This window comes from Myxococcales bacterium (assembly GCA_012513515.1).
In the GTDB taxonomy this organism is placed as follows: Bacteria; UBA10199; UBA10199; order 2-02-FULL-44-16; family JAAZCA01; genus JAAZCA01.
In genome coordinates this window covers 57,672-107,711 of sequence record JAAZCA010000036.1, presented here as the reverse complement: position 1 = coordinate 107,711, position 50,040 = coordinate 57,672, and the positions used below count along the sequence as shown (strand labels likewise).

The following is a 50,040-nucleotide window of genomic DNA, read 5'->3' as shown; positions in this document are numbered from 1 at the left end:
TAGCTGTAACAATAACTTCGACCATGGACAATTGACCATCGACCAAAACATCAAGAAGCTAGAATCTAGAAGTGAGTTACCAGTCACGGTCGTTGCGGGATCCCCGATTAAAGCACTCGGGGATGACAATCACACCGTCATTCCCGCATGCTGTAAGCCGCCGCTACCGCGGGGTTCCAGCCGTTCACTAGTCACCAGTCACCAGTCACGGCTGTTACGGGAGTGGGTCGAATCATGATCCCTGATCTTTGATCCGCCTTTTGTAAGACTAATTTATATTCGAAAATAATCGTTATTAAGATCAAAATCAGAATCGGGATTAAGATGAAGATGAAGATTAGGAATCAAGACGAAGAAGCTAGAATCAAGCTAAACCAGACAAGTAGTTGCCCCGATACCGTAAGAAGAATGGTGGCGATGGGATACACGCTTGCGTACGCAAACGTGGGAGAGTCATCATCAATTTGATTTATCAAAACTCCCAAAGCGGGAGTGCTGGTCATCGCGCCGCATACCGCTCCAAGCGAGTCCGCTATCGGCATGGAGAGGACTTTTACAGCTATGAAGTACGAGACCACCATGGTAACCACGGCGACGACCGCGCCGAGAAGGATCAGCAGGATAAGGTCCGCTCCCATCATTGCTCCGATAAGCTTGCTTCCGGACGAAACGCCGACAGAGGAAAGAAAAAATACGAGCCCGAATTCGCGCAAAAATATTCTGGTCGCTATTGGAAGCCTGACGGACCATCGGCCTATCTTCCCGAAATGGCCGAGAAGCAGCGCCACCAGCAGGGACCCTCCCGCAGTTCCAAGACGGAAAGTCATACCGCCCATCTCAAAGGGTACGTGACCGAGCGCAAGCCCGGCAAACATCCCGAGGGAGAGAATCACGATATTGGTCTCGTCCAGCTTCTTTCTTTCAGAACCGGCAATCTCGGCAAAACGTTTTATATTTTCGGCACTGCCGAAGATCCTTATCTCGTCTCCCATTTCAAGCATCGTGTTTCCGTGCGGAGTTATATTAGTGCCGCTTCTCCTGATCCTCGTAACCGTCACACCATAGGCCGAAGGAATTCGTAGATCCCTCAGCGCTGATCGTGTTAGCCTCGTATTCGCAAGAACGATATCTTTGACATTCATGCCGGAGAGAGGCTCTAACCCGACCTCACACCTTCCGCCAAAAAAACTTTCAAATTTGGAAAGCTCTTCCGGAAGGCCGACGACTATTGCAATATCGCCATCCTCGAACACGGTGTCCGGAGAGGCGTAGATCATCTCATTCCCGCGCTTGATCCTTGTAACATTCACATGGCAGAACCTGTGCACAGCCATCCCTTTCAGGTTCTTACCGATGAAATTTTTATTAGCTAAAAGAAAGGACTTCGTTTGAAAATCGTTCTGTATGTGCCTGTTTTTCTCCAGCTCCATCTCACTTTGAAATTTTTTATTGTAGATCCTCGGTATGTATTGGACAAAAAGAACTATCAAGAGAAAGCCCAGGGGGTATGTCACAGTGTAGGCTATCGACATCTTCTCCGGAGAAATCGAGGAACCTCCTATCAGCGCATCCAGCGCAGAGGCCAACGTAGGGGTGCTTGTGAGAGAGCCAGCAAAAGCTCCTATGAATGCTCCTTCCGGAAGTTCGAAGATCAGGGATCCTACCGCCGAGATCAATACGCCGACGACAACCGTCGAAACCGAAAGGATTATCATGTTCAAGCCAGTTCTGCCCTTGAACAGATGAAAAAACCGGGGCCCCATCGAAAGGCCGATCGAATAGACGAAAAAAAGTATCCCTATTTGTTCTATTATCTGAGGCACCGACGCCCCCATGGCCCCAGCCACGAGACCGGTAAAAAGACAGGCCGTATTGCCCATACCTATCCCGCGTATGCGAACTAGGCCAAGTGAACAACCGGTGAATATAACCGCCAGAAGGACTAATACCTCATTGCCGAGTATCATTTCCATATTGATCGAATTTCCTTTGCCATTGTATAGCCTCAGAAAGGCGAGCGATCAAGAACAACTCTCATTGACTAATCAGCCACGATAATTTAACGCTGCACGCTGCAAATTGAGTCCCTGAGAGCATCTCCCGACTTGAGGGGTCTTTTGATTAAATATCACAACCTTTTTGCATGGATGACGATAAAGCTCCATGGCAAGCTGACGACCTGCGAGGTCTGAAAGGAAGAAGGATGACCCGCCATACGATGATTTGAAGTAGAAAAATACAAATTTTGATTTTGGACCTAACAAACTACTTTTATGCTGCATCGCATATTGATGATAGCTCCAATTCAGCTACAGACCACGGATTCAAAATGGAGGAACGATGTCAACGATAGATACAGGAAGGGATGCATCAGGTGAAACTACGAAACTTCGAACCTCTGCCATCACCTGGAGAGATCATGACTCCGTGCATCTTTGGACCGATGATAGCGGCGAACTGCAATGCTCTATAAGCGAAGGGGGGCTCAAGGCGATCAGATCGAAGGCCCGCGATTTTGTAAGATCCGGCTTCACAAAGGGATATAAAGATTTCCCGATGAACAAACCGGAGATACTCTCCCGCACGATGAGCTCGTTTTTTACAGAGGAAAACATCTGCCAGGTCATCACAGCCGATGACGAGATCACTCCTCAAAATCACAATAAAAAAAGGGAAAGCTACAGGTCATCCAGATTGAAGCCAAGCAATGCCATGAAGCTGGGACTTATAGGCAAGACCCTTCCGGTAAAGGCCGACTGTCAGGAAGGCTACGACTGGGCAAATTCCCCGCATTTCAGCGGCATATCCAAATGCAGCGACATCACCAAACATTTCAAGATCGGGTTGCCGGTTAGTATGTACGCAACTCCGATGAATGCAAGAAAGGCACAGGAGATCATAGATGGACCGGACAATATAAGATTCCTATCCGATTATGTTGACTCGACCCCGACCAACTGCAATTCCAGAGACTCGGAAAGGGGCGAAGAGGCATTCCTATACGCCATGAAGGTCGTCGGACAGAAATTCCGATACATACTTTCCGCAGGAAAAGAAGAGGGGCTATCCTACTGGAATCTCGTCAAGAGCTGCACCGCAAATTCCGGCGCCGATATCAGCGCCAAAGACCTGGAATTCGACAACGGATTCCGCGTCTATTTCCCTGTTTCGGTTGAATACGAGGGTTCACCGCTTGACTATACGCTAATCATATCATCCGTGGCTGCTGCAGCCGATTCTTGGCTGGCGGTCTTCGTCACCGAGCGATATGCCTACGAAAGATATCTGGGTGCTGAATTTGCAAAAAAAATATTGTTAAGAGCCAGAGCCGAAGGGTGGGAAGTTCAAAAATAGCAATAATATCGAACGATTTGACATAGCACGTTATACGTAGTACGTCATCCGGGGTTTCGCTGGTAAGACGAATTCCAAAGGGAATCGGCTTTAGAAGGTGGCCCTCAATGCAGCCTAAAAGCCTCGCCGGATTATACCGCCCGCCTTTCTCACCGATCCTGCCAAACTTCATCCACAGGATCGGAGGGATGGCAACAGGAGCGGCCCTTGACGCCGCCTATTTCGGATTGAATGCTGCAGCCTCCGCATACTCCTCTGCCGGACTCAATTTGACAAGAATTGTAAGCGGGCTACGCGAAACCGGTATGCAAAAAAGGGAAACCGAACGCATAAGCGGAAGGGCGCCGTATTTTCTGACCAAACGGGATCATTTCATAAAAAGCCTGGATGAAAAGGTCGACCTACTGCTTGGAGAGATCTCCTTTGACAGAATAGCAGCGTCATCCTCCGCGAACGATATCGAACGAAGCGAGGAGTTACCTGCGATATTTTTTTCCCACGGCATGTTCATGAACGCAAACTTCGGCCTATTTCCTATCGACGGCCGAGGTCAGATCCCAAATATAGACACGCTAAAAACTTTTCTTGGTTTTTTTGCCTATCTCGGATTCAAGGTGTTCTATCTTCACATGCGCAACTGCGTTCAGGTTCAGAACAGATATGTAAGAAACACGAGCGCATATGTAACAGATCCGTCAGCAAGGCCGGATATGCGCGGAGTAAAATATGAAATCCCTCCTGGCACGACCTTCGATGTCGTAAAAGAAAACGACATAGGCAGCGCACTCAGGTATATAAACGTCGAGATGGGGTATGACAAGATAGTCGCTATAGCCCACAGCCTCGGCGGAGATATGCTTTATGACTACATCGGCAGCAAGCTCCCATATTCCAGCAAGATAGCCGGGTTCGTTCCTCTATGCAGTCCGCTAAGATGGAAATATCCGGATGAAATGCTCATCAGGATCCTTCTGAAAGTCAGCAAAAGCGCGGATGCTTTAAATTCATTCATGGAACAGGCCGGCGTCGAAAGGCGCGCGGATCCTTTGGGATTTGTGAGCGAACGGGTCAGGTTTGCCTCCGAACTCCTCGCTGGATTTTCGCCCCTCACAGAGGTGGCTTTCAAAGTCAGTGCGCAGATTCCTTTGCTGCGTGAGGCCCTGGCAACTCTCTACTATCCTGGAGAGGACTTTGCACACATAAACCAGAGGATCATAGGAAAATTCATAAGAAAATGCCTCGAGCCGATGCCGACTCCGATGATAGAACATTTCATGAAGATACTTTCATCGAGTGATGGTTCACTGACCACCTCGGAGGGAAGACCAATATCGGCGGTGCTGCCCAACATATCGATCCCTGTCATGGCTATAGCCGGAGGAAGGGATGGACTCGCTAAAGCGGAACAAAACATAGAACCCGAGTTTAAAAAGATAGGCTCATCTAGCAAGAAAATTCACATCGTCGAAAACGGTGATCACTTCACAACCGTAATTGGCAAAGACTCTCCCAGAACAACCTGGCTCGAAATAGCTTCCTGGCTCCACAAAATCGGACTCTATCCTGAGTTCGACAGAAATGTTGTCGAAAAAATCATATCGGATCACGTAGACGTGGAGAAGCGGCCCCCATCGTTTAATTGGCCGCACTTTGATCGGGCCCGATCAAATAAAAACCCGGCCTCAAAACAGGGCCGGGTTTCCTTGTAAAATCAAACGTTATGATATTGCAGGGGAATGCTGCGAGTCCCGTCCCTCCTCCATTCCCATCGGGACAAAACCCTTCTTGCCGTGTCTGAACAGCTTTTTCGGATCGTCGATCCTCAATGCGTGCATGAGAACCCCATCCATATGATCGACAAGAACTATATTGAGCTCCTTCAGAATTTTCTTGGGAATTTCTTTAAGGTCCTTCTCGTTCTCCCTTGGTATCAAGACCTGTTTGATCTTGCCCCGGTGCGCCGCAAGAAGCTTTTCCTTGATACCGCCGATCGGCAGAACTCTTCCGCGCAGCGTAATCTCCCCTGTCATAGCTATATCTTTTTTGACCGGAAGTTTTAGAAGCGCTGAAGCTATTCCGGTCGCCATGGTTATACCCGCGCTTGGCCCATCCTTTGGAATCGCACCTTCAGGAAGATGGATGTGAATATCGAGTTTGCTGTAGAATTCCCTTCCCAATCCGAGATCCTCAGCTCGCGAACGGACATAGCTCATCGCCGCCTGCGCTGATTCCTGCATAACTTCGCCGAGTTTACCAGTGACTGTGAGCTTGCCTTTGCCGGGCATGACTGAAACTTCGGTGGTCAGAAGCTCGCCGCCAACTTCGGTCCAGGCCAGCCCTGTGGTAACACCGATCTGATCGTGCTCTTCCGCCAAGCCATAGTGGAATTTCGGAACACCTAGATATTTTTGAACCTTCTTCGGAGTTATCCTGACCATCTTTTCGTGATTTCCGCTGGCCACCACCTCGCGCGCGACCTTTCTGCATATCGAGGCTATTTCACGCTCCAAGTTTCTCACCCCAGCTTCTCGGGTATAACGTCGTATGATCGACTTGATGGCGGACTCGGTAAAATTGATGTTCTTCTTTGTGATTCCATTTGCCTCACGCTGTTTCTTTATGAGGTACATCTCGGCGATCTTTATTTTCTCAAGCTCCGTGTACCCCGGTATCCTTATGATCTCCATTCTGTCCTGCAGCGGGGCAGGTATAGAAGGGAGGGTATTGGCGGTAGTTATGAACATGACATGAGAGAGGTCGTAATCGATGTCCAGATAGTGATCGCTGAATGTGCTGTTCTGCTCCGGATCGAGAACTTCAAGCAGCGCCGCAGACGGATCTCCTCTGAAATCCATGCTCATCTTGTCGATTTCGTCTAGGAGAAAAACAGGATTGCTAGATCCGGCCTTCTTCATACTCTGCACCACTTTGCCGGGCATTGCGCCGATATAGGTTCTTCTGTGACCTCTGATCTCCGCTTCATCACGAACGCCACCTAGGCTCAGCCTTATGAACTTTCTTCCCGTCGATCTGGCGATCGAACGCCCCAGCGAAGTTTTTCCAACTCCCGGAGGGCCCACCAGGCAAAGTATCGGACCTCTCATCTTATCTACGAGAGCCCTGACCGCAAGATATTCGACGATTCTCTCCTTAGGTTGTTCGAGGCCGTAGTGATCCTCATTTAAAATTCTTTCAGCCTCCTTGATATCTATCTTGTCTTTGGTGAATTCACTCCATGGTATGGTGAGAATCCAGTCGATGTAGTTGCGAATGACTGTAGCTTCCGCCGACATCGGACTCATCATCTTCAGTTTTTTAATCTCCTTCATCACCTTATCGCGGGCTTCGTCGGTGAGACGGAGTTTCCTGGCCTTTTCTTCAAGCTCGGCTATCTCAGCCTTGAATTCATCCCTTTCCCCAAGCTCCTTCTGAATAGCCTGCATCTGTTCATTGAGATAATACTCGCGCTGCGTCTTCTCCATCTGTTTCTTCACGCGAGAACGTATGCGGCGCTCAACCTGCAATATCTCTATCTCTGACTGCATCAATGTTAGGAGTTTCTCAAGCCTCTCGCCAGCAAACGAAATTTCAAGTATGCTCTGCTTATCAGGCAATTTCAGTGAGAGATGCGCCACGATAGTATCGGCGAGCCTGGACGGATCGTCTATCGCGGAAACGGAAGCGAGCATCTCAGGCGGTATCCTCTTGTTGAGCTTTACATACTGTTCGAAGGTGTTTTTCACTCCGCGCATCAAGGCTTCCACTTCCACGGTAACTTCGCTCTCTTCCGTGAAAGGCTCTGCCTCGGCCAAAAAGAAATCTGGGTTGGTGAGATACTGTATGACAGTAGCGCGTCCTTTGCCTTCCACCAGGACCTTGACCGTCCCATCGGGAAGCCTCAAGAGCTGGATTATCGCAGCCAGAGTTCCGACCTTGTAGATATCCTCCGGTTTGGGGTCGTTGGTCTTCGGATTGATCTGCGCGGAGAGAAGTATATCCTTCTCCTTGTTCATAGCCTCTTCCAGCGCAGCGATGGACTTCTCCCTGCCCACAAAAAGCGGAACGACCATGTGAGGGAAAACTACGATATCCCTCAGCGGAAGAAGCGGAACTAAAATTCTATTACCACCGGATACGGAATTCTTGGCGTTAACTCCTGCCCCTGCTACATCATCTGACATATTTCCCCCTTATCCTGTTGTTGTAAATTTAAACCTCAACAAAATTATGCCGAATCGGCCTTCTTCTCCTCATTGTCGTAGACAACGACTGGTGGCTTTTTCTTTCTTATCACATCGGCGTCAATAAGGACTTCTCGAACGTTGTCGCGAGATGGAATATCATACATGATGTCCAGCATCACGTTTTCTATGATGGACTTCAAACCGCGGGCGCCGGACTTTTTATTGACGGCATCCTCTGCAATCGCTTCTATCGCGTTTGATGCGAACTCCAGCTTGATCTTCTCCATCTCGAAAAGCCTCTGATACTGCTTAACCAGAGCATTTTTGGGCTCGGTCAGAATTTTCATGAGAGCAGGCTCGTAGAGTTCTTCCAGCGTAGCGGTAAGCGGGAGCCTCCCAAGAAATTCCGGGATAAGGCCGTACTTCAGGAGATCTTCGGTTTGGACGTCTTTCAGGAGATCGCCCGGTCTGCGGTCGGTCTTGCCCTTTACCTCCGCTCCAAAGCCGAGCTTCTTCTCCCCAACCCTTCTTTCTATGATATCCTCCAAACCTACGAAGGTTCCACCGCATATAAAAAGGATATTAGTCGTATCGACGGGTATGAATTCCTGCTGAGGATGTTTCCTCCCACCCTTGGGCGGAACGCTTGCGACGGTTCCCTCTATGATCTTGAGAAGGGCCTGCTGAACACCTTCCCCCGACACATCCCTAGTTATCGACGGATTCTCGGATTTCCTGCTGATCTTGTCGATTTCATCGATATAGATAATCCCTCTCTCCGCCCTGGCCTTGTCGAAATCCGCGGCCTGCAAAAGATTTAGAACTATATTTTCAACATCTTCGCCGACATATCCGGCCTCGGTAAGCGTCGTCGCATCAGCGATCGCAAAAGGTACCTTCAAAAGCCTCGCCAGCGTCTGCGCCAGGAGAGTTTTTCCCGTCCCCGTTGGGCCTATGAGCAATATGTTCGATTTCTGAATTTCCACATCATCGCTATGCCGCCTGTAGCCATGTTCGATTCTCTTATAATGATTGTGAACCGCTACGGACAAAACGCGTTTTGCATAGTCCTGACCGATTACATATTCATCGAGAACTTTTTTAATTTCTGCCGGCTTAGGAACGCCGAGCCTGTCCCCGGATATCGGAGCGCGTATATTCTCTTCCGCTATAATATCGTTGCAAAGCTCTATGCACTCATCGCAGATATATACGGTGGGGCCCGCTATGAGCTTCCTGGCTTCCCTCTGGCTCTTGCCACAGAAGGAACATGATAGATTCATAACGTCGTTGCCGCCATCATCGGTAGTCTTACCCATTTTAAAACCTCCAAAACTTTCCGCATCTCGCGAAAGGGAGTTAAGTTCTATTTTTTGCCGTCTTTGCCGCGTTCTTTGGCGGACCTGTAGTGCACTACTTCGTCGATTATGCCGTAGGCCTTCGCTTCATCGCCGCTCATAAAAAAATCTCGGTCCGTGTCATTCTTAATCTTGTCCAAGGCCTGACCGGTATGGCTGGCTAAAAGCTGATTCAGCTTCTCGCGAAGGCACAAAATTTCCTGTGCCTGTATGGCGATATCGGAGGCCTGCCCTTGAAAGCCGCCTATCGGCTGATGAATCATCATCCTGGCATGAGGAAGCGCAAACCTCTTCCCCTTCGCGCCTGCCGCAAGCAAAACGGCGCCCATGCTCGCCGACTGTCCCATGCACAGCGTCGACACATCGGGGCGAACGTATTGCATCGTATCGTATATCGCAAGACCGGCTGTCACAGCCCCTCCTGGACAGTTTATATACAGGTGTATGTCCCTGTCCGGGTCCTCGGATTCGAGAAACAGAAGCTGTGCAATTATTACGTTCGCAAGATCATCGGTTATGGGAGAGCCTATGAAGATTATCCTGTCCTTCAAAAGCCTGGAGTATATGTCGTAGGCCCTTTCGCCCTTATGCGTCTGTTCTATCACCATCGGAATGAGCTCGTTCTTGATCATATCGAAGCCCTCTCTTTGTCCTGAGTTGATTTATCTAAAAACTCAATTTCGAAGATCCATCGCTCCCACAAATTTAAGCCGCCGCATGCAGTGGATTAAAGCACCGAGGATGACAACCGAATTTTATTTTTTCTCCTTCTTTTCCTTCTTCTCGGATTTTCCCTGCTTCACATACTTGATCTTGGATTTGGAGATGATCAACTCCAAGGTCTTTTCGAATATCAACTGTGCCTTGAGCGACTCCATCTGGTTACTTTTCTCGATATATTCCTTGATCTGTTCAGGAGTCTGACGCGACTGTTGCGCTATCTGCGAAACTCGCTCCTCGACATCGTCATCGGACACCTGGACGTTCTCCTTACTTGATACCGCATTGACGAGCAGGAAACCGCGGGCGCGGCTCGTAGCCTCTTCGACGTTGGCCTCTACAAACTGCCTGGGGTCGAGTTTCACCTCTTCGAATTTCTTGCCCTGAGATTCGTACTGACGCTTTATCTGTTCGAGCATGTTTTTCAGTTCGGAGTCGACGAGCGGCGTCGGAACCTCGATATCCTTGTGTTTTTCTACCAGCTTTCTAACTGCCTGAGCCATCAGGTCGTTTTTAATCATCACCTCTTTATATTCGAGTATCCGCTTCTTGAGGTCGGCCTTCACCTCTTTCAGATCCTTGAATTTTCCGATCTCCTTGGCAAAATCGTCGTTGATTTCAGGCACTATCTTCCTTCGCACCTCCTTCATCTTAACGTTGAAGAAGCCCTTCTTCCCGGCCACCTCAACACGAAAGTAATTCTTCGGATAGTGGAACTCTATGTCGCGCTCTTCGCCAGCCTTCATTCCGGCGATCTGCGTTTCAAATTCCTTGAGAAGATTGCCGGTCCCGAAATCGACGACATAATTTTCAGCCGCATCGCCTGGAAATGCATTGCCGTCGGCTGTACCTTTGAAATCGATGAGACCGACAAACCCGTGTCCTATCCCAACATCTGGTGCAGGTTCGAGCTGAGTCATCTGATGCTGAAGCCTCTTCAGTTCGGATTCAACCTCCTCGTCAGTAGCCTCAGCCTTCACACGTTCAAGGGAGAGGGAATCGTACCCCTTGGGATCGACCTCCGGATATATTTCGAAGGTCGCTTTGTATTTAAAAGGGCTGCCCGACTTAAACTCGCTCTCCGGCAGTATGTCGGGAGGGGTTATTGGACTAGCACCGGACTCGTCTATAGCGTTCGGGTAGCTCGCTTTGACCGCCTCGCGCATAGCATCAGAGAGAAGCTCATCGCTGAACCTCTGACGTATCATACTGTCCGGAACCTTCCCCTTGCGAAAACCCGGAAGCTTTAACTTCGCCTTCATCTTTTTCATAGCAGCGGCGATAGCCTTATCGACCCCTTCTGCGCTGACCTCGACCTCTATCGACTGACGTATGGAATCAACCTGCGTAATCTGTGTGGGCATCTTTCTCTCCAAATCTTCGATCTCACCGCGATCGTCGGTTTACTTAAAAGCTGTGCGAGGAGGGGGATTTGAACCCCCATGGATCGCTCCACTAGATCCTAAGTCTAGCGCGTCTGCCAATTCCGCCATCCTCGCTAACTTTAGGACGTTATCTGCTCTATAAAGTAAAAAACGTCCAAAAACCTGCTGAAACGTAGCGATTTTTTTATTTAAAGGCAAGTTAAAGGGATTTTTTTCTGTTTTTTTGGTAGTTGATATGCATTTTGTGAAGAATTCTGTGGATATACAGCGTGGATAGGAAATTCATATATCATAAAATCATTAATAATATCACCTAGATATGCCCGACCAAGCAGAAAGACCGCTCAAGCTACATGAAGCCGCGGAGAAGGTCGTGAAAATCCTGAAATTTATCCGAAGCCCACTCCCAGTGAGACCAGCGCTCTATAAGATCCAGATCTACCTTGTTTTTGCGGGCGACGATCAGGGCTTCATCAAGTCCGTCCTTGTTTCCAAACCGGTAATAGTACGCAAGCCTATGCCTTACACAGTCGGTCGGCGAAAGCAGGCTCAGATCACCAGAGGAGGTCTTGATCACAGGAATATCGCCAACCATCTCGTCGCCAACACATACTGGAGGGGGAAGGAAGCTGACCTCTATCCCCAATTTCTCTGACCCATATGTGCGATGGACAAGGTGCTTGAAACCGAGCTCCTTCATCGCGGCCTCGATTTTTTTCGAGATGTATTCGCTGATCACAAACTCAAGCCCCCTGAGATGAATTCCGGAAGCGCCGTAAACTGCCGCACACCCCTGCCCCGTCAAAACGGGATCAAATCCAAGAGCCTTGATATAAGATGATATTGCAGCCGCAAGCTCCCTTATTCCCTTGCCTTCTAACGATGGAGGTTTAACCGGAAGGGGCTTGGATTTCCTGACTCCGTCAGAGGGTTTCTTGGTCGCACCCTTCACAGAGGCTTTCTTTTTAGCCTTGATCGTCTTGGAGTTTTTTACACCGGCTTTGGTCTTGGTTTTAGTCCTGCTCTTAGGCTTAAGCTTGACCTTAGACTTAGACTTAGACTTAGACTTAGTCTTAGACTTAGTCTTAGACTTAGACTTAGTCTTAGTCTTAGACTTAGTCTTAGTCTTAGCATTAACCCGTGATTTACCTTTGGCCGCTCTTTTACTCTTCATGCGGCGGATACTCGCACATTAAATAATAATTTTCAATCATTCGGAAGAACGACAGTCGGATAAGTTTAGTGGCACACGCATTGTCTAGTATAGTAACCTCTGAAAAATCAGCAAATTCAGGGCACCTCTAAAAGCTATGCGCTTGTCATCCCCGCAACGACCGTGACTTGTGACTCGTGACTTGTGACTGGTGAACGGTTGGAACCCCGCGGTAGCGGCGGCTTACAGCATGCGGGAATGACGGCGTGATTGTCATCCCCGAATGGTTCTATCGGGGATCCAGCAACGACCGTGACTGGAAAAAACAGAAGCTAGAAGCGAGAGGCTTCGCCTGTAGAAATCTCGCTTCTCACTTCTAGATTCTAGCTTCTTGATGTTTTGGTCGATGGTCAATTGTCCATGGTCGAAGTTATTGTTACAGCTAGCTTTTCAGAGGTTCCTAAAGAGTCTCTCATCTGAGTTCCATTCTCGACAGCTTTGAAAGCATCGCTTCTACATCTGCGCTGTGGGGGGCCTTCGATCCCAGACTTATAAGCTCGGAGATGACTTCGTCCTCGCGAATCCCCTTAGCCAAAAGAGATCTCCCCAAAACAAGATAATTCAGGAGATATTTAGAATCCGCAGCGATTCCACGGCGTGAAAACGCTTCCGCGGAAGAGAAATCCCCTTCAGACAGCAAACGGGATGCGGTTTCGTTTAAATACATCGCATCTTCATTGGAGCATCGCGCCGGGCTCGAGATACCTTCGTTGGAAAATCGTCTGAGGAGATCACGACATCTGAAGTAGAATGAAGAGGGCTCGCTCGATCTATTTCCGCATCTGGCGTGAAAACCACCATCAGGAGATGATATATATATCCATCCCTTCTTGAAATTATTTTTGGGCTTCCTATGGCAGTCAACTTCGATCGAAACGCCCTTGTCTTTAAAAATAACGCCGTCGCCAGAACAAAGTTCAAAGTCCATAAAATCTACATCAAGACCTGCTCCGATCTCCGAGGCTGATTCGCCGGACATACATACTTCGGCATAGAGGCCAAACGGGCACAACGATACAAGAGCGTAAATTAAAATCAGTATTCCTTTGAACACCTTTCAATCCTCGACTCTGCATCCCGGCACGATATCGCATCCGGAAACTTCTGGCATAGCACCTTATAGAAAGGAATTTGCTTGGAGCATCCGAAAAATTTTTCCTCTTCCTGAAAGAGGCTCATCTGCTCTGCAAGCTCCGCTTCGACTGCAGAAAAAACTCGCCCCCTCTCCCTTTCGCACAGCTCAGGATGATACCACGCATCGTGAAGCGCCGACAGCATCGCCATAGGGTCCTCCATGCCTGATGCCTCTCGTATTTTTTGTTGAATTTCTGCGGCCAAGGCAAGACACGACTCCCCTACTAACCCGCTCACGAAACCCTTTGCGCGCAAAACGCTCTTTAGAATGGGAGGCTCCGCGGCAAACTTTTTGAGATCGGAAAGGGAAGTTTCGATCTCCCGAAGAGACTTTTCATTTTCCCCCGACTCGTAGGAAAGAATTGCATCGACATAGGATGAAACCGCCGAAAGTTTCGCCGAGTTCTTGGCATCTACATCTTTCTGCCGCTCAAATTGCTTTTGAATATACTCCATAAGCTTGACGATGCTCGGGTTTGACCCAAAAAGTTCGAGGGCCTCAAGCACAGAAGCCCTGGCTTGTACGAAATCCCCCTTAGATATGTGCCCTCTGATATCCTTCAGAAACCCCGCGGGGATTTCGCCCGCGGCTGACTCCTCATCCACGATAGCGATTCCCTCCCCTACTCTTCCCGCCCCTGAGCACGAAATAGCCGAAGCTATAAAAATAAAAAAAACGGAGCTCAAAATAAGAGACCTCACTCCGGCACCTCCATCCTTTCGATTCTCTCCGCGCTTCGCGCCATCAGCGAAGCTTCACCGGGAAACCCCGACGCCTCCAGTGAAATTACCGCCGACTTTAATCCGGCCATTTTTTTATCGACTCTTTTCAAAAGATATTCCTGACAATTACCGCTCTCTGGATCCAAAAAAGCGGAACGCCTGCAAATTGCGGCAGCGGAGATGAAATCACCAAGCTGGACACGGCGAACCGCTTCGAGCTTGAGGAGTCTGGAAATTTCCTGTGATGTTTCAGGCACATTCATATCCTCCAAATCTTTTTTCTGAAGAGCCACGATTTCAGATTTCCTGTCGAACTTAAAGTTTCCGATGAACAGAAAAACGACCCCAACGACAAGGAGAAACCAGACAAAAACTCTTCTGCTCACAGAAGGAGCTCCTTTCTTAAGATTCAAAGACTTCATCGGAACATCTCACCAGCGTTACACGATCGCACAGCAGACGGGCTGAAAAAAACAATTCGCCGCCTTTTCGAGGCGACCTCCAAGAAGCGCTGCCGTTCTCCTTGAGCATGTGGAGAGCGGTCAGATACTCTCTCTTAAACTCCGTAGAAAGCCCCCCTGTCTGGCTGTCCACAGAAGCGAAATGGGAGTTCGCCCTTTCACTGCTAAGGATCACGTTCATTGACTCGCCGATGAGGATGGCGCCCTTCCCATCTGTTGCGACAAAAAGATCAAGAAGCGCCTTTGAAATTTCCAAATCGCTACTGCGTTCATGCAAACTCGATTCCCTGCCTGCGATAGCCGGGAGCACGAAAAGAAAAAAAGCTGCACAAACGGAGAGGACCCAGCCTGTAAAATAGAACAGATTCAAATAACACCTCCCATCACCGCCGCTACTCCTCCGCTGGCAAAACGCACGATCACAGGCCCGAACAATACGATGAAGGTTGCCGGCATTATCAGCATGACTATTGGAATAACCATCATCTGCGACGCAACCATACCGCGCCTTTCAAGTTCCATAAGGCGGGAGCTTCTCATGCTCGCGCCCTGAGAGCGGAGAAATTTGCTGACGCCGACCCCAAGCCTCTCCGCGTTGACCAACAGCGATGCGAAAGATGCAAGTTCTGGAGATGGGCTTTTGGCCGCCATCTCTGACATAACCTCTCTCCTGGATTTACCTGACGCCATCTTCCGCGCAGCTTCCGAAATAAATTCTTTGAGAGGACCCTCTCCAAGCCTTGAAGATATCCTTATCATCGACTGTATGGAATCGCTCCCCGCGCTTATCGATATACTCATAAGATCGAGCAAAAATGGGAGATCCCTTTCTATCGATCGCGCCCTTTCCCTGATCATCGCAGAAATCCATGCATGCCCTAAAAACCTCCCTGCGGCTAATCCGATGACGATGGTTGGAATCCCGAAGGAAAAACAGAGAATCGAACAAAGAGCCCCTGCCACCGGAAATACAAGAGCATGCATAAGCGCGAATGATTTCAAGTCGGTCCGCATGCAAAGGCCTGAAATGACAAAGTCTCTTTCATATTTGTCGTTCTTGAAAAATTTCCAATCCCCCACTAGGGCAGAGGCAAAAGATGCCACCGGAAGTAAAAATTTAAGCAGCGGAGAACGCTCTCGCTCCGCAGCCGCATCCATCCCCAGCATAAACGAGTTTATTCTGCGTATCAGGGGTGGAACCATATTGAATGCCAAAAACCCCGCTATTGCCGATGAGATATATTTTTCCATAAAAATTATTACCCCAAATACGCCCACGCCATATCGAAAATTGATTCATCTGAATCCCGCCGCTTAAACAATCCTTCACAATTATTTTTAAATTTGATCTCAGCCACGCCCGCGGTAGCATTTCCCTTTTTATCAAGCAGGACCTTGCCGCTGCCTGAAAAATTTCTGCACACGAGTTCCTCTGGAGGCGATGAAGCTCCAGTATCGATGAAAGACTCGACGGATAAATTACGACATTCCGCGCATCTGTCATCCAAAGCTCCCAACCTAACGGAAATAGAAAAGAGTTCCCCCTCAACATCGGCCAGCACTATTCCGCCGCTGGATATGGCGGAACATGCAAAAGCCGACGCAAATTCTGGCGCCGTTATTTTCATCTTTCCCTTCATCGAAACACAATCGATCTTCCTTATTATTTTTCTATCAATCACGCGCGCACCTTTCTCATCGAAGGAATATGCGACGAGATACCGACCTTGATGTGCGTAAGCGGAAAAAGGAGTTGATTCGAACATGCACGCCGCCACAAAAATCATAAAAAGACGGGAGATACTCATCGAAGAGCCCTCTTTGAAAGCAGGTGTATCCAGAAAATACCGACCCCCTCGAGGCTCAACGCTATCATGATCAAGAAAATTCCAAGCCTGCTTCGAATCAACGGAGAGACGTATCCGGGAGATACAAAATGCAGCGCCACGACGAGAAACCATGGCATTGCAGCAAGCGTCCACATCTGGAAACGCGCTTGAGCACCGCAGGTCTTGATCTTATCTGAAAGGCGTTTTCTCTCAGCCGATATCGCCATGACGATATCCAGAGCCGCAATCATATCGCCACCGCATCTGCGAAGCGCCGAAATCGATTGCGCGAATAAAATCGCCTCCTCGCAAGCGACCCTTTGAGCCATTTTATCCGCTGCGCGCTCTATCGAGACGCCGCTCTCGACATCGGAAGTTAAGGCGGCCAGCTCTTCTCCGAGAGGGGCCGAAATTTCATCGGAAGCCGATTTTATCGACTGTTGCAGCGAGATCCCTGCGCGTAGCGAATTGGCCACTACAGCCAGCGCTGTAGAAATCTGGTCTCTGCACTTCTTCATCCTCCTTGAAAAAAAGAACGCACCGATACGCCTCCTGAGTTCATCTAAAATCGATTTTAATGAGAGATTCGAAAATAATACAAAGACAGATCCAAAGAGAAGCACGGCTACTATGAATCCGGTCATAAAAATTCTCCCGCAGTATCGCCTGAGTCAAAAAAAGATGCGCGCATACCTGTGGAAAAGAGGAGATCACCCTTCTTTCTGTATTCGTACAAACTCTGCATGCCTATAACGCCAGAATCTATTCCTGTTATTTCTGAAATACTCACAACTCTCCTCCTTCCGTCGGCAAATCTGACTACCTGAACGACGAAATCTATCGCCCTGGCTATCTGCTCCCTTATTGCCAATATCGGAATTTCCACCTTCGCCATAAGGACCATGGTCTCAAGCCTGGAGAGCGCATCCTTCGGAGAATTTGCGTGGATCGTCGCAAGAGAACCTTCGTGGCCGGTGTTCATCGCCTGCAGCATGTCGACCGCCTCCGCTCCGCGGCATTCACCTATTATTATCCTGTCCGGCCGCATTCGCAGCGCGTTTTTCAGAAGGTCCCTGATGGATATCTCTCCGCGTCCCTCTATGTTAGGCGGACGCGATTCAAACCTGACCACATGATCCGTCTTTAGTGAAAGCTCAGCGGCATCTTCTATTGTGATAATGCGTTCGGATGAAGGTATGGCAGAGCCGAGTATGCCCAGCAGCGTAGTTTTACCAGAGCCGGTTCCCCCGGATATGAGGATACTGCCTCGGCTGGCCACGCATTTCATGAGAAATTCCATAGCATCCGCGGAAATCGTACCGCCCTCCACTATGTCTTTCGCTGAAGCGACATCTCGTCTGAACTTTCTGATGGTCATGACCGGACCATCTATCGATATGGGTGGAATCGCCGCATTTATTCTGGATCCATCCGATAGGCGGGCGTCCGCCATGGGATGAAGCTCGTCTATCCTTCTGTTTGAATACGATATAAGCCTCTCGATGGAAGAGAGAAGGGCCTCAGAGCTTTCAAATGAACAATTTTCCTTCGATATTATTCCTGATTTTTCGACATATATCCGATCATATCCGTTCACCATTATCTCGGTGACATCTTCGTCGCCGAGAAGGTCTGATATTGCCTGACATCCCAAGAGATCCGTGGCGCAAAGTTCGGAATTTATAACCGCGGCTGGTGACGATGGCCGTGGCAAAGATGGAGGTTTTTGAGAACTTTCATAACCAAGGACTTCGCCTACACGCACGCATGATTCGTAAAGAGCTGAATGGTCGAATAGCCTCCGCGCCACAATCGAAGGATCGTCAAAAGATCCTATGAAAGCCAATTCCGACCTTCTCGCGATCACGACCGATGAATGAAGGTCGTGGCTTCGCATGGCAAAACCGACCGGCACGAAGGGTGAAGATGAGCCGATTTCTTTAGCCGCATTCCTACACATCCGGGAGACTTCGGCCCTTTCACAGGCCCCGAGAAAATAAACAAGAGGGATGGGAATATTTCCTGGCATTTTACCGCTCCATGGATATCGTCTATCCAAAATCATTAGATCGTAGGCTTCGCCGATGGCGAAAAAAACCGATTCCGAAATTTCATTTTCACCAACGACCAGAGCCTGGCCGCATACTCCCTTAGCCCTCACATAATTTTTGAACGAATTGGAATCGAACTCATCGAACAGACGATTATATTCCTCATAGGACGCCAGCCCATGCTTCAAACCACATTCAGAAATAAGGACTATGTAGCCGATCTTCTCCGCCCGCATGCCGGAATCGACAGATGAAATCGAATCCGCAAGATCCCTGCCCTCTTCGATCCCTGAAACCGCCACGATCCTCACCTATGCCCCCTTGCCCTGCGCGCACCCCGCTGTTTATGATTCCTTTTTTTTGCTGAGGCAGATTTCTCCGGGATACCTCTTTTACCTTCTGCGTCGGAATTTATTTTTTCTTCTAGTGAAAGAAATTCAGCAAGCTTAACGGCGCCGGGAGACGGAACTCTGACCTTTTTGGGCGTGATGAACACAACGAACTCAGAGCGATTGGATTGAAAATCGCTCGAAAGAAACAATGTAAACAGAGCCGAGCTTGTGTCTATTCCGCGAGGCACTCGATTTTTCATCTTAACATCGACATTGCGGATTATATTTCCTATCACCACGCTATATCCCAGCGGACAAAGCGCGGTCGTGGATATGGTATGAGTATCCACCGCGCCCCTGATATCGGGAGAAGGTGAGGAAAGAGTCGTCTTGAGCTTTATGTCTACAGAATCTCCAATGACAACCGGCTCAGCCTTTATTTCTATTCCGACCTTTTTAAAACCGACCTCGTCATCCCTATAGAAAGGAATTTCGGAGCCGCTGAATATTTCTCCCGCATCGCCGCTTTTTATAACCACCGATGAATTTTCGAGAACCCTTCCCTCGCCGCGCTCGCGTATGCTCTTGAGTTTCGGTATAAACTGAAAGACAAAACCCAAAACCGACCTTCCCAGATCACCTATCGAGGAAAGAATTCCATCCCCGCCAAACGAACCGTTGCCAGAGCCACCACTTGGTACGGCGCCCGGAGCCCAGCTAAGCCCAAGTTCGCGCAGGGCCCCCTTCTTAACCTCCATCATGTGAAATTCCAGCTCGACCAACTCGCCATCGCCGATCCTGCGCCCGACATCCCTCACCTCCAGGAGATCCACAATTTCATCGGAGTAAAGGGATGCTATCTCAAGGGCCTTCTTTCGATCCGCTTCGCCATAGATAACCCCCTCGAGAAGTATCTTGTCCCTCATCGGGCGCGCCCTAACTCCATGGATCCCTATGCTCTCCTCGATCAGCTGAGCCCTCCTGCCTATCAATTTTTCAGACAACCGCGTGGAATTTTTTACGTTCGAATCGCGTGATGAAAACGACTCTATTTCTCTAAACTCACGAGGATCAGCCACCTCTCCCTCTATCTCAACCCTGCCATTTCTGATCTCAATCCTGACTCCATCAAGGGAGCCGAATCTCTCGGTAGCGGCATCCAGGATATCTTTCAGAGTACTTACAACGACTCTGATCCTGAACTCGTCGCGTTTCTCACCTGACGAATCCCAAACAGTCAAAGAGGTCTCACCTCGATCCTTCGCCGAGAGATATAGGTTTTTTCTATCGGTTGAGACCTGGAAGTCGCAGCATCTGTTGTCGGCTATCGCTACGTCGCCGACCTCATATTCAAGATTCATGGTCCTGGATTGTCCCCTGACGAGGGTCATGATCTCCGGCAGATCGGAAGCATCGGAAACTCCAGCTTCCGATGATAACCCGAAACCGATGAGGAACAACGTAATAAAAATTTTAAACCGCCTATGCATCTCATCTCCCACGAAATTCCTTAAACCGGACTCCCCTCTCATTCAATTCATGAAACTTTCCTGCGATTGACTCTATGGTGGCCGGGGAGCTTTCGAAATCCTCCGAATCGCCCATAGGCCGAAGGGAAAAAGAAAGTTCTCCAAAGTGGGAGGCAAAATAGATTTTGCTGTCATCCCCCGGGGCAACCGCTATCGAGATCGATTTCGTTCCCCTTTCTGAAGTGATGCCATTAATCCCACCGAACATCCCTGCCTCCTTTTGTTTCGGACGTGGCGAAACCGAATGATCATTTCTATCCCCGGCCGCAACAACCAATGCGCCCTCGACGAGATGGAACGAGGCTCCCTTTGCAGATCCGTTTTCCTTGAGATCGAAAGTAGCGATAAGATCGACGCGATCCCCTCTTGAAATATACATCTGGCCGTAGGACTCCGGCAGCGGGAGTGTGACCAAGCGCATTCCGTCCGGAATTATCGATGAGAGAGGAATCTCCCCTTCAGGCAGCAGAAAGGTCTGCGATATCTGAGACCCTTCGGGTATTGTCACCGCCGCGACCCTTCCCACAGCTTCAACAATATTGAAAATTGGACGCGGGGTGAGAAATTTTCTGGGAACTGAAGCGCGGGTTATCGCAGAGATCGATATCATATCCCCCGCCTTGATATCCTCCGAAGCCGTTATAACTTCGACAGGTTCGGCAAAACCCAGCAGCTCGCGCTCCTTTCGTTCGATATGTCCCATCGCCAAAAAAGCTGCGACCAGGGCCGCTATAGCGGGAACAGCAATCCCTTTATTTTTTCTGAGAAACTCAATCATCGCAGATATCTTCATAATAGAGGAGAACCCCCTGACCCGTGAATGTTTGAAGAACTGAGTCACCGACTCCTGTCGGTATGCGCAAATTCCGCGAATTATAGCGGTCCGCCCCTGAACGTTCGATGCACGGCCTATTCATCCCATTGAGCGCATTGGCGATCTCCCACTTCTGCGCGGCGAGCGAGCTTTCGAGATTCGCATCCGAGATATTTTTCATGGCTGCATGAAAGATACCGGCGAACTGCATGACAATGACTATGAAGAGCGCGGCGAGCGGAGCCGCCACCGCTATCTCCAGAGCCGCAAAGCCCTCCTCACCAAAAGAAAACCTCATCATCCCCCTCCCTTAAGCAGCTCAAAAGGAATCATCGCCGCCCTATACAGCCAGTCGGGTAGAATTTCATTGGACATAGACTGGCGATCTTCATGGTGGGAAATAGCGTAATTAACTATCGATCCGCCGTAGGCCTTGGCAGCGGAGGTCGCCGTCACAGAAAAAACTCCGCCGTAAGAAGTGGACAAAGACAAAGGCGCGACAGGCTGCGCCGCGACGACCGCAACCCATCCATCGAAACGCCGTTCTTTGAGCAGATGCGAAAGGGCATCGAAATAGCCGTGCCCGACCCCCTCCGGATCGGCAAAATTACCCCCCTCCACAAAATCGTATGAAAGCCGACTCCACTGAAAATCCGGATCGAGTCGGTCTGATATGGCAAAATCGGCTTTTACTATGACTTCCAACTCAGATGCAGGGGCGTTTGACATGGCTACCGCAAGGGCGTACGAGCGGGCGAGCTCGGGAGCTCGAGTCAAAATTCTGCCGACCTTTTGAAACTCGAGCCCGATCTCGCTTTGATACCTCTCTATCCTTTCTCTTGCGGCGGACTCGCTCTGCTGCATGTCGCCGATAAAATCCTTTCTTATGGACTTAAAAGCCGAATGGATCGCTCTGTTGGAAGATGCGATTTCGTTCAGGGATTTTGCGAGCGTCATCGCACCGATATAGGCACCGCGGTCGGCGGCGATCTGCAAACGCATCTTCGCGATCGATACCTGTCCGATCAGGACCACGGCGGAAAGCGCCGCCATGAAAGCAGGAACCAGCATCATCGTCATAATGAACGAAAAGCCGCGGCAATTTCCAAATCTCATAGCGCACACAGGCGATATCCTCCGGAAGATCTGCAGTAAGGCGAGGGGGTATCTCCTCCCCTTAGAATTTCATTTGAAAGATCAGGGGGAAGCGCTTGCAAAGAAGGCAGGATTTTCTTGGACTCCACCCGGGGGAGACAAAACCCCTCACAGAACATCGAGCGCCCTCTTGAAATGTAAAAGGAGCGCATCGAATCGGTCATCCCACCTATTGAAGCCGAGACTATCATCGCAAAGCCGAAGATAAGCGCGGCTACAAATGGAATCGCGAGAATCATCTCCACCGACGCGAATCCTGCACCACATTTCAGATATCCTCTTCTCATTGCGGATTTGACATCTGTTGGTTGGTGGTGAGCCATCCAGCGACGTTGTGCGCAAGCCCCGCCACCGCGCTGTTGAACACGGGGATGAAGTGGCTCGCGGCGGATACGAGCCCCAGGACAACGACCGCTATGACCAGCATATACTCCGTCGCCGCCTGCCCCCTGCTATTACGAATCATTTTAAAGAGGTTTGTTTTCATGAATGAGATGAATTGCACTTCGCATGCCAGAAAATTTCTCAGACTTTACTGGGAGTTAAAAAAAAGCGCCTGCCCGATATACGGACAGGCGCACGATTTTAAGACAGGTATCTATATGAACAGCGTTGCATTTGAACGGTCGGCATCCGCCACGAATGTGGCAACCCCGCCCACTTCAACGTCGTCGATCAGCTCATCTCGCGATATCCCCATTACATCCATCGACATCTGGCAGGCTACAAACCTGATTCCTGCGGAACGCGCGGTGGATATCATATCGGTCAGGGAATCAACCTTTTTGGATTTCATCACGTATTTCATGAGGCGCGTGCCGACTCCGCCCATGTTGAGCTTTGAGAGCTTCAGCGAAGATGCACCTTTGGGCATCATCATGCCAAACATGCGGGATAGAAAATCCTTATTCACTGCCGGAGGGTTCGGCCTCTTGATGGCATTTAGTCCCCAGAAGGTAAAAAACATATTCACCCTCTGCCCCATGCTGGCAGCACCGGTGGCGATTACGAATGCCGCCATAACTTTGTCCATGTCGCCGGAAAATACCACGATACTCTTCTCGTTACCTGTGGACCTAGCCGAACTCACCTCATCATATGAACGCTTACGTATCTTCGCAACGATGACACCGTCATCGGAAGAGACCGAAAGCAGTTCATTTCCGGTGTTCTCACACCAGGACTTGATGTCCTGAGCAAATCCGAGATCGGTAGCCCTGACCTCCAAAATCTCACCATCTGAGATGCGCGAAACCTCTTCAAAAGTGCGCTTTATCGGCCCGGGACATGAAAGACCGCAGGCATCAAGCAAGTGCGTGGAAGCCAATTTATCTGGCACAGGTTGAAGCATATCGTCGCTCCCGATATTTTCCGCAGGCGCGGTTATGTTTCTGGAATCTCTGTCAGTCGCCTGCGTGTAGGTTTTGTATCCGCCGGAAAGGTTTCTCACGTCGAAAGCGTGCTGGCGCAGCATCCTCTCGGCCAAATATCCGCGCAACCCGACCTGGCAAAAGGACAGGATCTTCTTTCCGGACTTTAGTTCTGAAATTCTGGACCGAAGCTCATCGACTGGAATATTTATGGCACCCGGTATGGTGCCGAGCGAAAATTCCTCGGAGGTCCTCACGTCGAGCATGACCCATGAAGGATCGGATTTCACCCCGTCCACGTCGTTCCAGTGCATAATCTTTGTATCGCCTGAAATCACGTTTGAAGCGACATACCCGGCTATGTTGATGACATCCTTTGCCGCACCAAAGGGAGGTGCATAGGCGAGATCAAGCCTCGTAAGATCTGCGACCGTTCCCTTCATCCTGATGACGGATGCCACGACGTCAAGGCGGCGATCTATCCCCTTCGTCCCTGAAAACTGCGCACCCAACAATCTGCCATCTTTTGGATTAAAGATCAGCTTCACCGATATAGGGGTAGCCCCCGGATAATAGCCAACATGGTTCGGTGTGTGCGTGTACACCTTTTCAAAGGGAATCGAGTTTTGTTTCAAATACCCTTCTGTGCACCCCGCCGATCCAACGACCAGATCAAATATCTTTAGTATGGATGTCCCAACCGGACCATCATAATAATCTTCGATCCCGTTTATGACGTTGGCTGCTATTCTCGCCTGTGCATTGGCCGGACCGGCGAGCGCTATCCCCCACCTTCCGCCAGTTATCGGGTTGTCGGAGATAACAGCGTCCCCCACCGCAAAAATATCCGGATCGTTCGTGCGCATCGCACTATCAACCTTGATAGCACCGTTTTTCTCGAGGTCTATTCCGGCCTTGGCCACAAATGCCGTGTCGGGGCGAACGCCGATCGCCAGAATCGCCATCTCGGCCTCGAGGGACTCTCCGTTTTCCAATTCGACCACGAGAGCATCTCCACTTTTGAATCCGGAAATGCCCGCGCCAAGGATGAAATTAACACCCTTGAATTTCATATGCTGCGTGATGACGTTCGCAAACTCGGGATCGAGATTAGGCATAACCTGAGGAAGCTTTTCGACCACCGTGACATGCACACCGCGTTCGTGAAGATTCTCCGCCATCTCGAGGCCGATGAATCCACCTCCGATGACTATAGCGCGGCGGGGGAGTTTCTCATCTACGAAGGATTTTATCCTGCGTGCATCAGGCACAGTTCTTAAAGTGAAGATGCGCTCGTCATCGATGCCTGGCATCGGGGGCCTTATCGGGCTCGCTCCAGGCGAAAGTATCAGCTTGTCGTATCTCTCCCTGTAAATTTTTCCTGAAGAGAGATCCTTCACCTCTATCTCGTGATTTTCGCGATCTATCGCCACAACCTCGGAGAGAATTCTAACATCTATGTTAAAGCGGGCTCTCAGGCCTTCGGGGGTCTGGACCAGAAGCGAGTCCTCTTTTTTGATAACTTTACCCACGAAATACGGAAGACCGCAGTTTGCAAAGGAAACGTATTCCCCGCGTTCAAAGATGACGATCTCGTCATCCTCAGAGAGCCGCCTGAGCCTCGCGGCGGCAGTCGCCCCGCCGGCGACCCCGCCGACTATTAGAATTCTTTTTTTAACCATACCCCCTCCGATTCAAGCAATGGCAAGTTATAAGCTTGCATATAATACTTAGTCTGAGCGATTTCAAGTCCAAGAAAAACCGGCCGTAAAGATAGGGGCTCACCAAACCCGATCGCGTCGTCGCCAATGTCGTCAATATTTTACGGCCTCTGCCGCTACAGGCTAAAAGGCTTTACGACCCTTAGCATGACATCCTCGCCCTGCATGTACGAAAGAAAGAGGCCGTAGTTGGTGTATGGAACTCCGAGGGCATCGAGATCTCGCATTCTGGCGGCGAGCTTCTGCGAGCTTATCATGCAACCGCCGCAGTGGATTATGAGCGAATATTGCGAAAGTGTGGAATTTTGCTGAAATTCGCGGCCGAAATTATGCTCAACTATGACACCCGGGAAGTTATGCGAAAGATAATTTGGTATCTGCACCGTGCCGATATCCTCCCCAACACGAGAATGATTGCAGGCCTCCACTATCAAAATCTTGTCGCCACTTTTCAGCTTACCTATCGATAGCGCGCCGTTGACGAAGGCCTTGAGGCGCCCGCGGCTCATGTAGTTGATCATCACTATGGAAAATGTCGTGATAAGAATATCTTTAGGAACCCATTTCCCTGCGACATCCATCGCTTGAGAATCGGTGATGACGAGTTCAGGCTTTTTCCCAAGCCCAGCAATTAATTTGTCAAACCTGCCTCGCTCGGCAGCAACGACCTCGGGGTCGTGGCTGCGCGCGGATGCGAGATCCATCCTGTATGAAACCGGAAAAGCCCAGTTGCGGGTAATGAATTCCTCGCACATAGCTTGCGGACGAAGATACCTTCCGCCCGGGGTTTCAACATCCATCGGTATGTTGAGAATGTAAAAACCGTCCCGCACCACGTTTGGCAACAGATCAACCTTGAAATTTTTAGACTCGAAATTCTCTCTGATGAAATCGATGACTGGAATCCTCGAAGCATCGTCCTTCGCATCTATCGCTATGTTCTTGTAGAACATCGAAAGAGGCATGCCAGCGGCAGCCGTACGTACGCTGGCACGGTCACCTTCACTGAATAGGTTATAGAATATGATAACCTGTTTGTCGTGATCGCGCGCAAATTCGAGCAGCTCGTTTTCGGGGGAGAAATCCTGCGTAGCCGGATTTACAACCAACACAACCAGATCGCATTCCTTGAGGTCGGAAAAAACCTTAGCCCTCTTCTTTTCGCCAAGCGCGGCCCTCTCGTCTATACCTGCAGTGTCATACAATTTCACAGGACCCAGGCCATGAATTTCACAGGCGGAAAATTTCGTATCGGCGGTGGTCCCCGGAGTATCGTCGACTATCGAAGTGCACTGCTGCGTAATGAGATTCATCAGCGTGCTTTTGCCGGAATTCATCTTTCCGAAAAAACCTATGTGGTCGCGATCTACGATCATTTTGAAACTTCTCTTTCCGACAAAAAACTATTCTCCGATGTCGCCTTAAAATTCAGCGGCCACAGATTTATAGCGCTGTTGTAGCTTCTATATACCGGCGGAGAAAGCTCCTCTATCACTACCTCTGCAAACGGGTATATCTCGCATCCCTCGGAGAGATGTCCACCCCGCAGGACGCCTTCATCTTCATCCGCTGCGGCTATATGAGCGTGAATCATGACCTCCCCGTCTTTTAGAGTGATGTTGCCGAAGGTCGGAAGGATCTCGAAGCACCTCTCCGCCTCATATTTCAAAACCTTGTGGCCGCCCTTTCCGAGCAACCCGTAAGAAAGTTTCTTCAGCCCTCCTATTACCGAAAAATGCCCAGCCGAAATTTTGTTTTCTTTGGCAAATCGCTCAAGGGAAGATAGGAGATCCTCCCCGGCATCGAACCTCGCCATAAAAACCCTTCCCCTGGAACAGGTCCTGAAATCCATCTCTCCTCCGGTATTTTGAAGCAACCCCTACATCATATCCTCCGGCAATTCAACATGCTATCTTTCTAAGAGGCTCCCCATCCTGCAATACGTGCCTCCGCATGTGGCGTCCCTTTAATATGTTGATCTATTTCCCCGGAAAAGTATATTGCCCCGCACAATTGTTGAATTGAAAGGAGCATTCATGTCAGGAAGCATAGATAAACTAACGGCGAATTGGACGGACGAGAGGGATGGCAAGCAGAAGGTCGAAGAACTCAAGAAAGAAATTCTCACCCGCGGGGCCTGGACTACCATAATGTACCTCATCAGGGAACTCGATTCGAAAACGGGCCAGTTCGGCGCGCCGAAGATCCGCATCCAGAGATATCAGAAAAAAGGCGACAGCTACATGCCTCGCAGTAAATTCACGATAACCAACGCCAAACAGGCCTATCAGATCATGGAGATCATGAAGAGGTGGTACCCGGAAAATCCAGGCACAAGCGATGCAGCGGGCGACTCCGATTCCGACCTGGAATAACGATCCCGCGTCGATTTTAAAAGGGCTGCTCCTTTCGGGGCAGCCCTTTTCTATCTCAGCAAATTTATCTAGAAGAATTTCCACCAGAGCATCAGCAGGATTAGCACCAGCACAACCGACATCAGGATATTGATCTTTCTCCACCACGGCCGCTCGGCGAGCACAGGCAGGGCCATCACATCGACTCCGCTCACCGCCTCGCCGGAGAGACTCCAGGTAAGTCCGGCGATCTTTTCGCGCGCAGGCGGATCCGTCATGAGACTGACGAACACGAAAATCGCGCTGCAGACGACAAAGATAAAAACCGCAATATGCAGAAAGTTCGCACTGGCATAGTAGGACAACAATCCCCCATCGATCCTCCCCGCCTTGAATGCCAGCTCAGAGCCGAAGCGCACAGCTCCCAGGATAAATCCGACAAAGAGCGCTGCGATGGCCCCCTTGCCGTTGGCTCTCTTCCAAAAGAGGCCGAGCAGAAAACAGACTGCTATAGGCGGCGATATATAGGCCTGCACGCTCTGCAGGTATATGTAGATCTGCGAGCTGAGGTATTTTATGAACGGTATCCACAGAAGGCCGATTACGACGAGAAGGGCGGTGGCGATCCTGCCCACAAGGACGAGCTCCCTCTCCGATGCGTACTTTCTGAAAGGTTTGTAGAGATCCATCGTAAAAAGCGTCGAGGTGGAATTAAAGCACGCCGCAAGCGACGACATCAACGCGGCTAGAAGACCGGCTATAACCAGCCCCTTCATCCCTACAGGTAGAAGTCCAGTGACTAGATTTGGATAGGCCATATCTCCACGGATCTCCGGCCATAGCGCAGCGGCTATGAGCCCGGGGAGCACGAGTATGAAGACGGGAAGTATCTTCAGAAAGCCGGCGAAGATCGTTCCGCTCCTAGCATCGTCGAGCCCCTTCGCCGAGAGAACGCGCTGAACAATGTACTGATCGGTACACCAGTACCATATCCCGAGTATAGGTGCTCCAAAGATTATGCCGGTCCACGGAAAATCCGGATGGTCCCAGGGCTTGAACATGTGAAAGTAGTCGGGCGGAAGCTTTGCGTAAAGCCCCTCGAATCCCCCTACCTGATTGAGCCCTATTATTGTCAGAACCAGCGCGCCTCCGATCAGGACGAAGGTCTGAAAGAGTTCAGTATAGATGACCGCTTTCAAGCCGCCGGCTATTGTGTAAGCGCCGGTAGCCACCACCATTATGATGGCGCCGGTCATCGGTTCAACGCCGAGAACGTGTTTCAGAAGAAGGCTTCCGGCGTAGAGCGTCACGGATATCTTCGTCAGAACATATCCTACTATCGAGATAATGGTTAGGTAACGCCTGGCGGTCTTATTGAATCTCTTTTCCAAAAACTCCGGCATCGTGAAAACGCCGGACTTGAGATAAAAGGGAACAAAAATCCAGCCCAAAATGAGCACGATGATGCATGCCAGCCATTCAAAGTGACCGACGGCAAGCCCTGATGCAGCGCCTGTCCCCGCTAAACCTATGAAGTGTTCGGAGGAAATGTTGGTCGCAAACAGGGAAGCGCCAATCGCTATCCAACCGATATGCCTGCTGGCAAGAAAGTAATCGGTTGATGTGCTCTCCCTCTTGGTAAAATAAAATCCTACCCCCATCACCACCACAAAGTAAGCGGCCAATATCAGTACATCAATCATCGATAGCATATGACCTCCATGTCCCTAAAAGGTTGAAGAGATCCCAAAATAAAATACGGTCAGTTTTCTTTTCTGAAGTAGTCTGCTCTCGAACCAGAACCTAGGAGCATCCCGACGATGTTATTCGGAAACTGCCTGACGTAGCTGTTGAAGTTGTCGACCGAATTGTTGTACCCCTCCACCAACCTGTCTATATCCTCTGACGTCGTCTGAAAGATCTGTTTCAAATTCTGAAACTGATAATGTGACGCTATCCCCGGATAGCGCCGACTAGCCTCGATGAACAGCACGGAAAGCGCAGCTTCTATCCTATTAGCAGCGGTCACCTGAGAAGAGGTCGAAGAGGATTCATTGAAATCTTTGTAAGCGGTGGCAAGATTGTGGACCACTTCATCCTCCTTGCCATTGTAGAGAATCACCTCGTTTACCAAATCGGGGATCTGCATATATATCGGGGTAATAACATTCACAAGTGGAGTCCACTGCTTTTCAAGCCCTTCATCGAGCGCTGAGAGCTCATTATGCTTCGAGACGCACGTTATCACCAAAGCCACGACCGCAATCGCCAGAACCCAGAAAACGCTCCTTTTCATCCCTCCCCCTTTTGCTACAAATTACGCCTACTTACGCCTACTGTCAAGAATGGCAGAAAGGAAGGCGGCAAATAATCCCGCCTCACGATCGTTTTTCAAATTCCCTCATGAATTCAGCCAGGGCGTGCGCTCCTGAAACGGGCATGGCATTATATAACGAGGCTCTAATTCCACCGCGCGACCTGTGCCCGGAGAGACCAAGGAGGCCTAAGGACTCTGCGCGCTCTATGAAGAGTTTCGTAATTTTGTCATCGGAGAGATCGAATACTACGTTAACCTTTGACCGGCTCCCTTTTTCAGCCGCGCCGGTATAAAAATCCGAACTATCTATCACCTCATATATGAGAGATGATTTTTCGTCATTCGATCTGCCAAGCATCTCAACTCCGCCTGATCGCTTTATCCATCGAAGCATTTCCCTGAAGATAAATATCGAAAAGAGCGGAGGGGTATTAAAAAGGGATCCGTGATTGGCATGAATGCCGTATCTGAGAAAATCCGGAAGAATTCTCGGATTCCTTTCGAGAAGATCATCCCTGATTATCACCACCGCAGCTCCCGCGATACCGCAGTTCTTCTGGAAAGCAGCATAGATCAAGGCAAAGTTTGAAACATCTACATCGCGCGTGAAGAGATCCGACGACATATCTGCGATGAGAGGAGGCTCACCGGCATCGGGAAACTCGTAATACTGAGTGCCATATACCGTATTGTTCGAGGTGATATGAAGATAGCTGGCGGTACCATCTATTTCAATTTCCTCCGGCAGAGGGACCTTCGAAAAAAAGGCATCTTCGGAAGAATACGCTACACGAACGTTTCCAACCTTCTCCGCCTCCTCCATAGCCTTCTTCGACCAAAGCCCGGTGATCGCGTAGTCGGCGCTTCCCTCAAGCAGATTCATAGGAATCATCGCGAACTGCATCCTACCTCCGCCCGGCAAAATCAAAAACCTGTAATTTTTTGGAATACCCAAAAGCTCACGCGATAAAGATTCACATTCCTCGAGTAGATTCTTAAACCTCGTCGACCTGTGATGGATTTCCAATATGCTCTGGCTATCTTTTCTTGAAAGTTCGGCAACAGCAGCATCTAAAACTTCATGCGGCACAACCGACGGACCAGCTCCAAAGTTATATGAAAATCTTTCGCTCATCTCGTCAACCACCCGCGCTGCGACTGTTGAGAAGCATCATCACACCGCAAACCATAAGGGCTGCCGAAGTAAACGGAAAATCGATTCCAGAGAGGTGGCCAAAACCGGCCCCCATGAAAACGACTCCGATTATGAGCCAGAACATGCTGATCGACCCCCCCGCCAAAAATCTCATCACCGCAACGAAGAGCACGATGGTGCCAACTCCTATCGAAGTAACTCCTTTTGGAAATGGCTTGAAGAGAAAATTCACCACGATCCATCCCAAAAATAGCAACCACCCCCCCAGATCGACCCATCTCCTCGCACCTGATTTTAAATCACTCTCTATCCTCATCATCATGGGCTGCAATGCTAACAGAATAAGGTGGCGTGGACAAGGCGGACTTCCCAGCGGACTTCCCAAGCGACTGTGCCATTGGCCTCGATCTCCGTTGACTTAGACAGGAAAACCCGCAATCGTGCCTCTCCGATGGAGAGATTCAAAAAATCGTTATCCATATCCCTGCTCATCCATGTAGCCGCCATACTGGTAGCGCTGGGGCTAAGCCATGAAGTCTATCACGCAAAAAGCGGCGGTTCAGGGGGTTCAGGTGGCTCGATTGTAAGCGTATGGGTGACAGACGTTATATCCGGGAGATCGGCTGGGGAATTCACCAGCCCCTCCGCGACGAAAAGGAAACTGCTTTTGCAGGCATCGCCCCAGAAAAGCGGGATTGAACATTCGCACTCGAAAAGCTCCGGTGAGGATGGAGGAACCGGGGGCGCGATCCATGGCGGCTCCGGAACGTCGGCAGGTAGCGGCTACGGAGGCGGTGAGGCCAGGTCTCAGGACACCCTCTCAAAGGTCTGGCGACGCCTGGATGAAAGAAAGTACTACCCTATGACCGCTAAGAAAAAGGGGATCGAGGGAAAACCCAAAATCTCCTTCGAAATAAATGAAGATGGCAGCATAAAGTGGATAAAGCTGGCGAGTTCATGCGGGGCGAATATTTTAGATGAGGCGGCCATGGAAACAGCAAGGCGGGCGGAGCCCCTTCCCTACTATCCTGCGCCGATAACCGTCACACTCAACTACTCGCTGTCGGAATAGAGAGGAACTTTCCCAAAAACATATTAAAGCGACATGACGTCAACGGAGAATATCCGCTTCGAAAAAAGTCGAGAAGGTCCTCCCCGGCTATGACCATCCTCCCTGACAACATAAGGTCCATCAGCTACGGTTTATCTCAGGATGGTTCAAAAAGGATTGACTGACCCATTTTAACTGTTGTAGGAGCACAAATTCGTCGTTCGGAATTGGATCGCTTCGCGGACCTGTAGCTCGCTGGATAGAGCATACCGACTTCGTCGGTTACCTCCCCCCGATGCAACATAGTTTTTTGATTTTTAAAAACTGTTAGATAATCATTTGGCGGGCCTGTAGCTCAGTGGATAGAGCATCTGCCTCCTAAGCAGAGGGTCGCAGGTTCGATTCCTGCTAGGCCCACCGAATGATTATCGGTTGCGTCGAGGGTCCTCGATTCGACAAATGCGGGTCATCGGGTCAGATTATGGCTATTTCAGATCAGAGTTTAAACCTCTTAATAAGATCCTTCCAGGCAGGGCTATCCATCACCTCCCAACTGAGTTTGTGCCCATCCACGGACTTTAGAAAATTTGTAATACCATTCGTGTCTACGACTAATACGTTACCATGTTCATCCCGAGCCAGGACGAACATCTTGTTCCTTGCACTATCATAGACGATCTTGGTATCAAAATTCATACCACCGACATCGGTCGCTTCCCATCCATCAGCGGAGTTCATTTCTTCACGTAAATCATCGGGGCGCTCATCTCTAAAACTACATATAGTATCATCGCATTCCATCGTTCTGGCCCCCGTCCCATCATTCGTTATCCTTTCAGTTGCCTCGGAGCCATCAGGTCCAACCCAGGTTCTACTCTTTGTGATACCATCATCGTCCCAAACCCATTCGCCAGGAGTTTTCCCCTGAAACATCGGGGAAGATGATTTTTCGCCCTCTTCCCCTTTGGATACTGAAGGGGTTTCTTTAACCTTTTTTGAGGCAGGACGCATCTTGAAAATCTCTTGTAAGGTCTGATAATCCCTATAGCAGCGTTCGGCGTTTCTTTCCAAAGTGCTCAAATCGGGAGTGCTGCTATATACGTCTTTCGCAAAGTGCTCTCCGCTTGGGTCGCCAGAATAATATTCAAAATTCAACCCGTCAGGAGTCTCGACATAGAAGCCGTTATCGAGCTGTAAACAAATGCCATCTTTTGGAATTTCGCTTCCCATGCCTACATCATCGGATGAAGGTGGGGGAGGAGTTGCTATATGGCCTAAAAAAATTTGGAGGCTGAATTCTAACATCTATCCATCGCTCACCCCTCAACCGGTCTTTTTCTAAGCGATTTTTTCTCAGAAATCCTTCTTTTTTCCCTAAGAATTTTCTCTTTTGCCTTTTTTGAACGTTTTTTCTTCTGTTTTTTGATCTTCCAGCGTTTTTTCTCCGCTTCGCTCTCGCACCCCAACCTCGCCCTCTCAAGCCTTTCCAAAAGGCGCCTGCGGGCGAAAAAACGGTTCATCCCCTGAGATCGCTCATCCTGACATTTGATGATAATACCGCTTGGAAGGTGTTTTAATACGACGCATGTAGAGAGCTTGTTTACGTTCTGCCCCCCTTTGCCGGATGAACGGACGAACTTTTCCTCGATATCTCCCTCGGATATCCCGGCCGCCTTCATCCTGGAATAAAGCAAATCCCACTTTTCCTTCGAAACCGTCATTTCTACCCCTAACACGCTGAAATATGTCGACTACTACTGGTAAAGTACATCCTATAAAAGATAAAAGTCTTTTGCAGGCATAAAACAGGCCCATTGACGGGAGAAATTATGTGCAATCACAGCAGATTTAAGGAACAAAAAAGAACAAAAAAGATCGCAACTTATGACAAAAACTTGCGATAAGAAGGAACAATGCTTCATATTACGAGACCATCTCCAACGCTGACGACTGCCACCATTCCGGCGTTTCTTCCCGGTATGCCCGGCAGCCACACCTTCGCAGCGACCGCTCCCTTATCCACAGCGACAGCAGGTGTAGTGACCGGCGCGGCAGGAAGGGAGTCGGCGCTCTGGGCAATGGCTAAGAGGGAAGAGAGCTTCGTTCAGACCTATTTGGGTAGGATCGAAAAAACTGAATTCGAATTTCCCGAAAAACTCCCCCCTACATTGCGTATCGAAATCCCAGAAAAGGCGATTCAAATCGCGCTGGAATCCATAGAAAGGCACTGCAGAATAACTCCAAGCCGCGGGGGTTTGCGCTGCGTGGCAAAAAGCGGAAATGCCTACATAATAAAACACCGCTGCGGTGCGGTAGTCGCTGCTGATTCAGAAGGCCATTACATACCCGAGGTATACATCCCCTCGCACGATCTGTATCTGCAAAACTTGACGCTGTATAAAGCCCGCCTCGTCACGAAGAAAGATGGAGTCAGAATAATATGTGTGAGTGGGTTAGGCTACTTCGCCTTCCAAATCGATGAAAAAGGAAACACCCCTGTCAGGATAGAAAACGCCGACCTGACCGACATCAGATTCATAGCGTACGAAGGAAGAGCCTACGAAGCGCACAAGGCCGATACAGCGGAGATAATCGAAAGCGAAGGTGAAAATGCCAATCCGCATTTTCTCATGGACCTCAACAGCAGCGAACGCTTTCTCTTCGCAGTTCCAAAAGGCGAAAAGGTTGCCCCTTTGACAAGAAGGAGTTATCCCTCCATAGGAGTGATAACCGATAAATTTGGAAAGATGTACAGGCAGTATCCGATACGAATTGGAAACACGGATTTTTTCATAAACCCGATCTCGGAGCCGACCAACTACGGAGATTTCGAATTAAACGGATCCGGAGATCACAGGAATATCAAACTCCACAAATCCCTCCCGAACAGGAGATGGCGGGAGGCATCCACCGATGAAATCAGGAATTTCTTTAAAACACACTTTTACGCGCAAATCAATCCAGCCTCTTTAAAAACTCCGACAGTCCGGCACCCAATACCGGCGACATCGGAGATCAATGAAATAGGCGCAAACCTTGTTGCAGAAAGAATCTTCACTCAGGCCATAGACATCTTCACCCCCGAATTTAAAAGGAAGATCACTCTTCAAGTTGTGGCAGATGAAAGAAAATCATTTGTAGCAAGACGATCGAGAATAGTGAGGATGATGTCAAAAAGCCCCATCGCACTTTTCAGCAGCGTAAAACGAATAGAAATCTATCCCAATACTTCAACGTATTACGGATTCAGTACCCTCTCAGACGTAGGGGGAATATTTTGCAGCTCCAAAAACCTCGTGCGCCTCTTCGAATTCGACAGGAAATATGGAGAAGTCTTCCCAATATTTCTTCATGAGATGTGTCACTCGCTTCATGGAGGTGAAAGATCTGAAGGCTGGGTCGCGGCAATGCTGGCCATAAAGTCCGGGGGCGAAAAGGAATTCGTAACACTAGAAAGACTGACGAAATCCTGCTATTACAGCCAAGACTGGGGAGAGTTTGTCGCAGAAGCCGGTGCATCCATACTATCGGGGACGCTCAGCTTTGAGGAATTCAGCGAAGCTATCCCGTTCACATCGGCTCTCATCTTTTCACTACTTGAAAAATCGGCAAGGCGCGCAGAAAACTTAAGCACGAAGCAGAACCAGATACCGTAATATCTAGCGATCTGCGAAACCCCGCTCATGCAAAAATGAGTTGCCCTGGAAATGGCCTTATGCTCTATTGCGCCCGCTTCTGGAGAGATGGCCGAGAGGCTGAAGGCGCACGCTTGGAAAGCGTGTTTACTTAACGGTAACGTGGGTTCGAATCCCACTCTCTCCGCCAAGTAGGTACGTTCCGCACACGGCCCCGTTTCAAGGGGAAATAAGGGATCAGGCAGCCACAATTGAGGGATAAAAATCAGGGCCACTGATCTCTACACATTAAACCTGAAATTTACAATATCACCATCCGCGACGATATATTCCTTTCCCTCTAGTCGCTGTTTGCCGGCAGCTTTGGCCTTATGAAGATCGCAGCCGGTGTTTATGAAGTCATGGTATGCGACGACCTCAGCCCTGATGAAACCACGTTCGAAATCTTTGTGTATAGCGGCGGCCGCCTGTGGCGCGGTGGAGCCCTTTCTTATGACCCACGCCCTCACCTCATCCTCGCCGACGGTGAAATAATAGATGCGGCCTAGCATCAAAAAGGCCTCCCTGATGATTCGTGCAAAGGCAGGCTCGTCGATCCCTAGCGACTTCATAAACTCCTCGCGCTCAGCCTGTTCGAGCTCGGCGATCTCAGACTCTATGTTGCAGCAGATCTCTATGGCATTTCGACCGACCGGCGATTTCGAAACGAATTGAGCGGCTACCCCGGAAACTCCCTCTGCTACATTGACGACCACCATCTCAGGCTTGATCGTAAGAAATGAAAAGCTTTTCAGCGAGTCCCTTTCGAAATCGGACATATCGACATCCCTCACCCCGCCGCCCGACTCCAGCATATCCTTCACCTTGGGAAGAAGTTCCCTGTGTATTTTCTCCTCAGGCTTCAGCGTCGCCGCCGGGATCTTCATAAGTTTTTCGAGACGGGCTTCGACCATTATGAGATCGGCTATCGCCATCTCCACCGAAAGTTTTTGGTACTTATCCGTGAGTTTCACAGTATCCGAATCGGTAAAGGCATCTATGACATGTAGGATCGCATCTGCTGATCCGATTCTCTGTCTTATTACGGACCATGCTCCCTCGCCGCGGGCGTTGATATCCACAAACGGCACGGAGGCAGGAGTCACCTTCGCGGGCTTGAAAATCTCCACCAGCTTCAAAAAACGCGCGTCGGGGATCTTCGCGACGCCGCGCACAGCGACCTCGGAGAGCTGCGAGCCGCTGTCCACGCCGGTCATTATTTTAAAAAGAGTGCTCTTCCCGCTTTGAGGGAGTCCAACTATCGCTATTTCCATTTTCCCAACCTTTCTTCAATTTTAAGAGAGGGCCGATACTACAGGGGCATGATTTAGACAACCGATATGAGATCTAGACAAAGCTTTTTGCCTGTTGTAGGGGGATTCGGCTTCAAGGTCGAAAGTTGAGGTATGTGCGGTTATGAGTTGAACGTCCGTAACTGGATTCCTGCCCCGCCGCAGAAAGCGGCTTACAGTGCAGGAATGACGGAAATATTGTCATCATCAAGTGCTTAAATCGAGGACTCAGAAACCTCAGTGGAGAGCCCGCCACTAAAACTTTGGCGGGCCAGTATTTGCGTAATGACTAGCGCCGACCTACAGTCGTCGCCAGCATAACGCAATGAAATGTGAACGATTTCTAAAAACAGGCGAAGGCAGAAAAGTTGTTGAAAACTTGCTGAAAGAGCCCGCCACTAAAACTTTGGCGGGCCAATATTTGCGTAATGACTAGCACCGACCTACAGTCGTCGCCAGCATAACGCAATGAAATGTGAACGATTTCTAAAAACAGGCGAAGGCAGAAAAGTTGTTGAAAACTTGCTGAAAGAGCCCGCCACTAAAACTTTGGCGGGCCAGTATTTGCGTAATGACTAGCACCGACCTACAGTCGTCGCCAGCATAACGCAAATACTGGAGAGGTGCCGGAGCGGTCGAACGGGGCGGTCTCGAAAACCGTTGTACCCTTCTGGGTACCGAGGGTTCGAATCCCTCCCTCTCCGCAACAAAAAAACCCGTGCGAAAGCGCGGGTTTTTTGTGAGGAGAGGAGATGTTATTTGCATTTTTTCTTCCGCTTCCGCCTGAAAAATTCGGAGAGGAGAGCTGCACACTGTTTTCCCATAACCCCGCTTTTCACCTCGAATCTGTGATTTAGCCTTCTATCGTTCGACAGGTTGAAGAGGGAACCTACCGCTCCCGCCTTCGGATCGAAACAGCCAAATACAACCCTCTTCACCCTCGACTGCAAAATAGCTCCCGCACACATCACACAAGGCTCGCATGTAACATATATGGTGACGCCATCCAGCCTCCAGCTTTTCATTTTTTTCGCCGCCTTTTCGATCAGCAAAATTTCGGCGTGACCTAGCGGATCCTGTTTTTTTTCACGAAGGTTGTGCGCCCTGGCTATTATTTTGTTGCCCAAAACCGCAACCGCTCCAATTGGTACCTCGTCTAATTCTCCCGCCCGCACCGCCTGTGCCACAGCGGCTTTCATAAAAGTTTCTTCGAGATTTTTTTCCTTCATCAAAGAGGCCTCCAAAATTTTTCAAAAAATCAGATTCGGATAAAGATTAATATTGCAATTCTGGAAGGACTTCTCCATTATCCGCCGCCATGTTACTCCAATACATAAACGTTTCCAGTCTAAACATTGCGGATGACAGCTACCGCATAACCTTTTCCCCTAAGATCGAGGAGTTGAAACGTTCGATCAAGCAGGTAGGAATCATCCAGCCGATCACTGTGCGGCATACTCCGGAGGGAACATACCAGATAGTCACCGGCTACAAACGCGTTTTGGCTATGCAGGAGCTGGAGAGGCAATCTATCCCGGCGATGCTCTATGAGCACAACGACCTGTCGCCGACGCAGGCATTTCTGTGGAATCTGCACGACAACGCGATATCGCGCCGATTGAATCTGGTCGAAAAGAGCATCGCACTCACAAAGCTGAAACAGTTCTATTCGATGTCCGATGAAGATCTCACGAAACAGTTCCTGCCCTTGTTGGGTGAAGAACAGAGTTTCAAGATACTCCATCAGTTGCTCTCTCTGGGCGCGCTCACCGAACCACTCAAGAATCATGTGGTAAACAATGATATCGCGCTTTCTTCAGCCAGCAGAATAGCTGAGTTCACCCCGTCCACGCAGCAGGCGCTTTTGGCGGTTTTGACTCACATCCGCCCTTCTACGAATAAGCTAAACGAGCTGCTCTCGCTTCTGCGTGAGATTTCAGCTCGTGATGCGCTGTCGGTCGAGGAAATACTTCATCGCTACCAGCTGCTTCAGGTCGTAGCCAATCCGGCCGCACCTTCGGCCGATAAAGTCAATGCGCTCAGGAAGGCCCTCAAGGGTATCCGCCTGCCGCAGCTCTCTCAGAGGCAGCGTCAGCTCGCAGAGTTGATTCAGGGGCTGGAACTCCCCGATTCGGCAAGGGTCGTCGCCGATCCGTATTTCGAAAACAGAAACATGAAACTGGAATGCCAGTTCTCACATCCCGGAGAGCTCGACGCGGTCATCAAGAAAATTCAGGATGCGTTCGAAAAACAGAAGTGGCAGCAGATTTTCGAATGGTATCGCGCCTGATTTTTTCGTCAGGGACCACAAAAATTCATGACAAGAACTATACTTAATATGTAAGGGTGCAACCATGTCCACAGTTGCTCATGATTCGAAGGTCAGAAGGCTGCCTTCCAGAAAAATAAAAACTAGTGCGTTTCCCTTCACGCCGGAACACGTCTGGATCGACGCATCCGTGGCCGATCATCCACAAACGATACGCATCATGAACAAACTCAAGGATATCGAAGTAGATATCGTCGATGATGTGAGAACCCTCAAACGTCCGACCGACGCGGCCAGCGCCAAAAACCAGATGGTTCTTACAGCCCACAAAGGTCAGGCTTTTAAACTCTGCCAAGGAATAGGAGAAGGACATCTTTGCTGCAATTATCGCGTTCTGGATCTCGTCTCGGGATGCCCGATGGAATGCAGCTACTGCATACTGCAGTCGTACCTGTACAACAATCCACGGACCACCGTCTACGTAAACGTCGAGGAAATATTGGCTGAGGTTTCAGCGTTTCTGGCCAAGGAGGAAGGAAAGTTCTTCCGTATCGGAACCGGCGAACTCGGAGATAGTCTAGCGCTCGACCCGATCACCGAGTCGGCGAGTCTGTTAGTCCCATTCTTCGCGTCAAAAAAAAATGCAATTCTGGAGCTAAAAACAAAGTCGCTTTGCGTCGATTCGCTTATGGAACTTCGTCACAGAAACCGGACCGTGGTTTCGTGGTCAATAAACACTCCGGCTTATATCGCATCCGAAGAGAGGAACACCTCATCGCTTGAAGAAAGGCTAGAAGCTGCGGCAAAAGTGTCATCGGCGGGCTACGGGGTCGGCTTTCACTTCGATCCCATCATAATAATAAAAGATGCGACATCGGAGATCCAAGCATACCTCGACGTCGTCGACAAAATATTTGAAAAACTCGAGCCTAGGCAGATATCATGGATAAGCTTAGGGCTTCTTCGTTTTCCAAAAGACCTTTCTCGTATCGCATCGAGGAGATTTCCTGACACAAAGATATACACCGGCGAATTCGTCCCTTCCAACGGAAAGATGCGCTATCTGCGCTTCATACGCGAAGATGCATACAGACCGCTGTACGAAAAACTCCTGTCCAAACTCCCGCGGCACAAGGTGTATCTCTGTATGGAAACGCCAACTGTATGGGAAAAGATAGATCCGGATGTAAAGTGCAACTCCTGCATCGAAAAAAGGCTCTGCAACGCGGAGAGCATATCCTTCGACTACAAGCGTTTCTGATCGATTACTTTTCGTTATCCACCAAAAAACTCTTCACTTTGTTGGAATCCATCGATACGGATATGAGATCTTTTGCCGATTCCCTGTACAATATCCCGACGGGACTCCCTTCATTGATCGAAAACGGAAAAAGCGATAATGCCGTCGAAAGCCTGAATATAGTGCCCAACGATTCGCTGGATAGATAAACATTCCCAGCGCTATCGACGGCACATCCCTCCATTCTGGGAACTGAAACAGACGGCAGAATCTGTCTCTTCCCGATTTTATCCAGATGCGAAAGCTCTCCGGAGGCCCAGCCCAAGATCATAAATATCTCACGAACGGGATGCCAGCATATCCCATGGGGCTCACCTAAAAAATCGCCGGATGCAAAGAGCGTGACCTCATGCTGCCTATCCGGATCGATCCTGTAGATGATATTGGCCGGACCATCCGTAACATAAAGCGCCCTGTCAGGCCCCTTGATTATTCCTACCAGATGACGGACGAGGTAGTCGCCAAAGTTGATATTATAAAGAAAGGTTCCCTTGCGTAAATCGAAGACGCGCAACTTGTCTATGTCCGCTGCATAGAGCTTGCCTCCTACGACCGCCATTCCCTTGGGGGCGTTCATCGTAACGCTGCCCGACTCGCCTCCAAGATATCTCATCTGATCGACGGTTCCATCCCCCCTCAGTTTGGATATAAACCCGTTTCCATCACGCGAATCATAGGGGCCGTTGATGTTTGAAACATATATGCTTCCGGAGTCAGGATCTACCGCAACTCCGTAGGGATTTTGAAACCCAATGGTCTCGAAAGCCGATGCGACAGATGAAATCAGGGAGAAAAAACAGACAAGGGATATTAGTTTTTTCATGAGATGAGATTATCGCGCCCCGCTTTAGCTGTCAAATAAGAGGATTTGCCAAAAATGCGTACTAGAAGCCGACCTGCATTCCGATTCTGATTGGAAATGCAAAGACGGAGGCCCCGCCTCTGGAGATATTGTCTCCGAAAAAGCGTATGAAACGAAACGGCGCCTCGAGGGTGAGCGAGGCGCTCACCTTTTCAGTCCGGGCAAAATAATAGGAAAGCCCAGGGCCAAAGCTCGCAGAAATGCCTCCTGCCTGGCTGTTGTTATCAATAGACCCGTCCGTCAAGTAAGACCATCCCGCACCTCCTACCAGATGGAAGTCGACCCCGTTTTTCCATTCCACTATGTGAAGGACCCCCTCAAGCGACAGGTCGATGAAATTCACCCATTCGCTCTGGTTGAGCTTTAGCCTGTTTATTTCAAACGGGATCTGAATTCCCCAGCGAGAGCCCGGAAAATCGTATCCAACGATGAAATGGCCGCCGTATCCGGGGCCGAACTTAACCTTCGCCCCACCGCCAAAAGGATTATTTTGAATGGCGTTCGTGAACATGAATAGTTGGGAGTAACCGACGCCAAGATAGACCCCCTCATGTCCGCAGGCTATGGAGTTGGACGGAAAAAGCGAAATAACGCACAGCAACCCAAAAAAACCTATGTATTTCAATATCTTATATTTCATACGCAGCTCCTCTTCGCTGATTGAGGTAATAGCCAATGTTATCGGACGCTGCAAGGGATAAATTACGGTCGAAAACCGCTGTCGTTACAACAAATTTTAAACCGACCTACACCGGGCGGACAGGATGCCGACGTTACCGATCACGAGTCACGATCGCCATGGAATCCCCACCTGTCCGCCGCAAGCGGCACAGCCAAAACCATGCACGGATGATGACCTTGATGACGAGTTTATATTGACAACACCAGCCCATAACCTATGAATCAAACCCCTTCGGAGGTATGATCTTGGCAGAAACAAATCCCGATAAAGCACCGGAAGTTATTTTTCTTCCGTGGGAGAAACGCGACCGACTAGATAGCCTGATCGAGAGGTCCGCCTTCCCCTCCTCGATATCAAAGGGTGAATATCTGGCCATTAAGATGCATTTCGGCGAACGCGGTGGAGACGGTCATGTAAAACCGGAATTTATCCGCCCGTTCATAAGGGCTGCAAAGTCCAAAAAGGCAAAACCATTTCTCACCGATACATGCACGATCTATCATGGCCCCAGAAACAATGCGGTGGAACATCTCATGGTAGCTGCGGAGCACGGCTTCTCGCTTAACAGGCTCCAAATTCCGGTAATCATAGCCGACGGACTTTTGGGAGACGAACATCGGGAGATACCGATACCAGGAAAACACTTTTCAAAGGTAAAGATCGCCACCGGAATAACAAACGCCGACAGGATGCTCGTAATATCGCATTTCAAGGGTCACGTACTCACCGGATTCGGCGGAGCCATAAAAAATATCGGCATGGGATGCGGATCCAGGAAGGGAAAATTTGAAATGCACTCATCCGCGGCGCCGAAAGTCACATCACAAAAGTGCGTCGGATGCGGCATGTGCATCCCTACGTGCGCGCAAAGTGCTTTGAAGCTATCCGACGGAAAGATTGAGCTCGATAAGAAGCTGTGCGCTGGATGTGGTGAGTGCATAATCGCGTGTCATACGGCAGCGCTCTCGATCACATGGAACGAAGAGACAAAAAATGTTCAGGAGCGCATCGTGGAATACGCGCTGGGCGCGGTGAAAGATATCCCTGCATACTATTTTAATTTCGTATGCCATATCACGCCCAATTGCGACTGCACTGGAATAAGGGAAAAACCGATAGCGGCCGACGTAGGGATACTCGCCTCGGAAGATCCTGTGGCGATAGATGCGGCATCGCTTGAACTCGTAGTCCAAAACAGCGGAGACGTCTTTAAAAAAGCCCATCCCGAGCTCGATTGCAGCCTGCAACTCGAATACGCCAAAAAAATCGGACTGGGGAGCAGAAAATATAAACTCGTAGAGCTGTGACAAAAGAAAGGGTACCGATGAAGCTTAAGACGAACGAAAAGCGCCTGGTAAAAATTGCAGTCGAGGGCAAGCCAGCTCCGGCGCTGGCCTATCCAAATGAGATAGGCAGCGACGGGAAAATCCACAACATCCCCAGCGTAGGTGGCATCACCTTCAACGTGCTAGTGGGAGATCCGGCTTTTGGCTGGGCGGCCGATCATATAGAACCGTGCGTCTCCACAGTTCACAATGCGGAAAAGCGAAAGGAACGCCCCAACGTGGCGTTCAATTTCCTGACCTGCATAGGAAACGAGGCGGTAATCATCGGCGGAAAAATGGCTGGCAAAAAAGGAGTAGTCACCGGCCACCATGGCGGAGTGGAACATGTAATCATAGATTTCCCAAAGGATGTGTTTGAAAAGATGTCGCTCGACGACAAAATACAGATCAGGACCTTCGGACAGGGGCTGTGTCTGGAGGATTTCCCGGAAATTACATTATCCTCACTCGATCCTGAACTCCTTCATAAAATGTCCCCGAAATCCCTCGGCAAAAAGCTTGAGGTGGAGGTAGCAAAAATAGTTCCCGCAAAGTTGACCGGTTCCGGAATGGGATCCACGCATTCAAAAAGCGGAGATATCGACCTGATATCCTCCGATAAAAATTTGCTGGAGCAAAACGATCTTCTCGATTTGAAGCTGGGAGACATCGTTGCAATAGCGGACTGCGATGCAAGCTTCGGATGGTGCCACCGTGGCGGCGCGATAACGGTGGCGGTAGTGATACACGGCGACTCGCACCTTTCCGGTCACGGCCCCGGGATGGCTACGATAATGACGAGTTCAATCGGCGCTATCATCCCAAAAAAATCGAAGGATGCAAACATAGGCAGATATCTCAAAATCGGCAGATACCGGAAGATCAAATGATAAAAAATATTCTGATTCTGTTCGTAATAACCATGATACCGGCATTCGAGCTGAGGGCCTCAATTCCATACGGAATCCTCAGTGGACGAGTCGATCTTCCACTCGGCCTTCACGTTGAAGGGATGGGGATGTGGTGGCTGTCGGCGTTCACAATATGCGTAGCCGCGAACGCAATCTTGGGTTTCATACTATACCCGATGATCGATAAAATCATGAGGCTCCTGTCTAAAATTCCACTAATAGGAAAAGCTTGGAACCGCTTCACCTCACACGCTCAGAAAAAAGTTCATCCGTATGTGGAGAAATGGGGCACGCTTGGCATAGCGATATTCGTCGCGATACCTCTGCCCGGAAGCGGCAGCTATTCGGGGGCGGTCGGGGCATACCTTCTTGGAATGAGCCGAAAAAACTTCTATGTAGCGAACACGATCGGCGTTTTTTTGGCAGGGGTCGCAGTCACGGCAGCTACGATAGCCGGACGCGGAATGTTTGAAATCTTTTTCTAACTTATACGAGGAAACAAAATGCCAGAACTGAGAAAAGATCCAATCACCGAAAGATGGGTAATAATAAGCCCGGAGAGGGCCAAGCGCCCCGAAGATTTTACCGTCTCAAAAGCGGAGCGCAAAGAGGGGGTCTGCCCCTTTTGCCAGGGAAATGAATCGATGACCCCCGAAGAAGTTTTTGCGATAAGGGAAGGGACCGAGGCAAATTCCCAGGGATGGAAAACCAGGGTTGTCCCTAACAAATTTGCGGCTCTTGCCGAGGGTCCCCTGCCCGAACTAAATTCGAATGGCATATACAAAAACATGGCAGGACACGGAACCCACGAGGTCATCGTCGAAACGCCAAAACATTCCGTGACGCTAGCCGACCTGGGCGTCCAAGAAATCTCGGATTTTCTTAAAACCTGCACGGCAAGGTTCGATCATATGAAAAAACTCGGATCGGTGAAATATGCCATGCTCTTCAGGAATAATGGACAGAGCGCCGGAGCCAGCCGTGAACATCCGCATTCGCAAATAATAGGGCTTCCGATAACGCCGAAGGCTCTCTCGGAAGAAATCACACCTGCCAAAGAGTTCAATCGCTCGACGGGCGGGTGCATATTCTGCAAGATGCTGGATGATGAAATAAAACAAGAATCCAGGATAGTTCTCCTGAATGAAAAATTTGCCGCCATCTGTCCTTTTGCACCCCGTTACGCCTTTGAAACATGGATATTGCCGCGGCGGCACGAAAGCTCTTTTGAAAATATCTCTGATTCCGAAATCACCTGCTTGGCAGAGATATTGAAATCCGTCCTGACAAAAATGAAGCAAACCTTGAAGGATCCTCCATACAACATGATGCTGCACACATCGCCATTTGGTGAAAACCTTGAGGGTATATATCACTGGCACATCGAAATAGCTCCGTCCCTCAACATAATAGCCGGGTTTGAAAGAGGAACCGATTTCTACATAAATCCGACCCCTCCGGAAACCGCAGCGGAATACCTAAGGAAAGCTTAAAGAAAATCCAGGAGCATCAACGCCCGTATTCCTCGAGTAGCCACTTCATGAGAGGAGCGGCATCGTCTATCTCTCTGACATAATACTCCGCCTTGCTGCTCTTTTTCAGACCGACACGAACGGTGATACCAGATGACTTCAGTTCCTTGAATGCATCTTCATCGGTCGTATCATCGCCAAAATAAACGGGAAGATATCCGGGCGCGATATTTTCCCATATCCATTTCGATCCCTTTCCCTTGTCCCAAAACTTTTTAGGTCTGACCTCAAAAAGTTTTTTCGCCCTCATAAGCTCGAGGTTCTGCTCTTTTAGAATGGGCCGAATCATTTCCATATATTCCTTAACCAGCAAGCTCTGCTTTTTCACATCCACATGTCTGTAATGAAGAGCGACTGAATAATCTTTCTGCTCTATACTGACGCCTGAGATTGACCCGAATTTTTTATAGACCACAGACCCCAATTTTTTAATCTCGGCGGTAAACTCTGACCCTATAGAAAATATTTTTTTGCGACCGCGCCATATCTCATAGCCATGATCCGAGGCTATGAGCATACGATCTATGCGGACCTTCTCCCCAGCATCTGGTTGGGCGCGTCCTGTTACGACACCTACTTCAATATTATTCTTCCCCATAAGGGCAACGAGCCAATCGCGCCAATGGGGCAGCATTTCAGCCTTCAGGGGATCCCCGACTATCGGGGCTATCGTTCCATCGAAGTCAAAGAGGAGGAGCACCCCCTTGGATGCAACGGCTCTCTTTTTTATGAATGGAATTGAATGAGGCAAATATTTCATAATTTTAATTCAAACCAGCGAGGCGAGTTCTGAAACAAATTTTTCCGCCCATCTATAAGCAAAGATATTTCCGTAAGGGCGTTTTCGATCGCATCGACTATTTTGTCTCTAAGAGTTCTTGTCGAAGTCTCTGCGGCGGTATCTGCCATCGAAAACTGATGAGGGTTCGAAGCCCTCAAGCCGATCAATTCCCTCAGATGAAGTCTGGAATGAAAATAAAATGGATTTGAAGCCTTCCTTATAATAAGCTTTTTCATTGAAATCACGTACCTTTTTGATTGGCGCAACAATCTAAGTGAATTTCCGCTTAAGGTCAAGCCGACAAGGAAAACCTGCAACCAGCAGAGGTTGACTAAATGGGATATCAGCACTAGAGTGCGCCCCACATCGGATTTTGAACAAAACCAGGGAGGGTTACATGAATCTGTATGCGGAAAGGGTTTCAAAGATCGACACGGAAAATGCATTTAAAGTCGGGCCTTACATCGCGGAGGTGGAGAAGCAGGGCCACAAAGTCATCAAATGCAATTTGGGCGAACCCGATTTCGCCCTGCCCAAACATATCCGCGAAGAAGTTAAAAAGCAGATCGACAACGACCTCACCCACTACTGCGATCCACAGGGGATACTTCCGCTTCGCGAGGCGATAGCATCCTATATCTCCAAATCAAGAGGCATCAGCGTAACACCGGACAGGGTCGTCGTCTTCCCGGGCGCAAAACCTCCGATAGGCTTGTGCCAGCAGACCTACTGCAATCCGGGGGATGAAATAATCTATCCCAGCCCCGGGTTCCCGATATACGAATCTTTCATAGCCTACATCGGGGCGAAGCCTGTTCCGCTGCATCTGAGGGAAGAAGCCGGTTTCAGTTTTACGGGAGCTGAGCTCGAACCGCTGATCACGGATAAAACCAAGCTAATTTACATCAATTTTCCCTCGAATCCCACTGGCGGCGTCGCGACCGAAGAACAGCTATCGGAAATCGCGAGGGTGATAAAAAAGAAAGCAAACCCGGACATCAGGATCTACTCGGATGAAGTTTACGAGCACATACTCTTCGACGGAAGCGTCCACCGGAGCATCGCCCCGCTCATGCCCGACAATACTATAATCATATCGGGAGTCTCAAAGTCATACTCCTGGACTGGAGGCAGAGTGGGATGGGCTGTATTCCCTACCGCCGAAGAAGCGCAAACATTCAAGAACCTCAACATCAATTACTTTTCCTGCATACCGGCCTACAACCAGATGGGGGCAAAAGTCGCAATCGAATCACCGGAGAGTCCGGCCGAAATACGCAAGATGGTCACCGCCTTTCAAGAGCGCCGCGACGTCGTAGTATCGGGGCTAAATTCGATAGAGGGCATAAGCTGTCAGAAGCCGAAAGGTGCTTTCTACGTATTTCCGAACATCGGCGGTGTATGCGAAAGCATAGGCGCTGTATCTGCCTACAATTCGCTTCCAGATGAAGTAAAAGCGAAAACTAGCCCGTCGACTCTGTTTCAGATGTTCCTTCTATTCAAATATCACGTGGCGTCGATGGATAGAAAATCCTTCGGAAAAATAGGAACCGCGGGGAAGCATTTCTTGAGGCTCTCCATCGCAACCGGAATAGAGGACCTGAAAAATGGCGTTGAACGGATATCGAAAGCGGCCCGCGATCGTGATGGCTTTGCCGCTTTCATAAAGGAAGGCAAACGTCTCAGCTGACCAACAACAAAAAAGGAGAACGTAATGTCATTCGAATTCGGACCGAGGCGCGGAACTTACATCGACATATCGAAGGAAATTAAAACTGCTGATGCAAGTGCCGGGATTGATCACCTTGAAAAACTGGATCTAGTCTATCGCACTCTTTGCGCAATGATGTACAATTACGTGCCCACTTCAGGGCATCCTGGCGGATCGATATCGTCTGGGAGATTCGTATCATCGCTACTATTTGAAACGATGAATTACGATATCTCCGATCCGGACAGGGAAGATGCGGACATGATATCCTATGCTGCAGGACACAAGGCCCTGGGGCTCTACGCGATGTGGGCACTGAGAAACGAAATAGTCCGCATAGCAGATCCGGATCTTCTTCCGAAGGATGTAAAACTTCAATTAAGGTTAGAGGATCTGCTCGGTTTCAGAAGAAACCCTACTACATCAACTCCGCTGTTTAAAAAATTCAACTCCAAGCCTCTCGACGGACATCCCACACCAGCGACCCCCTTCGTGAAGCTTTCGACCGGGGCCTCCGGGGTTGGAGTGGCAGCATCATTGGGGCTGGCATTCGGAGCCGCCGACAGGTTCGGCAAGAACGCGCCGGTAGTTCACGTAGTGGAGGGAGAAGGAGGAATGACCCCGGGCAGGGTCGCCGAGGCATTCGCATCCGCCGGAACATCATCGCTAGCCAACATAATGATGCACGTCGACTGGAACCAGGCATCCATTGACTCCAACGCCGTCTGCCGCGAAGGCGATAAGCCGGGAGACTACGTCCAGTGGAACCCTGCTGAATTCGCATATCTGTACGACTGGAATGTCATTTCCGTCCCGGATGGAAAGAACTTCGCGCAGATACTCGCAGCTCAGAAAAAAGCATCCGAACTGAACAACGGGCAGCCGACGGCTATCGTGTACAGGACAATCAAAGGATGGCAGTATGGAATCGAAGGGCGGGCATCGCATGGAGCTGGTCATAAACTTTGCACGGACGGATATTTTAAGACGCTCGGACCGCTGATAGGGGACCGTATTTCGGAAATTCCGCGCTGTGAGAATGAGAAAAGATGCTCCGACGATTCCACAGTCGGCGAGGCATGCTTCTGGGAAGCCCTAAAGGCAATCCGCATGGCTTTGGAAAATAACCCGGATACATGCGCCTACCTTGCGAAGAAAATATCCGAATCGCGCAGCAGACTGGCAAAACTTTCCAGAAAGCCACGTGCAAACGCTCCCGACATGGAAGCCGTATATCGCACGGCCAAGGAGGAGGGATTAAAGGTTCCATCCAAACTTGCCATTCAGTCTGGATCGTCAACTACGTTGAGAGGGGAACTGGGGAAAGCTCTCGGCTATCTCAACAAGAAAAGCGGCGGAGCCATATTGGTCGCGGCGGCGGACCTTCTCGGTTCAACCAGTTTCAACGAAGTCGGAAAGGAATTTCCCGCCGGATTTTTCAACGCGATCTCCAACGCAGGCGCGAGAACTCTGTCAGTAGGGGGTATATG

Annotated in this window: 48 protein-coding genes and 4 tRNA genes (1 of these 52 cut by a window edge); 16 read left to right on the top strand and 36 right to left on the bottom strand. The window is 49.6% G+C overall.

Going from position 1 to position 50,040, the window contains the following annotated elements; genetic code table 11:
- Positions 1 to 344: 344 nt before the first annotated feature.
- On the bottom strand, positions 345 to 1,973 hold the full coding sequence (locus GX659_07860; GenBank protein NLD28692.1) for a hypothetical protein: 1,629 nt from the start codon (positions 1,971 to 1,973) through the stop codon (positions 345 to 347).
- A gap of 367 nt (positions 1,974 to 2,340) precedes the next feature.
- Here GX659_07860 and GX659_07855 point away from each other — a divergent pair, with 367 nt between their 5' ends.
- Positions 2,341 to 3,354, top strand: coding sequence for a hypothetical protein (locus GX659_07855; protein NLD28691.1), 1,014 nt, complete (start codon positions 2,341 to 2,343; stop codon positions 3,352 to 3,354).
- Between the two features lie 107 nt (positions 3,355 to 3,461).
- Positions 3,462 to 5,063: an alpha/beta hydrolase gene (locus tag GX659_07850; protein NLD28690.1), complete on the top strand. Its 1,602-nt coding sequence runs from the start codon at positions 3,462 to 3,464 to the stop codon at positions 5,061 to 5,063.
- A 9-nt stretch (positions 5,064 to 5,072) separates the two neighbouring features.
- Here GX659_07850 and lon read toward each other — a convergent pair whose 3' ends face one another.
- The 23 genes from lon to GX659_07735 form a co-directional block, all read right to left on the bottom strand.
- The gene (gene lon / locus GX659_07845) at positions 5,073 to 7,535 is read right to left on the bottom strand and encodes an endopeptidase La (GenBank protein ID NLD28689.1); all 2,463 of its coding nucleotides are present in this window, start codon (positions 7,533 to 7,535) and stop codon (positions 5,073 to 5,075) included.
- Positions 7,536 to 7,579: 44 nt separating this feature from the next.
- Positions 7,580 to 8,857 carry an ATP-dependent Clp protease ATP-binding subunit ClpX gene (clpX, locus tag GX659_07840; protein ID NLD28688.1) on the bottom strand — a complete coding sequence of 426 codons (1,278 nt, stop codon included), beginning with the start codon at positions 8,855 to 8,857 and terminating at the stop codon, positions 7,580 to 7,582.
- Positions 8,858 to 8,904: 47 nt separating this feature from the next.
- Entirely contained in the window at positions 8,905 to 9,528 is a 624-nt protein-coding gene (gene clpP, locus GX659_07835) for an ATP-dependent Clp endopeptidase proteolytic subunit ClpP (GenBank protein ID NLD28687.1), read from the bottom strand.
- 123 nt (positions 9,529 to 9,651) lie between these two features.
- On the bottom strand, positions 9,652 to 10,980 hold the full coding sequence (tig, locus tag GX659_07830) for a trigger factor (protein NLD28686.1): 1,329 nt from the start codon (positions 10,978 to 10,980) through the stop codon (positions 9,652 to 9,654).
- Between the two features lie 53 nt (positions 10,981 to 11,033).
- Positions 11,034 to 11,115: transfer RNA gene (locus tag GX659_07825), tRNA-Leu, on the bottom strand.
- 235 nt (positions 11,116 to 11,350) lie between these two features.
- On the bottom strand, positions 11,351 to 12,175 hold the full coding sequence (locus GX659_07820; protein ID NLD28685.1) for a hypothetical protein: 825 nt from the start codon (positions 12,173 to 12,175) through the stop codon (positions 11,351 to 11,353).
- Between the two features lie 451 nt (positions 12,176 to 12,626).
- Complete coding sequence (locus GX659_07815; GenBank protein ID NLD28684.1) at positions 12,627 to 13,193, bottom strand: tetratricopeptide repeat protein; 567 nt, start codon at positions 13,191 to 13,193, stop codon at positions 12,627 to 12,629.
- Between the two features lie 56 nt (positions 13,194 to 13,249).
- Positions 13,250 to 13,954 carry a hypothetical protein gene (locus tag GX659_07810; protein ID NLD28683.1) on the bottom strand — a complete coding sequence of 235 codons (705 nt, stop codon included), beginning with the start codon at positions 13,952 to 13,954 and terminating at the stop codon, positions 13,250 to 13,252.
- Positions 13,955 to 14,046: 92 nt separating this feature from the next.
- Positions 14,047 to 14,457 carry a hypothetical protein gene (locus GX659_07805; protein ID NLD28682.1) on the bottom strand — a complete coding sequence of 137 codons (411 nt, stop codon included), beginning with the start codon at positions 14,455 to 14,457 and terminating at the stop codon, positions 14,047 to 14,049.
- Between the two features lie 16 nt (positions 14,458 to 14,473).
- On the bottom strand, positions 14,474 to 14,902 hold the full coding sequence (locus tag GX659_07800) for a hypothetical protein (protein ID NLD28681.1): 429 nt from the start codon (positions 14,900 to 14,902) through the stop codon (positions 14,474 to 14,476).
- Positions 14,899 to 15,783, bottom strand: coding sequence for a type II secretion system F family protein (locus GX659_07795; GenBank protein ID NLD28680.1), 885 nt, complete (start codon positions 15,781 to 15,783; stop codon positions 14,899 to 14,901). Before GX659_07795 ends, GX659_07800 begins: the two co-directional genes overlap by 4 nt.
- Before the next feature lie 8 nt (positions 15,784 to 15,791).
- A complete protein-coding gene (locus GX659_07790; GenBank protein ID NLD28679.1) occupies positions 15,792 to 16,298 on the bottom strand; it encodes a hypothetical protein in 507 nt (168 codons plus the stop codon).
- A 38-nt stretch (positions 16,299 to 16,336) separates the two neighbouring features.
- A complete protein-coding gene (locus tag GX659_07785) occupies positions 16,337 to 17,005 on the bottom strand; it encodes a hypothetical protein (protein ID NLD28678.1) in 669 nt (222 codons plus the stop codon).
- On the bottom strand, positions 17,002 to 18,723 hold the full coding sequence (locus GX659_07780) for a CpaF family protein (GenBank protein NLD28677.1): 1,722 nt from the start codon (positions 18,721 to 18,723) through the stop codon (positions 17,002 to 17,004). Before GX659_07780 ends, GX659_07785 begins: the two co-directional genes overlap by 4 nt.
- Positions 18,720 to 20,234 carry a hypothetical protein gene (locus GX659_07775; GenBank protein ID NLD28676.1) on the bottom strand — a complete coding sequence of 505 codons (1,515 nt, stop codon included), beginning with the start codon at positions 20,232 to 20,234 and terminating at the stop codon, positions 18,720 to 18,722. Before GX659_07775 ends, GX659_07780 begins: the two co-directional genes overlap by 4 nt.
- A 1-nt stretch (position 20,235) precedes the next feature.
- Positions 20,236 to 21,066, bottom strand: coding sequence for a Flp pilus assembly protein CpaB (cpaB, locus tag GX659_07770; GenBank protein ID NLD28675.1), 831 nt, complete (start codon positions 21,064 to 21,066; stop codon positions 20,236 to 20,238).
- Positions 21,044 to 21,388 carry a hypothetical protein gene (locus GX659_07765; GenBank protein ID NLD28674.1) on the bottom strand — a complete coding sequence of 115 codons (345 nt, stop codon included), beginning with the start codon at positions 21,386 to 21,388 and terminating at the stop codon, positions 21,044 to 21,046. Before GX659_07765 ends, cpaB begins: the two co-directional genes overlap by 23 nt.
- The gene (locus GX659_07760) at positions 21,385 to 22,167 is read right to left on the bottom strand and encodes a hypothetical protein (protein NLD28673.1); all 783 of its coding nucleotides are present in this window, start codon (positions 22,165 to 22,167) and stop codon (positions 21,385 to 21,387) included. Before GX659_07760 ends, GX659_07765 begins: the two co-directional genes overlap by 4 nt.
- A gap of 32 nt (positions 22,168 to 22,199) precedes the next feature.
- Positions 22,200 to 22,529: a hypothetical protein gene (locus GX659_07755; protein ID NLD28672.1), complete on the bottom strand. Its 330-nt coding sequence runs from the start codon at positions 22,527 to 22,529 to the stop codon at positions 22,200 to 22,202.
- Positions 22,526 to 22,708, bottom strand: a complete 183-nt coding sequence (locus GX659_07750) for a hypothetical protein (protein NLD28671.1) — start codon at positions 22,706 to 22,708, stop codon at positions 22,526 to 22,528. Before GX659_07750 ends, GX659_07755 begins: the two co-directional genes overlap by 4 nt.
- A 132-nt stretch (positions 22,709 to 22,840) precedes the next feature.
- Positions 22,841 to 25,294 (bottom strand): FAD-dependent oxidoreductase, encoded by a 2,454-nt coding sequence (locus GX659_07745; protein NLD28670.1) that lies wholly within the window; start codon positions 25,292 to 25,294, stop codon positions 22,841 to 22,843.
- A 155-nt stretch (positions 25,295 to 25,449) separates the two neighbouring features.
- Entirely contained in the window at positions 25,450 to 26,709 is a 1,260-nt protein-coding gene (locus tag GX659_07740) for a GTP-binding protein (protein ID NLD28669.1), read from the bottom strand.
- On the bottom strand, positions 26,706 to 27,185 hold the full coding sequence (locus tag GX659_07735) for a DNA-binding protein (GenBank protein NLD28668.1): 480 nt from the start codon (positions 27,183 to 27,185) through the stop codon (positions 26,706 to 26,708). The genes GX659_07740 and GX659_07735 overlap by 4 nt, the downstream gene beginning before the upstream one ends.
- Before the next feature lie 184 nt (positions 27,186 to 27,369).
- Here GX659_07735 and GX659_07730 point away from each other — a divergent pair, with 184 nt between their 5' ends.
- Complete coding sequence (locus GX659_07730; GenBank protein NLD28667.1) at positions 27,370 to 27,708, top strand: hypothetical protein; 339 nt, start codon at positions 27,370 to 27,372, stop codon at positions 27,706 to 27,708.
- A 68-nt stretch (positions 27,709 to 27,776) separates the two neighbouring features.
- On the opposite strand, the gene GX659_07725 is transcribed toward GX659_07730, so the two are convergent.
- The 4 genes from GX659_07725 to GX659_07710 all read right to left on the bottom strand — a co-directional run bounded on the left by GX659_07725 (position 27,777) and on the right by GX659_07710 (position 31,482).
- A complete protein-coding gene (locus GX659_07725; protein ID NLD28666.1) occupies positions 27,777 to 29,399 on the bottom strand; it encodes a sodium/solute symporter in 1,623 nt (540 codons plus the stop codon).
- 50 nt (positions 29,400 to 29,449) lie between these two features.
- On the bottom strand, positions 29,450 to 29,983 hold the full coding sequence (locus GX659_07720; protein NLD28665.1) for a LemA family protein: 534 nt from the start codon (positions 29,981 to 29,983) through the stop codon (positions 29,450 to 29,452).
- Positions 29,984 to 30,065: 82 nt separating this feature from the next.
- Positions 30,066 to 31,139, bottom strand: coding sequence for a 3-phosphoserine/phosphohydroxythreonine transaminase (serC, locus tag GX659_07715; protein ID NLD28664.1), 1,074 nt, complete (start codon positions 31,137 to 31,139; stop codon positions 30,066 to 30,068).
- Positions 31,140 to 31,143: 4 nt separating this feature from the next.
- The gene (locus tag GX659_07710; protein NLD28663.1) at positions 31,144 to 31,482 is read right to left on the bottom strand and encodes a hypothetical protein; all 339 of its coding nucleotides are present in this window, start codon (positions 31,480 to 31,482) and stop codon (positions 31,144 to 31,146) included.
- 129 nt (positions 31,483 to 31,611) lie between these two features.
- On the opposite strand from GX659_07710, the gene GX659_07705 reads away from it, so the two are divergent.
- A complete protein-coding gene (locus GX659_07705) occupies positions 31,612 to 32,232 on the top strand; it encodes an energy transducer TonB (GenBank protein ID NLD28662.1) in 621 nt (206 codons plus the stop codon).
- Positions 32,233 to 32,555: 323 nt separating this feature from the next.
- Positions 32,556 to 32,628, top strand: a tRNA-Arg gene (locus GX659_07700).
- A gap of 78 nt (positions 32,629 to 32,706) precedes the next feature.
- Here GX659_07700 and GX659_07695 read toward each other — a convergent pair.
- Together GX659_07695 and GX659_07690 are read right to left on the bottom strand one after the other, a co-directional pair.
- Positions 32,707 to 33,516: a hypothetical protein gene (locus tag GX659_07695; protein ID NLD28661.1), complete on the bottom strand. Its 810-nt coding sequence runs from the start codon at positions 33,514 to 33,516 to the stop codon at positions 32,707 to 32,709.
- A gap of 11 nt (positions 33,517 to 33,527) precedes the next feature.
- The gene (locus tag GX659_07690; protein NLD28660.1) at positions 33,528 to 33,932 is read right to left on the bottom strand and encodes a peptide chain release factor-like protein; all 405 of its coding nucleotides are present in this window, start codon (positions 33,930 to 33,932) and stop codon (positions 33,528 to 33,530) included.
- 192 nt (positions 33,933 to 34,124) lie between these two features.
- Here GX659_07690 and GX659_07685 point away from each other — a divergent pair, with 192 nt between their 5' ends.
- Positions 34,125 to 35,867, top strand: coding sequence for a hypothetical protein (locus GX659_07685; GenBank protein ID NLD28659.1), 1,743 nt, complete (start codon positions 34,125 to 34,127; stop codon positions 35,865 to 35,867).
- A gap of 81 nt (positions 35,868 to 35,948) precedes the next feature.
- A tRNA-Ser gene (locus GX659_07680) sits at positions 35,949 to 36,036 on the top strand.
- Between the two features lie 91 nt (positions 36,037 to 36,127).
- Here the strand turns inward: GX659_07680 and ychF are convergent.
- Positions 36,128 to 37,159, bottom strand: a complete 1,032-nt coding sequence (gene ychF / locus GX659_07675; GenBank protein NLD28658.1) for a redox-regulated ATPase YchF — start codon at positions 37,157 to 37,159, stop codon at positions 36,128 to 36,130.
- A 635-nt stretch (positions 37,160 to 37,794) separates the two neighbouring features.
- Between ychF and GX659_07670 the strand changes: the two genes are divergently transcribed.
- Positions 37,795 to 37,881, top strand: a tRNA-Ser gene (locus tag GX659_07670).
- Positions 37,882 to 37,932: 51 nt separating this feature from the next.
- Here the strand turns inward: GX659_07670 and GX659_07665 are convergent.
- Positions 37,933 to 38,406 carry a nucleoside deaminase gene (locus tag GX659_07665; protein ID NLD28657.1) on the bottom strand — a complete coding sequence of 158 codons (474 nt, stop codon included), beginning with the start codon at positions 38,404 to 38,406 and terminating at the stop codon, positions 37,933 to 37,935.
- Between the two features lie 89 nt (positions 38,407 to 38,495).
- Between GX659_07665 and GX659_07660 the strand changes: the two genes are divergently transcribed.
- Positions 38,496 to 39,467, top strand: coding sequence for a ParB/RepB/Spo0J family partition protein (locus tag GX659_07660; protein ID NLD28656.1), 972 nt, complete (start codon positions 38,496 to 38,498; stop codon positions 39,465 to 39,467).
- A gap of 64 nt (positions 39,468 to 39,531) precedes the next feature.
- Entirely contained in the window at positions 39,532 to 40,707 is a 1,176-nt protein-coding gene (locus GX659_07655; protein NLD28655.1) for a radical SAM protein, read from the top strand.
- A gap of 4 nt (positions 40,708 to 40,711) precedes the next feature.
- On the opposite strand, the gene GX659_07650 is transcribed toward GX659_07655, so the two are convergent.
- Both GX659_07650 and GX659_07645 read right to left on the bottom strand, forming a co-directional pair.
- Entirely contained in the window at positions 40,712 to 41,569 is an 858-nt protein-coding gene (locus tag GX659_07650; GenBank protein NLD28654.1) for a hypothetical protein, read from the bottom strand.
- Positions 41,570 to 41,630: 61 nt separating this feature from the next.
- Positions 41,631 to 42,248: a hypothetical protein gene (locus GX659_07645; GenBank protein NLD28653.1), complete on the bottom strand. Its 618-nt coding sequence runs from the start codon at positions 42,246 to 42,248 to the stop codon at positions 41,631 to 41,633.
- A gap of 287 nt (positions 42,249 to 42,535) precedes the next feature.
- Here GX659_07645 and GX659_07640 point away from each other — a divergent pair, with 287 nt between their 5' ends.
- The 4 genes from GX659_07640 to galT are packed head-to-tail and all read left to right on the top strand — an operon-like array spanning position 42,536 to position 46,019.
- A complete protein-coding gene (locus GX659_07640; GenBank protein ID NLD28652.1) occupies positions 42,536 to 43,597 on the top strand; it encodes a DUF362 domain-containing protein in 1,062 nt (353 codons plus the stop codon).
- A 17-nt stretch (positions 43,598 to 43,614) separates the two neighbouring features.
- Positions 43,615 to 44,505 (top strand): DUF4438 domain-containing protein, encoded by an 891-nt coding sequence (locus GX659_07635; protein NLD28651.1) that lies wholly within the window; start codon positions 43,615 to 43,617, stop codon positions 44,503 to 44,505.
- Positions 44,502 to 45,011: a small multi-drug export protein gene (locus GX659_07630; protein ID NLD28650.1), complete on the top strand. Its 510-nt coding sequence runs from the start codon at positions 44,502 to 44,504 to the stop codon at positions 45,009 to 45,011. Before GX659_07635 ends, GX659_07630 begins: the two co-directional genes overlap by 4 nt.
- A gap of 18 nt (positions 45,012 to 45,029) precedes the next feature.
- Positions 45,030 to 46,019 (top strand): galactose-1-phosphate uridylyltransferase, encoded by a 990-nt coding sequence (gene galT / locus GX659_07625; GenBank protein NLD28649.1) that lies wholly within the window; start codon positions 45,030 to 45,032, stop codon positions 46,017 to 46,019.
- A gap of 16 nt (positions 46,020 to 46,035) precedes the next feature.
- Here galT and otsB read toward each other — a convergent pair whose 3' ends face one another.
- Positions 46,036 to 46,818, bottom strand: a complete 783-nt coding sequence (otsB, locus tag GX659_07620; protein ID NLD28648.1) for a trehalose-phosphatase — start codon at positions 46,816 to 46,818, stop codon at positions 46,036 to 46,038.
- Entirely contained in the window at positions 46,815 to 47,075 is a 261-nt protein-coding gene (locus tag GX659_07615) for a hypothetical protein (protein ID NLD28647.1), read from the bottom strand. Before GX659_07615 ends, otsB begins: the two co-directional genes overlap by 4 nt.
- A 161-nt stretch (positions 47,076 to 47,236) precedes the next feature.
- On the opposite strand from GX659_07615, the gene GX659_07610 reads away from it, so the two are divergent.
- Both GX659_07610 and GX659_07605 read left to right on the top strand, forming a co-directional pair.
- Positions 47,237 to 48,529, top strand: a complete 1,293-nt coding sequence (locus tag GX659_07610; GenBank protein NLD28646.1) for an aminotransferase class I/II-fold pyridoxal phosphate-dependent enzyme — start codon at positions 47,237 to 47,239, stop codon at positions 48,527 to 48,529.
- A 24-nt stretch (positions 48,530 to 48,553) separates the two neighbouring features.
- Positions 48,554 to 50,040 carry the 5' portion of a hypothetical protein gene (locus GX659_07605; protein NLD28645.1) on the top strand. The gene runs 853 nt beyond the window's last position, so 1,487 of the gene's 2,340 nt are visible here — the first part of the coding sequence; its start codon is at positions 48,554 to 48,556; its stop codon lies off the right edge, out of view.

Bases quoted from the DNA above. Each gene is read 5' to 3' on its own strand.
- GX659_07860 (NLD28692.1), bottom strand. From the start codon at position 1,973: ATGGAAATGATACTCGGCAATGAGGTATTAGTCCTTCTGGCGGTTATA.
- GX659_07855 (NLD28691.1), top strand. From the start codon at position 2,341: ATGTCAACGATAGATACAGGAAGGGATGCATCAGGTGAAACTACGAAA.
- GX659_07850 (NLD28690.1), top strand. From the start codon at position 3,462: ATGCAGCCTAAAAGCCTCGCCGGATTATACCGCCCGCCTTTCTCACCG.
- lon (NLD28689.1), bottom strand. From the start codon at position 7,535: ATGTCAGATGATGTAGCAGGGGCAGGAGTTAACGCCAAGAATTCCGTA.
- clpX (NLD28688.1), bottom strand. From the start codon at position 8,857: ATGGGTAAGACTACCGATGATGGCGGCAACGACGTTATGAATCTATCA.
- clpP (NLD28687.1), bottom strand. From the start codon at position 9,528: ATGATCAAGAACGAGCTCATTCCGATGGTGATAGAACAGACGCATAAG.
- tig (NLD28686.1), bottom strand. From the start codon at position 10,980: ATGCCCACACAGATTACGCAGGTTGATTCCATACGTCAGTCGATAGAG.
- GX659_07820 (NLD28685.1), bottom strand. From the start codon at position 12,175: ATGAAGAGTAAAAGAGCGGCCAAAGGTAAATCACGGGTTAATGCTAAG.
- GX659_07815 (NLD28684.1), bottom strand. From the start codon at position 13,193: ATGTCCGGCGAATCAGCCTCGGAGATCGGAGCAGGTCTTGATGTAGAT.
- GX659_07795 (NLD28680.1), bottom strand. From the start codon at position 15,783: ATGGAAAAATATATCTCATCGGCAATAGCGGGGTTTTTGGCATTCAAT.
- GX659_07790 (NLD28679.1), bottom strand. From the start codon at position 16,298: ATGTTCGAATCAACTCCTTTTTCCGCTTACGCACATCAAGGTCGGTAT.
- GX659_07785 (NLD28678.1), bottom strand. From the start codon at position 17,005: ATGACCGGATTCATAGTAGCCGTGCTTCTCTTTGGATCTGTCTTTGTA.
- GX659_07775 (NLD28676.1), bottom strand. From the start codon at position 20,234: ATGCATAGGCGGTTTAAAATTTTTATTACGTTGTTCCTCATCGGTTTC.
- cpaB (NLD28675.1), bottom strand. From the start codon at position 21,066: ATGAAGATATCTGCGATGATTGAGTTTCTCAGAAAAAATAAAGGGATT.
- GX659_07765 (NLD28674.1), bottom strand. From the start codon at position 21,388: ATGATGAGGTTTTCTTTTGGTGAGGAGGGCTTTGCGGCTCTGGAGATA.
- GX659_07760 (NLD28673.1), bottom strand. From the start codon at position 22,167: ATGACGATGATGCTGGTTCCTGCTTTCATGGCGGCGCTTTCCGCCGTG.
- GX659_07755 (NLD28672.1), bottom strand. From the start codon at position 22,529: ATGAGAAGAGGATATCTGAAATGTGGTGCAGGATTCGCGTCGGTGGAG.
- GX659_07750 (NLD28671.1), bottom strand. From the start codon at position 22,708: ATGATTCGTAATAGCAGGGGGCAGGCGGCGACGGAGTATATGCTGGTC.
- GX659_07745 (NLD28670.1), bottom strand. From the start codon at position 25,294: ATGGTTAAAAAAAGAATTCTAATAGTCGGCGGGGTCGCCGGCGGGGCG.
- GX659_07740 (NLD28669.1), bottom strand. From the start codon at position 26,709: ATGATCGTAGATCGCGACCACATAGGTTTTTTCGGAAAGATGAATTCC.
- GX659_07735 (NLD28668.1), bottom strand. From the start codon at position 27,185: ATGGATTTCAGGACCTGTTCCAGGGGAAGGGTTTTTATGGCGAGGTTC.
- GX659_07730 (NLD28667.1), top strand. From the start codon at position 27,370: ATGTCAGGAAGCATAGATAAACTAACGGCGAATTGGACGGACGAGAGG.
- GX659_07725 (NLD28666.1), bottom strand. From the start codon at position 29,399: ATGCTATCGATGATTGATGTACTGATATTGGCCGCTTACTTTGTGGTG.
- GX659_07720 (NLD28665.1), bottom strand. From the start codon at position 29,983: ATGAAAAGGAGCGTTTTCTGGGTTCTGGCGATTGCGGTCGTGGCTTTG.
- serC (NLD28664.1), bottom strand. From the start codon at position 31,139: ATGAGCGAAAGATTTTCATATAACTTTGGAGCTGGTCCGTCGGTTGTG.
- GX659_07710 (NLD28663.1), bottom strand. From the start codon at position 31,482: ATGATGATGAGGATAGAGAGTGATTTAAAATCAGGTGCGAGGAGATGG.
- GX659_07705 (NLD28662.1), top strand. From the start codon at position 31,612: ATGGAGAGATTCAAAAAATCGTTATCCATATCCCTGCTCATCCATGTA.
- GX659_07695 (NLD28661.1), bottom strand. From the start codon at position 33,516: ATGTTAGAATTCAGCCTCCAAATTTTTTTAGGCCATATAGCAACTCCT.
- GX659_07690 (NLD28660.1), bottom strand. From the start codon at position 33,932: ATGACGGTTTCGAAGGAAAAGTGGGATTTGCTTTATTCCAGGATGAAG.
- GX659_07685 (NLD28659.1), top strand. From the start codon at position 34,125: ATGCTTCATATTACGAGACCATCTCCAACGCTGACGACTGCCACCATT.
- ychF (NLD28658.1), bottom strand. From the start codon at position 37,159: ATGGAAATAGCGATAGTTGGACTCCCTCAAAGCGGGAAGAGCACTCTT.
- GX659_07665 (NLD28657.1), bottom strand. From the start codon at position 38,406: ATGAAGGAAAAAAATCTCGAAGAAACTTTTATGAAAGCCGCTGTGGCA.
- GX659_07660 (NLD28656.1), top strand. From the start codon at position 38,496: ATGTTACTCCAATACATAAACGTTTCCAGTCTAAACATTGCGGATGAC.
- GX659_07655 (NLD28655.1), top strand. From the start codon at position 39,532: ATGTCCACAGTTGCTCATGATTCGAAGGTCAGAAGGCTGCCTTCCAGA.
- GX659_07650 (NLD28654.1), bottom strand. From the start codon at position 41,569: ATGAAAAAACTAATATCCCTTGTCTGTTTTTTCTCCCTGATTTCATCT.
- GX659_07645 (NLD28653.1), bottom strand. From the start codon at position 42,248: ATGAAATATAAGATATTGAAATACATAGGTTTTTTTGGGTTGCTGTGC.
- GX659_07635 (NLD28651.1), top strand. From the start codon at position 43,615: ATGAAGCTTAAGACGAACGAAAAGCGCCTGGTAAAAATTGCAGTCGAG.
- GX659_07630 (NLD28650.1), top strand. From the start codon at position 44,502: ATGATAAAAAATATTCTGATTCTGTTCGTAATAACCATGATACCGGCA.
- galT (NLD28649.1), top strand. From the start codon at position 45,030: ATGCCAGAACTGAGAAAAGATCCAATCACCGAAAGATGGGTAATAATA.
- otsB (NLD28648.1), bottom strand. From the start codon at position 46,818: ATGAAATATTTGCCTCATTCAATTCCATTCATAAAAAAGAGAGCCGTT.
- GX659_07615 (NLD28647.1), bottom strand. From the start codon at position 47,075: ATGAAAAAGCTTATTATAAGGAAGGCTTCAAATCCATTTTATTTTCAT.
- GX659_07610 (NLD28646.1), top strand. From the start codon at position 47,237: ATGAATCTGTATGCGGAAAGGGTTTCAAAGATCGACACGGAAAATGCA.